This is a genomic window from Pseudomonas extremorientalis (assembly GCF_001870465.1).
In the GTDB taxonomy this organism is placed as follows: Bacteria; Pseudomonadota; Gammaproteobacteria; order Pseudomonadales; family Pseudomonadaceae; genus Aquipseudomonas; species Aquipseudomonas extremorientalis.
In genome coordinates this window covers 1-57047 of the sequence record NZ_MDGK01000047.1, presented here as the reverse complement: position 1 = coordinate 57047, position 57047 = coordinate 1, and the positions used below count along the sequence as shown (strand labels likewise).

Annotated in this window: 49 protein-coding genes and 1 pseudogene (1 of these 50 running past the window's edge); 24 read left to right on the top strand and 26 right to left on the bottom strand. The window is 61.5% G+C overall.

Features of this window, described 5'->3' with window-relative positions:
* The 3 genes from BFN10_RS18220 to uvrD form a co-directional block, all read right to left on the bottom strand.
* On the bottom strand, positions 1 to 209 hold the 5' portion of the coding sequence (locus tag BFN10_RS18220; protein ID WP_028618538.1) for an SMI1/KNR4 family protein. It extends 199 nt beyond the left edge of the window; only the first 209 of its 408 coding nucleotides appear in the window; its start codon is at positions 207 to 209; the stop codon falls past the left edge of the window.
* A 135-nt stretch (positions 210 to 344) separates the two neighbouring features.
* A complete protein-coding gene (locus BFN10_RS18215; RefSeq protein ID WP_071490847.1) occupies positions 345 to 1214 on the bottom strand; it encodes a Tim44 domain-containing protein in 870 nt (289 codons plus the stop codon).
* Between the two features lie 189 nt (positions 1215 to 1403).
* Positions 1404 to 3587: a DNA helicase II gene (gene uvrD, locus BFN10_RS18210; protein ID WP_071490846.1), complete on the bottom strand. Its 2184-nt coding sequence runs from the start codon at positions 3585 to 3587 to the stop codon at positions 1404 to 1406.
* Between the two features lie 247 nt (positions 3588 to 3834).
* Here uvrD and BFN10_RS18205 point away from each other — a divergent pair, with 247 nt between their 5' ends.
* From BFN10_RS18205 to BFN10_RS29765, 3 genes are all read left to right on the top strand, one after another.
* Positions 3835 to 6708, top strand: a complete 2874-nt coding sequence (locus BFN10_RS18205) for an EAL domain-containing protein (RefSeq protein ID WP_071490845.1) — start codon at positions 3835 to 3837, stop codon at positions 6706 to 6708.
* A 161-nt stretch (positions 6709 to 6869) separates the two neighbouring features.
* Positions 6870 to 7736 carry a transcriptional regulator HexR gene (gene hexR, locus BFN10_RS18200; protein WP_003177007.1) on the top strand — a complete coding sequence of 289 codons (867 nt, stop codon included), beginning with the start codon at positions 6870 to 6872 and terminating at the stop codon, positions 7734 to 7736.
* A gap of 148 nt (positions 7737 to 7884) precedes the next feature.
* Positions 7885 to 8082, top strand: coding sequence for a PA3496 family putative envelope integrity protein (locus BFN10_RS29765; protein ID WP_083351517.1), 198 nt, complete (start codon positions 7885 to 7887; stop codon positions 8080 to 8082).
* Here BFN10_RS29765 and BFN10_RS18195 read toward each other — a convergent pair.
* A complete protein-coding gene (locus BFN10_RS18195) occupies positions 8012 to 8986 on the bottom strand; it encodes a LysR family transcriptional regulator (protein WP_071490844.1) in 975 nt (324 codons plus the stop codon). The two genes, BFN10_RS29765 and BFN10_RS18195, sit on opposite strands and share 71 nt — an antisense overlap.
* 195 nt (positions 8987 to 9181) lie before the next feature.
* Here BFN10_RS18195 and BFN10_RS18190 point away from each other — a divergent pair, with 195 nt between their 5' ends.
* Entirely contained in the window at positions 9182 to 10597 is a 1416-nt protein-coding gene (locus BFN10_RS18190; protein WP_003195732.1) for an acetyl-CoA carboxylase biotin carboxylase subunit, read from the top strand.
* Between the two features lie 11 nt (positions 10598 to 10608).
* Positions 10609 to 12417 carry a sodium-extruding oxaloacetate decarboxylase subunit alpha gene (gene oadA / locus BFN10_RS18185; RefSeq protein ID WP_058424313.1) on the top strand — a complete coding sequence of 603 codons (1809 nt, stop codon included), beginning with the start codon at positions 10609 to 10611 and terminating at the stop codon, positions 12415 to 12417.
* Between the two features lie 74 nt (positions 12418 to 12491).
* Here oadA and BFN10_RS18180 read toward each other — a convergent pair whose 3' ends face one another.
* From BFN10_RS18180 to BFN10_RS18170, 3 genes are all read right to left on the bottom strand, one after another.
* Positions 12492 to 13784 (bottom strand): autotransporter outer membrane beta-barrel domain-containing protein, encoded by a 1293-nt coding sequence (locus tag BFN10_RS18180; protein ID WP_071490843.1) that lies wholly within the window; start codon positions 13782 to 13784, stop codon positions 12492 to 12494.
* Between the two features lie 117 nt (positions 13785 to 13901).
* Complete coding sequence (locus tag BFN10_RS18175) at positions 13902 to 14672, bottom strand: amino acid ABC transporter permease (protein ID WP_083351516.1); 771 nt, start codon at positions 14670 to 14672, stop codon at positions 13902 to 13904.
* A gap of 47 nt (positions 14673 to 14719) precedes the next feature.
* On the bottom strand, positions 14720 to 15541 hold the full coding sequence (locus BFN10_RS18170; RefSeq protein WP_071490841.1) for an ABC transporter substrate-binding protein: 822 nt from the start codon (positions 15539 to 15541) through the stop codon (positions 14720 to 14722).
* A gap of 113 nt (positions 15542 to 15654) precedes the next feature.
* Here BFN10_RS18170 and BFN10_RS18165 point away from each other — a divergent pair, with 113 nt between their 5' ends.
* Complete coding sequence (locus tag BFN10_RS18165; protein WP_071490840.1) at positions 15655 to 16554, top strand: homocysteine S-methyltransferase family protein; 900 nt, start codon at positions 15655 to 15657, stop codon at positions 16552 to 16554.
* A gap of 3 nt (positions 16555 to 16557) precedes the next feature.
* On the opposite strand, the gene BFN10_RS18160 is transcribed toward BFN10_RS18165, so the two are convergent.
* The 3 genes from BFN10_RS18160 to BFN10_RS18150 are packed head-to-tail and all read right to left on the bottom strand — an operon-like array spanning position 16558 to position 18333.
* Entirely contained in the window at positions 16558 to 17238 is a 681-nt protein-coding gene (locus tag BFN10_RS18160) for a GNAT family N-acetyltransferase (RefSeq protein ID WP_071490839.1), read from the bottom strand.
* A 10-nt stretch (positions 17239 to 17248) separates the two neighbouring features.
* The gene (locus tag BFN10_RS18155; RefSeq protein ID WP_071490838.1) at positions 17249 to 17695 is read right to left on the bottom strand and encodes a GNAT family N-acetyltransferase; all 447 of its coding nucleotides are present in this window, start codon (positions 17693 to 17695) and stop codon (positions 17249 to 17251) included.
* A complete protein-coding gene (locus tag BFN10_RS18150) occupies positions 17692 to 18333 on the bottom strand; it encodes an FMN-binding negative transcriptional regulator (protein ID WP_071490837.1) in 642 nt (213 codons plus the stop codon). The genes BFN10_RS18155 and BFN10_RS18150 overlap by 4 nt, the downstream gene beginning before the upstream one ends.
* A gap of 87 nt (positions 18334 to 18420) precedes the next feature.
* On the opposite strand from BFN10_RS18150, the gene pdxR reads away from it, so the two are divergent.
* Positions 18421 to 19965, top strand: a complete 1545-nt coding sequence (pdxR, locus tag BFN10_RS18145) for a MocR-like pyridoxine biosynthesis transcription factor PdxR (RefSeq protein WP_071490836.1) — start codon at positions 18421 to 18423, stop codon at positions 19963 to 19965.
* Positions 19966 to 20030: 65 nt separating this feature from the next.
* On the opposite strand, the gene BFN10_RS18140 is transcribed toward pdxR, so the two are convergent.
* From BFN10_RS18140 to aspA, 7 genes are all read right to left on the bottom strand, one after another.
* Positions 20031 to 24623, bottom strand: coding sequence for a dermonecrotic toxin domain-containing protein (locus BFN10_RS18140; RefSeq protein ID WP_071490835.1), 4593 nt, complete (start codon positions 24621 to 24623; stop codon positions 20031 to 20033).
* A gap of 103 nt (positions 24624 to 24726) precedes the next feature.
* Positions 24727 to 25818, bottom strand: coding sequence for a polyamine ABC transporter substrate-binding protein (locus BFN10_RS18135; protein ID WP_071490834.1), 1092 nt, complete (start codon positions 25816 to 25818; stop codon positions 24727 to 24729).
* A complete protein-coding gene (locus tag BFN10_RS18130) occupies positions 25815 to 26849 on the bottom strand; it encodes a histone deacetylase family protein (RefSeq protein WP_071490833.1) in 1035 nt (344 codons plus the stop codon). Before BFN10_RS18130 ends, BFN10_RS18135 begins: the two co-directional genes overlap by 4 nt.
* A 131-nt stretch (positions 26850 to 26980) precedes the next feature.
* Positions 26981 to 27973: an AraC family transcriptional regulator gene (locus BFN10_RS18125; RefSeq protein ID WP_071490832.1), complete on the bottom strand. Its 993-nt coding sequence runs from the start codon at positions 27971 to 27973 to the stop codon at positions 26981 to 26983.
* Between the two features lie 51 nt (positions 27974 to 28024).
* Entirely contained in the window at positions 28025 to 29002 is a 978-nt protein-coding gene (locus BFN10_RS18120; RefSeq protein WP_071490831.1) for an asparaginase, read from the bottom strand.
* Positions 29003 to 29079: 77 nt separating this feature from the next.
* The gene (locus BFN10_RS18115; RefSeq protein ID WP_071490830.1) at positions 29080 to 30531 is read right to left on the bottom strand and encodes an alanine/glycine:cation symporter family protein; all 1452 of its coding nucleotides are present in this window, start codon (positions 30529 to 30531) and stop codon (positions 29080 to 29082) included.
* 380 nt (positions 30532 to 30911) lie between these two features.
* Positions 30912 to 32336, bottom strand: coding sequence for an aspartate ammonia-lyase (gene aspA / locus BFN10_RS18110; protein ID WP_071490829.1), 1425 nt, complete (start codon positions 32334 to 32336; stop codon positions 30912 to 30914).
* Between the two features lie 182 nt (positions 32337 to 32518).
* On the opposite strand from aspA, the gene BFN10_RS18105 reads away from it, so the two are divergent.
* The 5 genes from BFN10_RS18105 to BFN10_RS18085 all read left to right on the top strand — a co-directional run bounded on the left by BFN10_RS18105 (position 32519) and on the right by BFN10_RS18085 (position 36222).
* Positions 32519 to 33427, top strand: coding sequence for a LysR substrate-binding domain-containing protein (locus BFN10_RS18105; RefSeq protein ID WP_071490828.1), 909 nt, complete (start codon positions 32519 to 32521; stop codon positions 33425 to 33427).
* Between the two features lie 239 nt (positions 33428 to 33666).
* Positions 33667 to 34158: a 5-(carboxyamino)imidazole ribonucleotide mutase gene (purE, locus tag BFN10_RS18100; protein ID WP_003176980.1), complete on the top strand. Its 492-nt coding sequence runs from the start codon at positions 33667 to 33669 to the stop codon at positions 34156 to 34158.
* A gap of 11 nt (positions 34159 to 34169) precedes the next feature.
* Positions 34170 to 35255: a 5-(carboxyamino)imidazole ribonucleotide synthase gene (locus tag BFN10_RS18095; protein ID WP_071490827.1), complete on the top strand. Its 1086-nt coding sequence runs from the start codon at positions 34170 to 34172 to the stop codon at positions 35253 to 35255.
* A 106-nt stretch (positions 35256 to 35361) separates the two neighbouring features.
* Positions 35362 to 35607, top strand: coding sequence for a GlsB/YeaQ/YmgE family stress response membrane protein (locus BFN10_RS18090; RefSeq protein ID WP_058424295.1), 246 nt, complete (start codon positions 35362 to 35364; stop codon positions 35605 to 35607).
* A gap of 78 nt (positions 35608 to 35685) precedes the next feature.
* Positions 35686 to 36222: a DUF3299 domain-containing protein gene (locus BFN10_RS18085; protein ID WP_071490826.1), complete on the top strand. Its 537-nt coding sequence runs from the start codon at positions 35686 to 35688 to the stop codon at positions 36220 to 36222.
* Positions 36223 to 36284: 62 nt separating this feature from the next.
* Here BFN10_RS18085 and BFN10_RS18080 read toward each other — a convergent pair whose 3' ends face one another.
* Both BFN10_RS18080 and BFN10_RS18075 read right to left on the bottom strand, forming a co-directional pair.
* Positions 36285 to 37184, bottom strand: coding sequence for a D-hexose-6-phosphate mutarotase (locus BFN10_RS18080; protein ID WP_071490825.1), 900 nt, complete (start codon positions 37182 to 37184; stop codon positions 36285 to 36287).
* 58 nt (positions 37185 to 37242) lie between these two features.
* A complete protein-coding gene (locus BFN10_RS18075) occupies positions 37243 to 37647 on the bottom strand; it encodes an acyl-CoA thioesterase (RefSeq protein WP_003176975.1) in 405 nt (134 codons plus the stop codon).
* 458 nt (positions 37648 to 38105) lie between these two features.
* Between BFN10_RS18075 and BFN10_RS18070 the strand changes: the two genes are divergently transcribed.
* The 8 genes from BFN10_RS18070 (at position 38106) to BFN10_RS18035 (ending at position 48372) form a co-directional block, all read left to right on the top strand.
* A complete protein-coding gene (locus tag BFN10_RS18070) occupies positions 38106 to 39395 on the top strand; it encodes an MFS transporter (RefSeq protein WP_071490824.1) in 1290 nt (429 codons plus the stop codon).
* Positions 39396 to 39613: 218 nt separating this feature from the next.
* The gene (locus BFN10_RS18065) at positions 39614 to 40600 is read left to right on the top strand and encodes a phosphate ABC transporter substrate-binding protein PstS (RefSeq protein WP_049710887.1); all 987 of its coding nucleotides are present in this window, start codon (positions 39614 to 39616) and stop codon (positions 40598 to 40600) included.
* A gap of 384 nt (positions 40601 to 40984) precedes the next feature.
* Positions 40985 to 43018, top strand: coding sequence for an ABC transporter permease subunit (locus tag BFN10_RS18060; RefSeq protein ID WP_170856048.1), 2034 nt, complete (start codon positions 40985 to 40987; stop codon positions 43016 to 43018).
* 15 nt (positions 43019 to 43033) lie between these two features.
* On the top strand, positions 43034 to 44704 hold the full coding sequence (gene pstA, locus BFN10_RS18055) for a phosphate ABC transporter permease PstA (RefSeq protein WP_071490822.1): 1671 nt from the start codon (positions 43034 to 43036) through the stop codon (positions 44702 to 44704).
* Between the two features lie 69 nt (positions 44705 to 44773).
* Positions 44774 to 45607 (top strand): phosphate ABC transporter ATP-binding protein PstB, encoded by an 834-nt coding sequence (pstB, locus tag BFN10_RS18050; protein ID WP_025856391.1) that lies wholly within the window; start codon positions 44774 to 44776, stop codon positions 45605 to 45607.
* A gap of 70 nt (positions 45608 to 45677) precedes the next feature.
* Positions 45678 to 46439, top strand: a complete 762-nt coding sequence (gene phoU, locus BFN10_RS18045; RefSeq protein WP_058424288.1) for a phosphate signaling complex protein PhoU — start codon at positions 45678 to 45680, stop codon at positions 46437 to 46439.
* 168 nt (positions 46440 to 46607) lie between these two features.
* Entirely contained in the window at positions 46608 to 47519 is a 912-nt protein-coding gene (locus BFN10_RS18040; RefSeq protein ID WP_071490821.1) for a response regulator, read from the top strand.
* A 190-nt stretch (positions 47520 to 47709) separates the two neighbouring features.
* Positions 47710 to 48372, top strand: a complete 663-nt coding sequence (locus BFN10_RS18035; RefSeq protein ID WP_071490820.1) for a M23 family metallopeptidase — start codon at positions 47710 to 47712, stop codon at positions 48370 to 48372.
* Between the two features lie 3 nt (positions 48373 to 48375).
* Here the strand turns inward: BFN10_RS18035 and BFN10_RS18030 are convergent, their stop codons facing one another.
* The 3 genes from BFN10_RS18030 to phoB all read right to left on the bottom strand — a co-directional run bounded on the left by BFN10_RS18030 (position 48376) and on the right by phoB (position 51980).
* On the bottom strand, positions 48376 to 49716 hold the full coding sequence (locus tag BFN10_RS18030; protein ID WP_010207573.1) for a hemolysin family protein: 1341 nt from the start codon (positions 49714 to 49716) through the stop codon (positions 48376 to 48378).
* A gap of 206 nt (positions 49717 to 49922) precedes the next feature.
* Entirely contained in the window at positions 49923 to 51209 is a 1287-nt protein-coding gene (gene phoR / locus BFN10_RS18025; RefSeq protein WP_231999538.1) for a phosphate regulon sensor histidine kinase PhoR, read from the bottom strand.
* An 81-nt stretch (positions 51210 to 51290) separates the two neighbouring features.
* The gene (phoB, locus tag BFN10_RS18020) at positions 51291 to 51980 is read right to left on the bottom strand and encodes a phosphate regulon transcriptional regulator PhoB (protein ID WP_003176964.1); all 690 of its coding nucleotides are present in this window, start codon (positions 51978 to 51980) and stop codon (positions 51291 to 51293) included.
* 155 nt (positions 51981 to 52135) lie between these two features.
* On the opposite strand from phoB, the gene BFN10_RS18015 reads away from it, so the two are divergent.
* Positions 52136 to 52513, top strand: a complete 378-nt coding sequence (locus BFN10_RS18015) for a COG4315 family predicted lipoprotein (RefSeq protein ID WP_071490818.1) — start codon at positions 52136 to 52138, stop codon at positions 52511 to 52513.
* Positions 52514 to 52641: 128 nt separating this feature from the next.
* Here BFN10_RS18015 and ubiA read toward each other — a convergent pair whose 3' ends face one another.
* Positions 52642 to 53532 carry a 4-hydroxybenzoate octaprenyltransferase gene (ubiA, locus tag BFN10_RS18010; protein WP_071490817.1) on the bottom strand — a complete coding sequence of 297 codons (891 nt, stop codon included), beginning with the start codon at positions 53530 to 53532 and terminating at the stop codon, positions 52642 to 52644.
* On the bottom strand, positions 53532 to 54095 hold the full coding sequence (locus BFN10_RS18005; protein WP_071490816.1) for a chorismate--pyruvate lyase family protein: 564 nt from the start codon (positions 54093 to 54095) through the stop codon (positions 53532 to 53534). The genes ubiA and BFN10_RS18005 overlap by 1 nt, the downstream gene beginning before the upstream one ends.
* A 196-nt stretch (positions 54096 to 54291) precedes the next feature.
* On the opposite strand from BFN10_RS18005, the gene BFN10_RS18000 reads away from it, so the two are divergent.
* The 3 genes from BFN10_RS18000 (at position 54292) to BFN10_RS17990 (ending at position 56112) form a co-directional block, all read left to right on the top strand.
* Positions 54292 to 54459: a rubredoxin gene (locus BFN10_RS18000; RefSeq protein WP_015886569.1), complete on the top strand. Its 168-nt coding sequence runs from the start codon at positions 54292 to 54294 to the stop codon at positions 54457 to 54459.
* Positions 54460 to 54496: 37 nt separating this feature from the next.
* Positions 54497 to 55645 (top strand): NAD(P)/FAD-dependent oxidoreductase, encoded by a 1149-nt coding sequence (locus tag BFN10_RS17995; protein ID WP_071490815.1) that lies wholly within the window; start codon positions 54497 to 54499, stop codon positions 55643 to 55645.
* 191 nt (positions 55646 to 55836) lie between these two features.
* Positions 55837 to 56112 carry an HU family DNA-binding protein gene (locus tag BFN10_RS17990; protein ID WP_003176958.1) on the top strand — a complete coding sequence of 92 codons (276 nt, stop codon included), beginning with the start codon at positions 55837 to 55839 and terminating at the stop codon, positions 56110 to 56112.
* 91 nt (positions 56113 to 56203) lie between these two features.
* Here BFN10_RS17990 and BFN10_RS17985 read toward each other — a convergent pair whose 3' ends face one another.
* A complete protein-coding gene (locus tag BFN10_RS17985) occupies positions 56204 to 56818 on the bottom strand; it encodes a DUF6707 family protein (RefSeq protein ID WP_071490814.1) in 615 nt (204 codons plus the stop codon).
* A 37-nt stretch (positions 56819 to 56855) separates the two neighbouring features.
* Positions 56856 to 57047, bottom strand: a pseudogene (locus BFN10_RS17980) (NucA/NucB deoxyribonuclease domain-containing protein); the annotation flags it as partial.

The window sequence follows — 57047 nt, the reverse complement described above, 5'->3', positions numbered from 1 at the left end:
TAGGTGTGGGACTGCGGGTCGGTGACGGTCACCGGCTCCAGGCTGCCGTACACCACGTCGCTGACGGTCAGCAGGAATTCACGGAAGACAAACGGGATGTCGATGAACAGTTGTTCCTCGATCTCCACCAGTTGGTCTTCGTCAGGCAGCTCCAAGGGAACCGGGACCGGTTCGTTGGCTTCACGCAATTGTTCGATGATTTCTTCCACGGCCGGGATCCTCTTGCTAGATGGCGCGGTTTATAGGGGCGTTTTATACAGTAGCTCGCTATAAGTGCAACCGTGAAATAGAAAACCCCGGACAGGTCCGGGGTTTTTTGTATCTGTTTACCAAGCGTGCAGGGATCAGCCGTTCTGGCGGATACCGGCGACCAGCCATGGCTGGTTGTCGCCCTGTGCACGTTCCATGTTCCAGCTTTCGCTGAACACTTCGCCCTGGTCGAAACGCGAGGTCTTCGACACACCGCTGAAGGTCAGGGTGGCGATGGTCTTGTCGGCGCGATCATCCACACCGTCCAGCTGCACGCGCAGGTCGTCGATGTAAGTCGACTGGAATGCATCGCCAATCTCGGCGCGTTCGCGCTTGAGGAACTCCAGCAGTTGCGGGGTCACGAACTCGGCGATCTTGTCCATTTCATTGGCGTCCCAGTGCTGCTGCAGGGACTGGAAGTGGCTGCGAGCCGCCTCGACGAAACGTTCTTCGTTGAACCAGGCCGGTGCATTGATCACCGGGCGGGCCGCGGCAGGTGCTGCCGAACCACCGAAGATCGAACCCATGGCTGGTTTTTGCTCGAACACTTCACGCTGCATTGGCGCGCCGGCTGGAGCCAGGTGCTCCTGCTGCTTGCGGCGACGAGCGGCGATAAAGCGGAAGACCAGGAAGGCGATGACCGCCATGATCAGGATGTCGAAGATCTGCATACCCTGGAAGCCGCCGCCCATGAACATGGAGGCGAGCAGGCCACCGGCGGCGATGCCGGCAAGAGGGCCCAACCAGCGCGAAGCACCGCCGGCCTTGGCGGCAGCGCCTGCAGCACCGGCGGCGCCTGCGGTGGCCGCAGCACCGCCGGCACCGGCGGATGGAGCCATTTGGCTGGTCTGGTGAGTTGGTGCTGCGCCTGAGCTTTTGCCGCCACCGAAGCGTTTGGCGTTGGCGTCGAGGCTCATCGTCAGGCCGATGCACAACGCCATGGCGATGCTAAGAAAACGTTTCATAAAGGGAATTCCCATTTGTGGATTGCACGCGCGCCATGTTGCACAGGTGTGGTGACAGTGGCTAGCGGCATAATGTTTCGGGCTTTTGCGTAGGATCGATTCAGAACGGTCTGTAGGACTTATTACAGATATTGGCCCGCACTTGTTAAAAACAAGGGTGGGCCAAGAACCTTCATGTAGGCAAATGTTTCAAACGGCTTCGAGCTTCGCGTAACCCATCATCAGCCACTTGCTGCCTTCGGCGAAATTCACCTGCACCCGCGCCTGGGCACCGGCACCCTCGAAGTTGAGGATCACCCCTTCGCCGAACACCGAATGCCTGACCTGCTGGCCCAGGCTGAACTGGGTCTGCGGAATCTCCGAGCCCGCAAACATGCTGCTGGAGTTCTGCTGCTGGCCCCCGCCGAACGGGCGGCTCACGCTGTTGGACAGGCGCACTTCCTGGATCAGACCCTTCGGTACTTCACGTACGAAGCGCGACACCTTGTTGTAGGTCTCGCTGCCGTACAGGCGTCGGGTCTCGGCGTAGGTCATCACCAGGTTCTGCATCGCCCGGGTGATGCCCACGTAGGCCAGGCGGCGTTCCTCCTCAAGGCGACCAGGCTCTTCCAGGCTCATCTTGTGCGGGAACAGGCCTTCCTCCATGCCCACCAGGAACACGTAAGGGAACTCCAGGCCCTTGGCGCTGTGCAAGGTCATCAGCTGGATGCTGTCTTCATGCTCGTCGGCCTGGGTATCGCCGGCTTCCAGCGAAGCATGGCCGAGGAACGCGGCCAGCGGTGTCAGCTCTTCGTCTTCCTCGGTATTTTCGAACGCACGGGCGGCGCTGACCAGTTCCTCAAGGTTTTCTACCCGGGCCTGGCCTTTCTCGCCTTTTTCCGCCTCATGGTAGGCGATCAGCCCGGATTGCTCGATCACGGTCTGGGTCATCAAATGCAGGGGCATTTCCGCGCACTTGGCCGCCAGGTTCTCGATCAGCTCGACAAACACACCCAGCGCACCCGCCGCACGACCAGTCAGGCCCTTGTTGGCGATGAGCAGGCGCATGGCTTCCCACATCGACACATCGGCGTGGCGGGCGTGGTCGCGAATGGCTTCGACGGTTTTTTCACCGATGCCACGGGCCGGGATATTGATCACCCGTTCCAGCGCTGCATCGTTGCCACGGCCTTCCAGCAAGCGCAGGTAGGCCATGGCGTTCTTGATTTCCGCCCGTTCGAAGAAGCGTTGGCCGCCATAGATGCGGTACGGGATGCGTTCGCGCAGCAAGGCTTCTTCCAACACCCGCGATTGGGCGTTGGAACGGTACAGAATGGCGATATCGCTGCGCGCCAGGCCGGTTTTCAGCGCACTTTCGATGGTTTCCACCACGTAGCGCGCTTCATCGTGTTCGTTGAAAGCGGCGTACAGGTTGATCGCTTCGCCTTCGCCGCCGTCGGTCCACAGTTCTTTGCCCAGGCGCCCGGTGTTGTTGGCGATCAAGGCGTTGGCCGCCTTGAGGATCCCGGCGGTGGAGCGATAGTTCTGCTCCAGGCGGATGGTGACCGCGTCCGGGAAGTCTTCGGAATACTGGTAGATGTTCTCGATTTTCGCGCCACGCCAGCCGTAGATCGACTGATCGTCGTCGCCCACCACCATCAGGCTGTCGCCACCTTTGGCCAGCAGGCGCAGCCAGGCGTACTGCACGGCGTTGGTATCCTGAAACTCGTCCACCAGGATATGGCGGAAGCGTTTCTGGTAATGCGCCAGCAGGCCTGGGTTATCGCGCCACAGGTCGAGGGCGCGCAGCAGCAGCTCGGAAAAGTCGATAACCCCGGCGCGCACGCAGGCGGCCTCATAGGCTTCATAGATGCTGCGCATGGTGGCCAGGAACAGATCGCCGCTGGCCTGGATATGTTGCGGGCGCAGGCCTTCGTCTTTCTGGCCATTGATGAACCATTGCGCCTGGCGCGCCGGCCAGCGTTGTTCGTCGAGGCCCAGCTCGCGGATCACCCGCTTGACCAGGCGTTGCTGGTCATCGCTGTCCAGAATCTGGAAGGTCTGGGCCAGGCCCGCTTCCTGCCAGTGCGCCCGCAGCAAGCGGTGCGCCAGGCCGTGGAAGGTGCCCACCCACATGCCGGCCGGGCTGATGCCCATCAGCTGTTCGATGCGGTGGCGCATCTCGGCAGCGGCCTTGTTGGTGAAGGTCACCGACAGGATGGAATGCGGGGACGCGTTCTCGACCTGGATCAACCAGGCGATACGGTGCACCAGCACTCGGGTTTTACCGGAGCCAGCACCGGCCAGGACCAACTGACGGCCAACGGGGGCCGCTACAGCCTGGCGTTGGGCATCGTTGAGGGAGTTCAGCAAAAGGGAGAGATCATCGCGCATCGGCGCATTCTATGGCCCCCGGGGAAGTGGGGCAAATGCCAATGCCGGCTGGTCGACGGAAAACCTTCGGGGTGATGACCGGTCGGTCGATGGTCGCAGCCCGCGCAGCGTCTCGCTCAAGCCGTCTGGCCCGGAAGTTTGCGCTGCATGACCGCGCAGTTTTTATGACATGGAGCAGTTTGGCCCAAGCGCTTGCTTGTGTATGCTCCGTCGACGTTTCGGGCTCACCATTATAAGAACACTGCCTATGACCCTTAGCACCGACCTGCTTGGCCCCTCGGCGGCCCCCGCGCAGGTTATCCGTAAACACTACGCCACGGAGATGGCGGTCGAGCGCACACGCCTGCTGTATCAAGGCTCACTGCTGCCGACCCTGTTGATGTTGGTCAATGGCCTGGTCTGCGCCTGGCTACTGTGGAACCCCCAGCAATACCTGTTGGACAGCATCTGGTTGGTCTGGCTGCTGGCCCTGGTGGCAATGCGCGTGATCCAGGTGGCCGCGTTCGACTCGGCGATGCCCAGCCGCCAGGCCCAGCCGGTGTGGCAGCGCATGTTCCTGCTCGGCTCGGCGGTCAGTGGCCTGACTCTGGCAACGGCCGCCATCGCCCTGGTGCCGGGTGACAGCTTCATGCAGCAGGCCTGGGTATTCGGCCTGATCGGCGCGGCGACCTTGTCGGCCAGCGTGGCGTACGCCGTGAGCCTGCCGGCGTTCCTGTCCTTTGCCTTGCCGTGCCTGGTGCCGTCCATCTTCTACCTGTTCTGGAGCGGCGACCCGCAGCAGCGTGGTTGGGGTGTACTTGGCCTGATCCTGCTGGCGTCCTTGAGCCTGGTGGCGTGGCAGGTCAATCGCCTGATCCAGCGCGGGCTGTTGCGCCGCTTCCAGAACCAGGCGCTGATCGAACACCTGCAACAGGCGCAGCAGCGCAGCGAGCAACTCAATCAGGACCTGGTGCGTGAAGTCGAGCAGCGCCGTCAGGTCGAACAGGAGTTGCGCGAAGCCCAGATCGGCCTGCAAGACCGCGTCGCACAGCGCAGCCAGGAACTGGACGCCGCCAGCCTGGCCTTGAATAAAAGCGAAGCACGCCTGGCCATGGCGCTGCAAGCCAGTGAACTGGGCCTGTGGGACTGGAACCTGCAAACCGATGAGGTCCATCACACCCAGCTCAAGGAGCTGTTCGGCCTGGAGCCGGAGTACGTCACGGCAATGCTCAGCCACCTCAAGCCGCGCCTGCACCCCGACGACCTGCCGCTGCTCAAGCGTGCCCTGGTGGAACACCTCAAGGGCCGCAGCGAGGACTATCAGGTGGAATACCGCGTGCGCCATGGCGACGGGCACTGGGTGTGGATCGAAGACCGTGGCCGCGCCGTGGAGCGTGCGCCCAGCGGCCGGGTCACGCGCATGCTCGGTACGCGCCGCGATATCAGCGCCGGCAAGGCCCTGGAGGAACAGCAGCGGTTGGCCTCGACCGTATTTGAAGCCGCCAGCGAAGGCATTGTGATCCTTGATCCGGACTACAAGCTGATCGCCGTCAACCAGGCTTTCAGCCGCGTTACGGGGTTCGAAACCGATGACATGATTGGCCGCAATGTAGTGGAGTTGCCCAGCAGTCGTGACGCCCGCCGCCATTTCCCGGTGATCCGCCAGGCGTTGCTCAGCCACGGCACGTGGCAGGGCGAATTGGTGGAGACCCGCAAGAACGGTGAGCTTTACCCGCAGTGGCTGCAGTTGAACGTAGTGCGGGATGTTCGAGGAAAAGTCAACCATATCGTAGGCTTCTTCGCCGATCTCTCGGCGCGGCGTGAGTCCGAAGAGCGTATGCGCTACCTCACCCACTACGACGAACTGACCGGCCTGGCCAATCGCTCGCTGTTTCGCGAACGCTTGCGCGAGGCGCACCAGCGTGTCCGCCAGGGTGGGCGTAGCCTGGCGCTGCTGCACATCAACCTCGATCGCTTCAAGCTGTTGAATGACAGCCTGGGCCATGAAGTGGCCGACCAGTTGCTGCAAAAAATGGCGCGACGCCTGATCAATGCCTTGCCCGAGGCCGACACCATTGCACGCCTGTCCGGGGATGAGTTTGCCGTGTTGTTCGACGCCTACGGCAACTTGTCGAGCCTGGCGCGGGTCGCCACGCGGCTGCTGGCCAAGCTGCGGGTGCCGGTGACGGTGGAGGGGCATGAACTGGTGGTGAGTGCTTCCATGGGGGTCAGCCTGTTGCCGGACAACGCGCGTGAAATTTCCGCATTGGTCAGCCAATCGAACATGGCCATGCAACACGCCAAACACCTGGGCGGCAACAACTTCCAGTTCTACACCGACAGCCTGCAAGCCAGCACCCTGGAGCGCTTGCAGCTGGAAAACCACCTGCGCAAGGCCATCGAAGAGCGTCAGCTCACGGTGTTCTATCAGCCGAAACTGTGTCTGGCCACTGGCAAGCTCAATGCTGCCGAAGCGCTGATCCGTTGGGACCACCCGCAGTGGGGCATGGTGCCGCCGGGGGAGTTTATCGGCCTGGCTGAAGAGACCGGCCTTATCGTACCGCTGGGCGAATTCATACTCCGCGAAGCCTGCTGGCAAGCCTGTGAATGGCAGCGCCAGGGGCTGGCGCCGATCCGGGTATCGGTCAACCTCTCGGTGCACCAGTTGCGCCAGGGCAAGCTGGTCAGCCTGGTGCGCCAGGTGCTCGAAGAAACCGGCCTGGACCCGCAATACCTCGAGCTGGAGCTGACCGAAAGCCAACTGCTCGACAGCGTCGAACACATCATCGCCACCTTCCAGCAACTGCGTGACCTGGGCGTGAAGCTGGCCATCGATGACTTCGGCACCGGGTATTCGTCCCTCAGCTACCTCAAGCGCATTCCCGTGGACTACGTGAAGATCGACCAGACCTTCATTCGCGGCCTTGGCCAGGGACGCGAAGACGCGGCCATCACTCGGGCAATCATCGCCATGGCTCACGGGCTGGCGCTGAAGGTGGTGGCCGAGGGTGTGGAAGATCAGCAGCAGCTGGATTTCCTGCGGGGTGAGCATTGTGACGAAGTGCAGGGCTATTTGATCAGTCGGCCGATGCAGGCCGATGGGTTGGCAGATTTGTTACGGAAAAATGCAGAATTTCCTTAACGACGCCGGGGGCGCCCCTGTGGCTACAACGCGGTCGCCCTTAGATTCAAAGGGGGGCAGGGCGATTTAGTGATGCGTCGGACGGGCAAAAGGGCAATTCTTGTAGTATAACTACAAGCTTGCTACATCCCTGGCCCTGCCCATAACAAGAGTCCTGCCCTTTGAACCTGTTGCAACATATCGCCCAGTCGCGCCACCTGTTACGCAAATCGGAACTCAAGGTTGCCGATCACGTGCTGCTTGACCCTGCGGCTGTGATGCACAGTTCGATGGCCGACCTGGCCCATAGCGTGGGTATCAGCGAACCGACCATCGTGCGATTCTGCCGCGCCATCGGTTGTTCCGGGTTCCAGGACTTGAAACTCAAGCTGGCCCAGAGCCTGGCCGCCGGTGCCAGCTTCGGGCAGTTCGCGATCCATGAAGACGATTCCGTCGCCGACTACAGCCTGAAAATCTTCGACACCACCTTGCACACGCTCATGGAAGTGCGCGAGAAGCTCGACCCGGTGGAGTTGCAAAAGGCCGTGACGGCCATGTCCCAGGCCCAGCGTGTGGAGTTCTATGGCTTCGGTGCTTCAGGCGCGGTGGCCGCCGATGCCCAGCACAAGTTCTTCCGCTTGCTGCTGACCGCTGCGGCCTACAGTGACCCGCACATGCAGGCCATGTCGGCGGTGACCCTGAAACCTACTGACGTCGCCATCTGCATTTCCCAGTCGGGCCGCTCCAAGGACCTGCTGATCACTGCCAACCTGGTGCGTGAAAGCGGTGCATCGTTGATCACCCTGTGCCCGAGCCAGACGCCGTTGGCGGAACTGTCCACGGTCAACCTGGCGATCGATGTGCATGAAGACACCGAGATCTATACCCCGCTGACCTCGCGTATCGCCCACCTGGTGGTGATCGATGTATTGGCGATGGGCGTGGCCATGGCGCGTGGGCCGAGCCTGGTCAACCACCTCAAGAGCGTGAAGCGCAGCTTGCGCAGCCTGCGGTTGTCGCCCAAGTCCGTCAAAGCCCTCGATGACTAAAGCGGTACACAGAGCAAAATGTGGGAGGGGGCTTGCCCCCTCCCACATTTGGATCTCCTGCAAACCCAGAATCTTCATCAGGCTGTCATCGCTGCGTCATCGCCCAGGGCCATCCTGAACTCCCCGTACTCGCATTGGGAGACTCCAAATGGCCCGGACTTACGAAGACAGCAACAGCTCCGTCAAAACCCGTCGTCAGCAGGAAGACCAGCGCCGCATGGCGTTCCGTCGCGCAATCGAAGACCGCTGTGAGGAGCGCCAGTTGCTCCAGAGCATCAGCGACTACCCTGAACTCCACTGGCAGGCACCCGCGGCAGCCCAGCGAAACGCTCAGCCAGTACGCTGATCTGCACCCTCTCGCTGCGGATAAAGCCCAGGAACGCATGGGCCACCGGTGACAGGCGCTTGGCCTTGGCCTGCACCAGGCACCAACTGCGGTACAGTGGCAGCTCTTCCACCGGCAGCTCCCGGAGCCCGCCGGTGGCCAGCTCCATGTTGACCGCATGACGCGTCAACAGGGCCACGCCCAATCCCGCACAAACACATTCACGCTGCGCCTCGGCCGAGGCTACTTCCACGGTCTGGGTGAAGTGCACGCGTTTTTCCTTGAAGTACTCCTCGCAGGCCAGTCGCGTGCCGGAGCCCGCTTCGCGCAGCAGCAGGGTGTAGGGTTCCAGGTCCTGCAGGCGCAGCGGGCCTTGCAGGCTCAAGGGATGGTCGGGCGGCGCCACGGCGACAATCGGGTTGTTGAGGAACGGCAGGAATTCCAGGCCCATGTCCTGGGGCACCATGGACATGATCACCAGGTCGTCGCGGTTGTCCGAAAGCCGGCGAATCACCTGGGCGCGATTCACCACCGTCAACTGCAACTGCACTTCCGGATGCTGGCGCTTGAAGGCGGCGAACAGGTGCGGCACGAAGTACTTGGCGCTGGACTCAATCGCCAGTTTCAACTGGCCCTGCAACGAGCCCTGCATGTCCGAGAGCTGCATATCGAGGTTTTCCAGACGCCCGAAGATGTCGCGGCTGGCGCGCTGCAAGGCTTCGGCGGCCTCGGTCATGTAGAGCTTTTTGCCCACGTAATCGAACAGCGGCTGGCCGATCAGCTCTTCCAACTGGCGAATTTGCAGGCTGACGGCCGGTTGCGTGAGGGACATTTCCTCGGCCGCACGACTGTAGGAACGCAAATCGCACACCTCATGGAAGATCTGCAATTGACGCAATGTCAGTCTCATCAGTGACTTACGCATTTTTTAGTGCTCTCGCCGCAAGCTGTCCGGGTGACTATAAGTCTTTACTTATGCCCAACCCAATAATTATTGATTTTTGTTAATCCCTTGGCGGGCTTAGTGTGTGTCTCGCGACTGTCATGAAACATTTGGTCACGCGCCGACCCGGCTCCAGCGGGTCGAAGAACGCAGCAATCGGCTCAAGGGAATTTCCAAGTGATAAAAAAGATCCTGATCGCCAACCGTGGTGAAATTGCCGTACGAATCGTGCGTGCCTGCGCCGAGATGGGCATTCGCTCGGTCGCGGTCTACTCCGATGCCGACCGCCACGCGTTGCACGTCAAGCGTGCCGACGAAGCCCACAGCATTGGTGCCGAGCCCCTGGCCGGCTACCTGAACCCGCGCAAGCTGGTGAACCTGGCGGTGGAAACCGGCTGCGATGCGTTGCACCCCGGCTATGGCTTCCTGTCTGAAAACGCCGAACTGGCGGACATCTGCGCTGAACGCGGCATCAAGTTCATTGGTCCATCGGCTGAAGTCATTCGCCGCATGGGCGACAAGACCGAAGCGCGCCGCAGCATGATCAAGGCCGGTGTGCCGGTCACGCCGGGTACCGAAGGCAACGTCGCGGATATCCACGAGGCACTCACCGAAGGCGACCGCATTGGTTACCCGGTGATGCTCAAGGCCACCTCCGGTGGTGGTGGTCGTGGTATCCGTCGCTGCAACAGCCGCGAAGAACTTGAACAAGCCTTCCCCCGTGTGATCTCCGAAGCCACCAAGGCCTTCGGTTCGGCGGAAGTGTTCCTGGAAAAGTGCATCGTCAATCCCAAGCACATCGAGGCGCAGATCCTCGGTGACAGTTTCGGCAACGTGGTGCACCTGTTCGAGCGTGATTGCTCGATCCAGCGCCGTAACCAGAAGCTCATCGAAATCGCCCCAAGCCCGCAACTGACCCCTGAACAGCGCGCCTACATCGGCGACCTGTCGGTGCGCGCCGCCAAGGCCGTGGGCTACGAGAACGCCGGCACCGTGGAGTTCCTGCTCGCCGAGGGCGAGGTGTACTTCATGGAGATGAACACCCGGGTGCAGGTGGAACACACCATCACCGAAGAAATCACCGGGATCGACATCGTTCGTGAACAGATCCGCATCGCCTCCGGCCTGCCGCTGTCGGTGAAACAGGAAGACATCCAGCACCGTGGTTTCGCGTTGCAGTTCCGTATCAACGCTGAAGACCCGAAAAATAACTTCCTGCCCAGCTTCGGCAAGATCACCCGTTACTACGCGCCCGGCGGTCCCGGCGTGCGTACCGACACGGCGATCTACACCGGCTACACCATCCCGCCGTTCTACGACTCCATGTGCCTGAAACTGGTGGTGTGGGCGTTGACCTGGGAAGAAGCCATGGACCGCGGCCTGCGTGCCCTGGATGACATGCGCCTGCAAGGCGTGAAGACCACCGCCGCTTACTACCAGGAAATCCTGCGCAACCCGGAATTCCGCAGCGGCCAGTTCAACACCAGTTTCGTGGAAAGCCACCCTGAGCTGACCAACTACTCGATCAAGCGCAAACCCGAAGAGCTGGCCCTGGCCATCGCCGCCGCCATCGCCGCCCACGCAGGCCTGTGAGGAATACAACAATGTCCAAGAAAATCTTTGTCACCGACACCATCCTGCGCGACGCCCACCAATCGTTGCTGGCGACCCGCATGCGCACCGACGACATGCTGCCGATCTGCGACAAGCTCGACAAAGTCGGCTACTGGTCCCTGGAAGTCTGGGGCGGCGCTACCTTCGACGCCTGCGTGCGCTTCCTCAAGGAAGACCCGTGGGAGCGCCTGCGCAAACTGCGCGCCGCATTGCCCAACACCCGCCTGCAAATGCTGCTGCGCGGCCAGAACCTGCTGGGCTACCGCCACTACAGCGACGACGTGGTCAAAGCCTTCGTCGCCAAGGCCGCCGTAAATGGCATCGACGTATTCCGCATTTTCGACGCCATGAACGACGTGCGTAACCTGCGCGTGGCCATCGAAGCGGTGAAGGCCGCCGGCAAGCATGCCCAGGGCACCATCGCCTACACCACCAGCCCGGTGCACACCGTCGAAGCCTTCGTGGCCCAGGCCAAGCAACTGGAATCCATGGGGTGCGACTCCATCGCGATCAAGGACATGGCTGGTCTGTTGACCCCATATGCCACGGGTGAGCTGGTCAAGGCGTTGAAGGCCGAGCAGAGCCTGCCGATCTTTATCCACTCGCATGACACTGCTGGTTTGGCCGCGATGTGCCAACTCAAGGCGATTGAAAACGGTGCGGACCATATCGACACCGCCATCTCCAGCTTCGCCTGGGGCACCAGCCACCCGGGCACCGAGTCGATGGTCGCCGCTCTTAAAGGCAGCGAGTTCGACACCGGCCTGAGCCTGGAACTGCTGCAAGAGATCGGCCTGTACTTCTACGCCGTGCGCAAGAAATACCACCAGTTCGAAAGCGAATTCACCGCTGTCGACACCCGTGTGCAAGTCAACCAGGTGCCGGGCGGGATGATTTCCAACCTGGCCAACCAGTTGAAAGAGCAGGGCGCCCTCAACCGCATGAGCGAAGTGCTGGCCGAGATCCCGCGCGTGCGTGAAGACCTCGGCTTCCCGCCGCTGGTCACCCCGACCTCGCAGATCGTCGGCACCCAGGCGTTCTTCAACGTGCTGGCTGGCGAGCGCTACAAGACCATCACCAACGAAGTGAAGCTCTACCTGCAAGGCGGCTACGGCAAGGCGCCTGGCACCGTGAACGAGAAACTGCGGCGCCAGGCCATCGGCAGCGAAGAGGTGATTGACGTACGCCCGGCCGACCTGCTCAAGCCGGAAATGACCAAGCTGCGCGGTGAGATCGGCGCGTTGGCCAAGTCCGAAGAAGACGTGCTGACCTACGCGATGTTCCCGGACATCGGGCGCAAGTTCCTCGAAGAACGCGACGCAGGCACCCTGGCGCCGGAAGTGCTGCTGCCGATCCCGGAAGCGGGCGGCGTGGCGCGTGCCGGTGGCGAAGGCGTCCCGACTGAGTTCGTCATCGACGTGCACGGTGAAAGCTATCGCGTGGACATTACTGGTGTCGGCGTCAAGGCCGAGGGCAAGCGCCACTTTTACCTGTCCATCGATGGCATGCCGGAAGAAGTGGTGTTCGAGCCGCTCAACGAGTTCGTCAGCGGTGGCAGCAGCAACCGCAAGCATGCTACCGCGCCGGGCCATGTCAGCACGGCGATGCCGGGCAATATCGTCGACGTGCTGGTCAAGGAAGGCGATGTGGTCAAGGCCGGCCAGGCCGTGCTGATTACCGAAGCCATGAAGATGGAAACCGAAGTACAGGCCGCGATTGCCGGCAAGGTGACCGCCGTTCATGTGGCCAAGGGCGACCGGGTCAACCCTGGCGAAATCCTGATTGAAATCGAAGGCTGAAAACAGCCTTCGACACTACCGCTTAATCCTCGGGGGGGCAGGTGCCCCCTTTTTTTTGCCTGAAATTTGGTGGGTCAGAAGCTCATCTTCCATTGTCCCATCAGGCCTTGGTTACGGCTGTTGGTACCGGCCTGGGCGCTGTAGGTCAAGCCGACGGTGTGTTGTGTCGACAGGGCCAGGTCCAGTCCGGCTTGCAGATCCAGGCTATTGCGATCCAGCGAAGTGCCCTTGACCGTGAAGCCGTCAACCCGCCCTGGCAATGCGCGGTAGGACTGGCGCACCTGGCTGTCGACCTCGCCGTAGAGGTGTTTCCAGCCGATGCTGAGATGAGGTGTGAGGCTGACCTGGTTATCGAATCGATACACCGTTGCCAGGCGAAGGCCCACGGTGCTGCTCAGGTTCTGCTGGGTTTGTGCGCCAACGTTCAGCGCGCTCAGGCCACCGGTTTCCTTGAAGCCGTCACGGTGGTAGCGCTGGAAGCCGAGGCCGGCGAAGGGCTCCACGCTGAGATCCGCGCTGCCCAGTTGATAGCCCAGTTCGGAAAACAGGGTCTGGCTCTGGGCGTTGTATTGGCCCCTGAGTTGCTCCTTGTAATCCAGCAGGTTGACGTTACGTTTGTTCTGCCCCGCATGGTCGCTGTAGATCGCGCCCAGGCGCAGGGCCAACGGGCCGTCCTGGCGCACGGCATAACCGCCCAGGTGCCAACTGTCCAACTCGGAGGCGAAGCGTGGGGTGTCGAAATGACTGGTGGATTTTGCGCCCATGATACCCACGCGCCAGGCGTGATCCAGTGCCCAGTCGGCACCCAACAGCAGGCCTTCGGTGCTGTATTTCAAGCCGGCGCTGCCGCCTTGTGTGTCGAGGCGGCCGTCGTGGCCCAGGCCTTGAACCCAGAAGTGTCCCTCGTCGTCGGCGGGCAGTGTGCGTAGGTTCGAGAGCAATTGGCTGCCGATGTGTAGTGTGGTGTTTTGCGTTGCACCCGCGAGGTTGGCGTTCTGGCTGCCAGCCAATTGCTCAAGGCTGGCACCGATTCCGCCAGGCTGTTTCTCCAGCGCGTCACCGAATTTATCCAGGGCTTTGATTTGTTCGGAAGTCAGCTCTCCGGACTTCAGCAAACGAATCAATGCGGGCTCCAGCACTTTTGCCACTTGCAAGCCATTGTGCGAGGTGGCCTTGCGGGTGAGATAACCGTCCAGGGGCAGCGCTTTGGGTTCGGGTGTGTAGAACCAGTCGGCATCCAGCGCATCGTAGGGCTGATACCAGTACGGCGTGTATTCGATATCGCCTTGCGCCTGTGCGGATTGAAGGCTGGTGGCGCTGAGCGCAAGGGCAATGACAAGGGCAACTCTGTGCGGTGTAAAAGGCATGAAATCCCAACCTCTGATGAATGAGGCCGGGAATTTAGCGAGATGGTGGGGTGATAACTGTCAGGCCATCGACTCCTGGTTTGCGGGAGTTGTCTTTACTGGCGGGAGATTAAGAACTTACCCCTTGCGCGCATACCCCTTGCCGTAGTGCCGCTCCATTTGCGCCTGGATCAACTCAAGCCCCAGGGACATCACCCAGTAGATGATCGCCGCCGTGGTGAGCATTTCGATATAGCGGTAGCTGGAGCGTCCGTAGGACTGCGCCAGAAACATCACTTCCCATACCCCCATCACTGAAATCAGCGACGAGTCCTTTAGCATGGAGATGAACTGGTTGGTGGCTGGCGGGATGATGGTGCGCATGGCCTGGGGCAGGGTGACGTGCCAGAAGATCGCGCTGTCGCGCATGCCCAGGGCCAGGGCAGCTTCCCGCTGGCCCTGGGGTACGCCGAGGATACCCGCACGGAAGATCTCACTCAGGTAGGCCCCATAGTTCAGCGAGAGCGCGATGATCCCGGCAACGATTGCACCAGGCACCACACCCAATTGCGGCAGGCCCAGGTAGATCAGCAGGATCTGGATCAGCAAGGGTGTGCCGCGAAAGAACGAAGCGTAGAAACTGGCGACGCCGAAAGCCACGGCGCTGTTCGACAGCCGCCCCAGCGCTGTGACAAAGCCCAGCAGCGACGAGGCCACCATCGAGCACAGGCACAGGAATACGGTGAGTGCCGCCCCTTGCAGGAAGCCGTTGGGGGCCAGGTGTACGCCGATCAGGTTGGGCAGTTTGTCGAGAATGATCGAGAACTTCAGGTCAAAGCTCAGGAAAAAGCTGGCGAACAGGCAGAACAACGTCGCCCAGGTCAAGTAAAGCCGAGTCCGGAATCCCATGAGGCGCCGTGTGTTCACCGGAGGCTTGGGAGGTGTGGGGAATGCAGTCATTGGCTGATATCGGCGCCGATCCATTTTTGCGACAGCTTGCTCAGGGTACCGTCCTGTTTCAGTTGGGCGAAGACCTCACGCACCTTGCTGTCCCACTGTGGGTCGCCTTTTTCGATGGCCACCGAGTTGGGTTCGGCATACAGCGCATCGCCGGCGAGCTTGAAGCGCTTGTCCTGGTCCAGGCGCGGTTGGGCAGTGACCAGATTGGTGAGGATCGCATCCAGGCGCACGCCGGCGCCCAGGCCCAGGTCCTGGAACGCTACGTTGTCGGTGTCGTATGGAGCGATCTGCACGTTGTCGAAAGGGTACTGCAGGTGGGTATCTTCGGCGCCTTCGATCACCAGATTCTTGTTCAGATAGCTTTCATAGCTGGAGGCGCTGGTGAGGCCGACTTTCTTGCCGCTCAGGTCCCTGGCGCCGTGAATACGGTCATCCTTGGCGTTGACCACAATCACGGCAGGCGACGCGTAGTATTGCACCGGGAAATCGAACACCTCGGCGCGGGCTTTGCTCGGCGTCATGGAGCAGATGCAGATGTCGTAGCGCCCGCTCCAGCGGCCTGCGGCGATTACGTCCCAGGAAGGCGTTTCCAGGCGCAGCTTCACCCCCAGTTTTTGCGCAACCGCCTTGGCGACATCCACGTCGAAACCGTCGAGTTGGTTCTGCTCGTTAAGAAACGAGAACGGCGGGTAGCTTTCCATCAACACGCCGACCAGTTCCTTTTTTTGCTCGACCCGGTCCAGCGTCGTGCCTGCGAAGGCTTGAGTCGACGTGGCCAACATCGTCAGGGCCAGAGCCAGCAGCGGTTTTAGTTTCACAATCGACACCTGAATAAAAAAGAGGTTGTTAATAACCGAATGCTGCGTATTAAATAGTTATAAGAACGGCTCTCATAGTGAGTTATTTTCATAAGCTTATGAGTAAAAGGCATATGGGTAAGGCACGCACAGTAATCCTTGATGGCGGCATGGGCCGTGAACTGCAACGCCGGGGCGCGCCGTTCCGGCAGCCGGAGTGGTCAGCACTGGCACTGAGTGAAGCACCGCAGGCGGTGGAAGCGGTACACGCGGCGTATATCCAGAGCGGTGCGACCGTCATCACCAGCAACAGCTATGCCGTGGTGCCGTTTCACATCGGAGAAGCGCGCTTTGCCGCAGAGGGCCAGGCGTTGGCCGCACTCGCCGGGGAATTGGCACGCCGTGCCGTAGAGGCCTCGGGCAAAGCCGTATTGGTCGCCGGTTCGCTGCCGCCGTTGTTTGGTTCGTACCGCCCTGACCTGTTCGAACCGCAGCGCGTGTCTGAATTGCTGACCCCACTGGTGCAAGGCCTGTCGCCCCATGTCGACCTGTGGCTGGCGGAAACTCAGAGCTCGATTGCCGAGGCACGTGCTATCCACGCCGGCCTGCCCAAGGACGGTAAGCCGTTCTGGCTGTCGTTTACCCTCAAGGATGAAGACACTGACGAGATTCCCCGCCTGCGTTCCGGCGAACCGGTGGCTGAAGCGGCCGAAGCGGCTTCGCAACTGGGCGTGCAAGTGCTGCTGTTCAATTGCAGCCAGCCCGAAGTGATCGGCGCGGCTATCGACGCGTCCTGCCAGACGTTCGAACGCCTCGGGGTGACGATCCAGGTCGGCGCCTATGCCAACGCGTTCCCGCCGCAACCCAAGGAGGCCACCGCCAATGATGGCCTGGACCCGCTGCGCGAGGATCTCGACCCGCCAGGTTACCTGCGCTGGGCTGCCGACTGGCAAGCACGGGGTGCCAGCCACCTGGGGGGGTGCTGCGGGATCGGGCCGGAGCACATTGCAGTGCTGGCCCGGCAGTTGGGCTAAGCCTCAGCGCGCCTGGCGGCGACAGTCCGCCAGGCCTTTCACCTGCCCTGAACCGGTCTGGTTAGCCTCCGACAGCCACTCCTCGAAACCGGCCTGGATTGCCGACCATTCTGCGTCGATGATCGAGTACCACGCGGTATCGCGGTTCCTGCCCTTGACCACCATGTGCTGGCGGAACACTCCTTCAAAGCTGAAGCCCAACCGCTCGGCCGCGTACTTGGAGCGGGCGTTGGCGTTGTTGCACTTCCATTCCAGGCGGCGGTAGCCCTGTTCGAACGCGTATTTGGCCAGCAAGTACACCGCTTCGGTGCTTTTCGGCGAACGCTGCATCGGCGCGCCGAAGGTGACATGGCCGATTTCGATGCGGCCCTGTGCGGGGACGATGGACATCAGGCTGAGAAGGCCCTGTACCTGGCCGGTCTGGCGGTCGACCACGCAGAAGAAGTACGGGTCGCTGTGGGACGCGTGGTTGTTGAGCCAGTCATTGAAGGCGCTACGTTCCGGGAAGGGGCCGTATGGCAAGTAGTCCCACAGCTTGGGGTCGGCGCCGGGGCCCTGGAGGGCTTGGAACAACTCGTCGCCATGGCGTGCAGGGTCGAGTTTTTCCAGGCGGATGAAGCGTCCTTCAAGCAGTGTGACGGTAGGGGCCGGTGCGCCTTTCCAGTCGGCGAGGGAAGTAGTCATGCTGCGCTCCTTAAAGACCTTTGCGAAATTGGATGAACCCAGGGCGTTCGGCGATGCGTTCGTAGAGTTGGATCGCGGTGGCATTGGTTTCGTGGGTCAGCCAGTGCACCTTGGCGCAGCCATCGGCCTTGGCGGTGGCGTAGACGAACTCGATCAGCTTGCGACCGACGCCGGTGCCACGTTGGGCCGGGTCCACCAGCAAGTCCTGAAGGTAGCAGGAATTCTCGATGCTCCAATTGGAGCGATGGTAGATGAAGTTCACCATGCCCACCGCCTTGCCGTCCTGCCAGGCCAGGGCCGAGTGGGTCGGTTCGCTGGCGTCGATCAAGCGTTGCCAGGTGCTTTGGCTGACCGCGTCCGGTAGTTCGGTTTCATAGAACTTCAAGTACGCCTGCCACAGCGGCAGCCAGGCAGCGTGGTCGGCGGCGGTGACCTGGCGGATATCGATCGGGCTCATTCTGGGGCTCCTTGGGGGGGAATAAAGCGGGCGAGGGTCTGGTCGCGCACATCGGCGCTGGTTGCCAGGCCAGCACGAACGCCGGCCATGTCGGCCGCGCTGCGGTTCTGGCTGAGTTTGCGTTTACCGATCAGGCGTTCGATCGGCAGGGCGAAGCCGACGATGGCCTTGAGCATGCCGTCGATGTAATCGGCCGGAGCGTCGCTGACCTTCCAGGGCTGGGCGCGGCCGCCTTCATGGCGATCGGTCAGCGCAGTGACCACCGCGAGCAAGCGCTCGGCATCGTTGAATACCTCGGCTTTGCCATAAGCGTGCACGGCGATGTAGTTCCAGGTAGGCACGACTTTGCCGTGCTCGGCCTTGGCCGGGTAGAACGCCGGGCTGATGTAGGCCTCGGCACCGGCAAAGATCACCAGCGCTTCGCTGCCGTTCTGCAGGTCTTTCCACTGCGGATTGGCTTTGGCCAGGTGCCCGTAAAGCATGCCGTTGGGGCCTTCATCCGGGTTGAGCAGCAAGGGCAAGTGACTGGCTTGCAGGCCTTGCTCGCCAAAGGTCACCAGCTGCGCCAGGCGGGTGTGCTGGATCAGTTGCTGCAGTTCGGGCAAATCGTTGAGGGCAAAGGCGCGGGGTGTGTACATGGAAAAATTCCTTGGCGAATGCCTGCATCCTAGGCAGGCTAATGGCTCGTTGAAAGAGCCATCTGGCACCCATTTCATAGGTCCAATATGTCGCCTGTCTCGCCGCCCCTGTCGTTCAACCCCGCTGGTATTGAACTGGATCGCCGCCAAGGCCTGACGCGCCAGCTGTATGACGCCCTGCGCCAGCGGGTGCTGGACGGTCGGTTGGTCAGCGGGACGCGTCTTCCCGCCACCCGTGACCTGGCGACGGCGTTGTCGATTTCCCGCAACAGCGTGGTACGCGCCTACGATCAGTTGTATGCGGAGGGGTTTATTGAAAGCCGGGTTGGCGATGGCACCTATGTCGCCCAATTGCCCACCGCCAAAAAACTATCCACAAAAGTATCCACAGGGTTTTCAACAGCCTTATCCCCAGACTTACCCACAAAATGGGCAGATTTGCCCGAAGTCCTGGACAGTGAAGTTACCCACAGCGTGGGCTTGGCACGGATCAAAACCAATCACCTGTCTCTGCCGCCAGTGGGGCCGCCACGGGCATTTCGCGTGGGTGTGCCAGCCTTCGATCTGTTCCCGTTCGAGGTCTGGGCCAAGCTGAACGGGGCCTTCTGGCGCAAGCCGGACCTGGAGCTGCTCTGCTACGGCGACCCCGCGGGCGACGGCCGCCTGCGTGGCCTGATTGCCGCCTACTTGCGCAGCTCACGAGGCATGCAGTGCACGGCTGAACAAATAGTGATCACCAGCGGCGCGCAGCAGGCAATCAGCCTTTGTGCACAGTTGCTGGTGGAGCCTGGGGACGGCGTGGCGGTGGAAAACCCCGGCTATCGCGCGGCCGGGCATGCGTTCGCCCTGGCGGGCGGGAAATTGCATGGCGTGCCGGTGGATGGCGAGGGTATTGATTGCCAAGTGCTCAATACCCTGGAGGATTGTCGGGTGGCTTACGTCACGCCTTCCCACCAGTATCCGCTGGGTGTGGTCATGAGCCTGGCGCGCCGCCTGGAACTGCTGGCCTGGGCCGAGCGAACGGGCGGTTGGATCATCGAGGACGACTACGACGGCGAGTACCGCTACAGCGGTGCACCGTTGTCGCCCCTGGCCGCGCTGGATCGCAGTGGGCGCGTGCTCTATGTCGGCACCTTCGGCAAGGTGGCTTTTCCGGCGTTGCGCCTGGGCTACCTGGTGTTGCCGCCGGCCCTGGTGGAGGCGTTCGCCCGGCGCCGTGCTGTCGACATGCGCCACTCCGAAGTCAGCACCCAGGCGGTAATGGCCGAGTTCATGGCTGCGGGGCATTTCCAGCGGCATATCCGGCGCATGCGCCGTGCTGCGTTGAGTCGGCGCAATGCTTTGTTGGCCGGCTGGCCAAAGGGGCTGGCGGGTGTGGGTGAGTTACCCCCTGTCAGCGCAGGGCTGCACCTGACCGTACGGGTCGCCAGCCTGGCTCGGGAACAGCGACTGCTTGCGCAGGCACGGGCCGTGGAGGTCGAGGTCAACGGTTTGAGCAGTTACTGGCTGGCGCAATCGAGCACGCCAGTGAACCAGCGCGCCGGCCTCGTGCTGGGATTTGCTGCGGTACCCGAGCACGCCATCGCCCTGGCATTGCAGCGCCTGCGCGCAGCGTGGCAGGTCGTTGACTAAGCGCGCACGGTAGTGACAGGAGGAGTGACCCGGACGGTAGATAAATAGAGGCAGAAGGCGTCGACTCAGGCCTCCTTCTTTTCGAAAAACAGTCGGTCGGCCTGCTTCAGGCTGATCTCGCTGAGGTAGTAGTCAATCCTTTGGGCTTCGCTCAGGCCTACGGTGGTGTCGGCGGCCAGTCCCTTGAGCTGCTCGGCCGGGGTTTTCAAACGTGCGGCGATGTAGTACTTGGCCGGTGTCCAGGAGGCGCTGTAGTGGAAGTGCGCATACCACAGCGGCTTGCCGGAGCTGCGTTCGACGATGCTGTACTCATCGAGGTAGTCGGGCCGGGGACTTTTGAGTTTGCGTCGGGTGATTGTCTTCTTGATCTTGATTTCATTGTGATTGAGCAGCCACTCGACATTCTCGATCGTTGGTGCCTGCGTCTTGTGCAGCCTGAGCAGGTGTTCGCGGCTGCGTCGGTATAGCTGAGCAATAGCCGTATCGAGCGCTTTGTTGACGGCACTGGCCGGTTGATTGACGTTTTCGGTGATGTTTCCTTGGGTCAAGGCCTGGTCGATGGCTTCGCTGGCGCGTTCCAGGCGCAAGGCTTGCTGGTGATAGAGGTTTTCGATGCCTAAGGTTGTGCGCTCCTCCTGGTTGGCCCGGACATCTGCCTGGCGCAGGAACTCAGGCAGCGTGTCCAGCAAGGCCTGGCCTTCGCGGACGGCGGCCTGAATATCGAGGGTAGCTGCCGGCTCTGTCGACGTCTGGACGCGCTCAACCCACACCCCCGGGGATTTCTGATGATAGGTGGCAATGATCTTTTGGGTGATCGGCGAGCGGATATCCACCAGGTCGGTTTGCTCCCCGGTGGGCGACAGGCGAGGTTCGCCGATGCGGATACCCTCGTAGCGCGTGCGGATGAATTGGCTGTTTGGCCGTGGTGGCAATGGTGGCGGGATAGGACGCAGCCTGAGGGCATCTCTTTCGACACTCAACAGCGCCAGGTTCTGTGTGGCCTCCCGGCTGAACGCCTTGAGCTGGTCGCGCAGACCCTGTATCCGAGTCGGTTGCGTATGCGCTGTATAGCGTTCGGCAAAGTCACTCAGGCGTTCCCCGATGACCTGGAACTGGCCGACCAGGCTGCCCAGTGTGCCGATACGTTCGTCGAGGCGCGACTCGCTGCGCTCTTTCAACGTATCGGTCAGGCATTGAATGGCGATATCGGCGGTGTCGACGATCGAGTCGATGGTTGACCAGGCCTCTGGGGCGGAGGCCAGCGTATCCTCCGCCAGGCACAGGTGGCGAGTGAGGGTGACCTGCAGGGCCGTGAGGTGTTCGCGGGGGTAATGCGGCAATGTGCTTTTAGTGTCGCGGATCAACGTGAAGCCTTCCTTGGACAGTTGCCTGAGTTCATCGAAGCGGGTGTTCATGTAGTCAAGGCGGTCGAGCATGTCCTGGGTCAGGTCGATCATCTGGCGCGCGTCGTCAAAGGGCCGTTGGCTCGTTGGGCTATGGAGTTGGTCCAGTACCTTGCGCATCATCGGGGCAAAGCGGGTGAGAGCCTCGCGGATGCCCGCGTAAGTGAATTCAATCTGCACCTTGAGGTAGGAGATGGCTTTGGTGGCGTAGTCCGCTGACGGCGCGAAGACATTCAACTGCTTGAGCTGTTGCAGCACGGTTTCGTAGTTGTCGCGTTGAGCGACCAAGGTCTGCAAGTAGTTTTGTCGGCGTGTCTCTGCGGTGTCGGCAGTGCCCTGAGTCATGGCCTCATAAGCTTTTTGCAGCTCGGCCTGGGCGTCTTTCTTGGTTTTTTCGAAGTCACTCAGTTGGCGACGCAGGCGTTGAGCACGCTCTTCGGCCAGGGCCTTGGCTATCCGTGCCTTCAATGTGGGTCCCCCACCACGCAGGCGCAGGCGTGTGTCGATAAACCAGTTACCTTGGCGATTGCTGACCAGCAAAGGGCCGAGGCGGGACAATTGTTTCGAGTCGACGATGATGACGTTGCCACTTTCATCAACGATCACTTGATACCAACGATTGCCCACGGGCGCATAGAGTTTGTCGGCGAGCTTATAGAGATGCTGGTTTGGGCCGCGTTCGCTGATCGGCGCGCCAAGGTTGCTGGGCTTTTCGACTTTGTAGCTGTCCAGGAGCGCGGCCAGGTGTGATCCACCACGATGGGTGGCGCCGCTGGTGTGCAACGGTTGTGAGCGATCCGAAGGGATCTCAGAAATTTTGACATCTGGGATCTTGCGAATCGTGGTCGCCGGTCTTTTTTCCGGCGCTGGCTTGATCGGGATGGGTTGCTGGGCGATAGGCCGCGATGGTTTGGATTGTCGGGTCACGCTGTGCAGCGTGACGGCCATGCCCAGGTTGAGCAGCAGGTCAGTGATGGCGCCCAAGCGTGAGCGGTGTTGTGGGTCTTCTTCGGCGTCGACCACTTCTTGCAGTTGGTCCATTATTTGCCAGATCCATGCCGCCACCCCGGCCGTGCGCCCGAGGAACGGCAAGGCTGCGTTGAATATCAGCCAGCCGGTGCGCTCCAAGGTAGCCCAGCGCGCATCCGCGTTGGAGACCGACTGACGATCGGCCAATGTCACCAGTGCATTGGCGTTGGCCTTGAACAGGGTGGCGAGCCTATCGCCATTGAGGGTTTCCTCGCCCAGCAGCAGCGGGCCGCTCAGGCTCAGCACTTTGGCCGGTTCTACCAGGAAATCCACCACCGACCAGGGCGACGGTAAGGTGCCTGGAAACACATACCGGCTGTAATCCGTGCGCACGCTATCCGGCAACCAGGCGAGCACCGATTCGCGCAGGCTCGGGGATTGCTGGATCGCGTAGATCAGATTGGCGGGAGATGGGTATTGGCTCAGGGGCTCGTCGAGCAGTGGACGGTAAAGTAAGCAGGGCCCGGCCTGCAGATCGGCGGGACCGATCACAAACATGTTCGCGACGGTGTTCGGTTTGCCGTTGCCGTTTTTCGTCAGAAAGGCCAACGGCCGTATGACGATAGTATTGCCCTCCACTGTGCGATCCGCTGCGTTGTCCTGCATCACGGCCGTCACATAACGGTATCCGCGTTCGTCGATGCCCCCTTTTTGATTGAGTTTGTAGTGCAGCGCCAACAGCGGTAGCTGAATGCGTAGATGGCTGGTGTAGAGCTTCTCACGTCGCGACGACTCTATCGGGTCATCCAGCAGTTTGCTTTTGATCAACGCCGGGTAGGCGCTGCCGATGTCGATGCGGGTAATCAGGGTTTCCAGGTAGCCGACGGTGAGCCACTCGGGAATTGTGCCGCCGTTGCTTCTGCGTAGGGTCTTGTTGCCCAACGGCAGGGCGATCAGGTTTTGCAGGGCCAGTTGCGCCAGGCTGAACGTGGTGGTCACGGTTTGTCCGGGCACCGTGAACGTACCCCAGATGACAGGGCTCTGGACCACGATGTCGATCTTGTCCAAGGCCAGATGCTTGGCGTCTTTGTGGTCTTTGTTCATCTGCGCTTTCAGCGCATCGAGTGCGTATTGCTCGATGGGGGCAATGCCGTCGTCGTAGGCGTGGCCCTCGTTCAGGCTATGCAGTGCTGCCAGGTCTTTGAGGTGGCGGCCATAGGCGTCCTGTTCCGGGCTGGAAGCCTCGCTGAGCCAATCGGGCAAGGCGTCCCTGAACCAGTCGAGGCCAGGGGAGCGCCGGGGCTGGTCATTGCCGGCAGGGGCCGTGACGGAACCGGGCAGCTGTAGCGTCGTGTCCGTAAAGCGGATGGCGCCGATGGCGTCGATTTGAATGGAGATCAAGATGCAGGCTTGCTGGTCGAAAAAGTTGCCGTCGGGCTCGAACAGGCGCCAATCGATTTTCTTGCCCAGCGCACGGTCTGGCAGGTAATTCTCCAACGCGGCTCCCAAGGCCTCGATCGAGTTGAATTTTTCATAGCCGTGCCCTGGCGAATAGGTCAGCAGCACCTCTTGGCCGTTTTGTCTGCCGACCAGTACGGCGATCAGGCTGTCATTGAGGTGGGTGGCTTTGCCGTCGTCGTCGATCAGAAAAATGTCCACCAGACAGGCACGGGACGCATAGGGATCATTGCGTTTGCGGACATCCGGATCCGGGGCGGCATACAGGCTGCGCGCCATGACGCAATCCTCATGCGTCCAACCGTCCACCGTCTCGACATTCCAAAAGCTGCGAAGGGCGCTGGACAGTTGCTGCCAATGGGGCGCTGAACCGTTCTCGGACATGTTCCAGTATTCTGCCTGTTGCTCCTGGAAGCCTGTGATCATCACTGGCGCCAGCAAATTGATAATGTTGGCGATTTCTTCGATGCGTACCTGCAGGTGCACCGCTGGCTCAACGATTGGCAGCCGGGTGAGAAAGTGTTCCCCCTCGATATAGATCGTCGGTACGCCGAGTACGGCCTGTTTGGCCAGGACGTCGGCGAGTGCCTGGTACTGGGGAGGCTTGGCCACGACTTGATCACCGACGACGTCCCAAACCGGCGTGCCAACCATCGTGCTATTGGGGTCTATATCCAATTGGGGGTAGCGCGCTTTGAGCTCACGTCGCAGCAAGGCGGCGGCCACCTCCCTAAACGCAGGGCCAGTGGACAACTGAGTGATCAGGGTGGCGGTGGAATAAAAGCGTGGCAGTAGTGGCGAATCTGAGGTGTCTGTGATTGAAGTCATGGGAGACCTGACAGGCTTGTGATGGGCATAGGCCGAGGCTCTGCCTCGGGTATGCCCATGCTAGAAAGCGCGCTGTCAGGAGGGCGGTGTTTATGTATGCGTCTCAGGTGCCGGACTTGATCTTGGTCCAGGCGCGGGTCCTGGCACGTTCGGCATCACGGCCCAGGGGTTTCAGGGTATAGAGCCCCGCCATCGCCGCCTCGGTGGGGTACAGGTTGGGGTTGTTGCGGATCGCCGGGTCGACCTGTTCGGTCGCATCCTTGTTCGGGTTGGGGTAGCCGACAAAATCGCTGATCGGCGCGATCACCTGGGGTTGCAGCAGGTAGTTGATAAAGGTGTAGGCGTCCTGTGGGTTCTGCGCGCCCTTGGGAATGGCGAGCATGTCGAACCAGATCGGCGCGCCCTCCTTGGGCAGGCGCATATCCACCACTACGCCGTTCCTGGCCTCCTTGGCGCGGTTGGCCGCCTGGGAGAAGCTGCCCGAATAACCCACGGCCACGCAAATGTCACCGTTGGCGATATCGGCCATGTACTTGGACGAATGGAAATAGGTGATGTACGGGCGGATCTTCATCAACAGCGCCTCGGCCTTGACGTAGTCCTTGGGGTTGCTGCTGTTGGGGTCCAGGCCCAGGTGCTGCAGGGCCAACGGCAGGATCTCCGAAGGCGAGTCGAGCAGGGCCACGCCGCATTGCTTGAGCTTGCTGATGTTCTCTTCCTTGAAAATCAGGTCCCAGCTGTCCACCGCAGCGTTGTCGCCGAGCGCAGCCTTGACCTTGGCCGGGTTGAAGCCGATCAGGATGGTGCCGTACATGTAGGGCACGGCGAATTTATTGCCGGGGTCATTGGCCTCGATCAGCTTCATCAGCTTGGGGTCGAGGTGGTTCCAGTTGGGCAATTGGCTGCGGTCCAGGGGCTGGAACACGCCGGCTTCGATCTGCTTGGCGAGGAACACGTTGGAGGGCACCACCACGTCATAGCCGGAGTTGCCGGTGAGCAGCTTGGCCTCCAGTGCTTCGTTGGTGTCGAAGATGTCGTAGACCAGCTTGATCTTCGGGTTCTGCGCCTTGAAATCCTCCAGTGCCTTGGGCGTGATGTAGTCGAACCAGTTATAGACTTTCAGGGTTTTTTCTTCGGCGTGTGCGGTGCTGCTCAGCACGGCGGCGCAGAGCACAAGCGACTTGAGCATATTCATTGGGCGGCCCCCTCAAAACCTTCGAGCACATTGACGGCGTTGATGCCGATTTCTTCCACCGCGTAACCGCCTTCCATCACGAACAGCGTCGGCTTGCCCAGGCGTGCGATGCGCGCGCCCATGGTCAGGTAGTCCGGGCTGTCGAGCTTGAACTGGGAGATCGGGTCATCCTTGAAGGTGTCCACGCCCAGCGAGACCACGAGGATGTCGGCGCCGTAGTGTTCGATCTCCCGGCAGGCCTGCTCCAGTGCTGCGCTCCAGGTGTCCCAGCCGGAGCCGGCGGGCAGCGGGTAGTTGAAGTTGAAGCCTTCGCCGGCACCTTCGCCCCTCTCATCGGCATAGCCCAGGAAAAACGGAAACTCGGCCTCCGGGTGACCGTGGATCGAGGTAAACAGCACATCGCGGCGGTCGTAGAAAATCGACTGGGTGCCGTTGCCGTGGTGGTAGTCCACATCGAGGATCGCGACCTTGCGGTGGCCCTGGTCGAGAAACGCCTGGGCGGCAATCGCGGCGTTGTTCAGGTAGCAATAACCGCCCATCAAGTCGCTGGCGGCGTGATGGCCCGGTGGGCGGCACAACGCGAACGCACTGTGGGCGCCGCGCTGGATCGCCTGTTGTGCGGTGAGCGCCACTTGCGCCGCCGAGTAGGCCGCCTGCCAGGTCCCGGCGGTAATCGGCGCGCCGCCGTCGAAACTGTAATAGCCCAATTGGCCGTGCAGGCTGGTGGGCAGCACGCGGCGCAGGGTGCGCGCGGGCCAGGTGTAGGGCAGCAGATCGCCGTCCTCGCCGTATTCGGTCCAGCGCGCCCAGGCGCCTTTGAAGAAATCCAGGTAGTCGCGGTTGTGAATGCGCTGCAAAGGCGCCAGGCCAAAGTCGTATGGCGCCTGCACTGGCCCCAATTCGCGGTCCTTGACCCGCTGCAGCACATGGTCGGCCCGCGAGGGCATTTCGAAGCAGGGCATCAGTTGCCCGTCCATCAATTCGCAGCGGCCGTGGTGCAGGTGGTGATCGTCCGAGTAGATCGTCAGCATTCTTGTTCTCCGCAGGCTGGGTCGGTGCATGCAGTCTTGCGGTGGGCGCGGTTCAAGAGAACGACAGGAGCGGCCAAAAGGGGATGAATATGGCCAAAGTGTCTGTCCGTAATTCGCCCCTCAATGGCGCATCATGCTCGAAATTGGCTCGGTGCTACGCCGCTCCAGCGCACAAATGCATGCCGGAAACTCGCTGTTTCGCTGAACCCCAAGGCCTCGGCAATCCGGTAGATCGGCCACTGGTCCTCCGCCAGCAGTTGCTTGGCGCGCTCGAAGCGCAACTCGTCCAACAGCTCCTGGTAGCTGCAACCCTGGTCGTGCAAATGCCGGCGCAGGGTGCGCGCCGAGCAGTTCATCTGCATGGCCAGGCCTTCCAGGCCCGGCGCGGCGTTGAGTTGCGCGGTGAGCAACTGGCGAATCCTGCCCAGCCAGGCCTGGCGCCCGGTGAACTCCAGGTTCTGCTTGCGGCAGCGCTCGGCCATGGCCTGGTGGGTGACGGCGTCTGCCAGCGGCAGTGGCTGTTCGAGCCAGTGCCGATCGAAGGCAAACGCGTTGGCGGTGGCCTGGAACTGCAACGGGCAAGGGAAGCTTTCGGTATAACGCGCGCAGTAGTCCGGGGCGTCGTACTCGAAGCGTGCGGCGAGCAGTGGCAGCGGCTGGCCCAGCAGGTCGTCGCAGATGACCTTCAGCGAGGCCAGGCACAATTCGACATTGAACATCTCAAGCGTCGGGTCTTCGCGATAATCACAGGCGGTGAACCAGACGCGCTGGCCATCTTCCTCCAGGCTCAGCTCGAAAAGTGTTCCCAACAGCGCCGGGTAGTGCAGCGCCAGGCGCAAGGCGTCACCAAAGGTGGCACTGGTGAGCAGGGCATAGCCGAGCATGCCATAGGCCGATACATGCATCTGCCGGCCCAGTTCCAGGCCGATATCCCGACGCCGCGCTACGGCATTGGCACACACGCGCATCTCCTGGTTGGTGGTGATGCGCGTGTCGGCGCGGCTCAAGTCCGCCGCGCAGATGCCGCTGCCAGCCAGCAGTTCCTGGGCCGGCAAGCCTTCGGCCTTGAAAGCGTTAAGCACCAGGGACACGGCGTTGAGAGTGGTCAGGTGGGAGTGCAGCATAGGGGGCTTCCAGCCAGGGGATGGCTGGAAGGGAAGCAAGTTACAGGCCGGTCAGCTCAGCTCGCCACACAGGTCGAGTTCCACCAGGCGACGAACCTCGGCGGTGTCGAGCCCCGCACCGAGCAGTGCATTGAGCTTGCCGAACACCGCTTCGCGGGTCATGCCGCCACCGGACAACACGCCGACGCCGCGCAAACGGCTGCCCGCTTCGTACACATCCAGCTCCACACCGCCTTCATGGCATTGGGTGATCGCCACCACCACAACGTCTTGATCGTGCGCGCGTTGGAGGCTGGCCAGGAACGCCGGGTTGTCGCTCGGCCCGGTGCCGCTGCCGAAGCATTCCAGCACCAACGCCTGAATGCCGCTGTCGATCAGTGCATCCAGTTGCCCGGCGGCAATACCCGGCACCAGCGGCAGCACACCGACGTTGGCCACGGCTTTGGGCTGACGGTAATGCAGGGCGGCCGGGATCATTTCGGCCTGGGCGACGCCGCCATTGCGCTGCAGGGCAGCAAACGGGTGGCGACCGAAACTGCGGATTTTCGCGCAGCGGGTCGGCGCCATCAGCGCACCGTGGAAGAACAACTGCACGCCCGGCGCCAGGCCTTCGCCCAGCGCCGCCAAGGCACCGCTGACGTTTTCCCAGGCATCGCTGTCGGGCACGCCGGCGGGTAGCATGGAGCCGGTGAACACCACCGGCGCCGGCAGGCCGAGCAGTTGGAAGCTCATGGCGGCGGCACTGTAGGCCAGCGTGTCAGTGCCGTGCAGGATCAGTACGGCGTCGCAGCCGGCGTCCACCGCCTCAACCACGGCGGCGTGCAGGCGCTGCCAGTAGACGGGGGTCATGTTGGCGCTGTCGATCAGCGGCGACATTTCCTGGAAGCGCCAGGCGGGCACTTGCGCGTCGGCAAGCTGTTCGCGCATACGCGCCTCAAAACCTGAAGCGGGCGCCAGGCCGTTGGCGCTGGCCTGCATGCCGATAGTGCCACCGGTGTAGAGCACCATCACGTTGTTAGCTGGGGACATCGAATTTTCTCCTGAACGAAAAACGCCGCCGGGCCCAGAGCATGCCCAAGGCCGGGCGGCGTGTCATCTCTCTACACTCAGCGTTGCGCTTGAGCGTTCAGTTCAGCGGTAGTTTGAGCGCTTGGCTCAGGCTTGACCGGGTTGGCTGGCCAGGCCTTGCGGTCCAGGTCCAGGTCAGGGAACTGGCTGGAATCGAATACCGGGGTCTTGATGCCTGCGGCGCGCTGGTTGTCGTAGTCGTTGAGGATGCGCATGGCGATCTTGAACAGGAACGCCAGGGCGAACAGGTTGACGAACGCGAGCAGGGTCATGGTGATGTCGGCGAAGGCGAACACGGTGCTCAGGTTCTCGATGGAACCCCAGAAAATCAGCACCAGCACCAGGGCGCGGTAGCCCATCAGCACCTTGCGGTTGTTGCCTACCAGGAAGCGCAGATTGCTCTCGCCCAGGTAGTAGTTGTACATGATCGAGGTGAACACGAACAACGCCAGGGCCACCGAGATGAACATGCGGCCCCAGTCGCCCACCACCGCCGCCAGGGAGTTCTGGGTCAGGGCAATGCCGTCGCCTTCGAAGCCCGGGGTGTAGAAGCCGGAGAGCAGGATCAGCAACGCGGTACAGGTGCAGATCACGAAGGTATCGAGGAACACGCTGAACGCCTGCACCACGCCCTGGGCGATCGGGTGTTCGACCGACGCCACCGCCGCCACGTTAGGCGCACTGCCCAGGCCGGCTTCGTTGGCGAACACACCGCGCTTCACACCCATGATGATCGCGCTGCCCACCAGGCCCCCGAAGGCCTGGTCGAGGCCGAAGGCGCTCTTGACGATGGTCGCGAGCATGGCCGGCACATGGTCGAATTGCAGCACGATTACATAGAGAGTCACGGCGATGTAGACCAGGGTCTTGACCGGCACCAGCAGGTCGGCAATCGAGGCGATGCGCTTGATCCCGCCGATGAACACCAGGCCCAGCAGTACCGCCAGCGCCAGGCCAGTGTAGGTGGTGTCCAGGCCAAAGGCGTTGTTCAGCGAGTGGGTCACGGCGTGGGCTTGCAGGCCGTTGAAAGCAAAACCGAAGGTCACCAGCAACAGGAACGCCATGACCATGCCCAGCCAGCGCTTTTGCAAACCGTGCTGGATGTAGTAGGCCGGGCCGCCACGGAAGGTGCCTTCCGCGTCGGTGCGCTTGTACAGCTGGCCGAGGGAGCACTCGATAAAGCTCGACGACATGCCCACCAGTGCGGTAACCCACATCCAGAACACGGCGCCCGGGCCACCCAGTGTCACGGCAATACCGACACCGGCAATGTTACCGGCACCCACGCGACCGGCCAGGCTGAGCATCAGCGCCTGGAAGGAGCTGAGCTGGTCGGAGCTGTTTTTCAGGCTGTCGCGAAACACCGAAAACATGTGGAAGAAGTGACGCAGTTGTACGAAACGCGAGCGAATCGTGAAATAACCGCCGAGCCCGACAATGAGCACGATCAGTACTTTCCCTGAGAGGAAGTCGTTGATGACTTCGAGCATGGAGTGTTCCTCGCTGATTTTTCTAATGGCAAACGCAGGACGGTTCGACGCTATCGCTCAGCACCAGGCAGTGCACGACGTTCGACCCCAATCCTTTTGCGGGTGTTGTTATTCATGCGGTTTCGCGCTGTACAGGACCTCGTAACCGACGATCTCTGACGCGAAGAGGGGCGGCACTATACCTAGGCGAACGTGATCCGTCTGCTCGGGGCGATTAAAGGTTTCAGCTGGGCGGTGGGCCTGCAGAGCGATATTGGCGTTTTTATAGGCTTCATTTCACAACCTCGGGGCAAAAAAAAGGGCCTGAAGAACGAGCCTTCAGGCCCTCAAAAGGTGAGAGGTGTCTAGTCCCTCAGCCTGGTGAGCGGTGCAACAAACGCTTAGGCCTTCAGCGGGACCAAGCGTGGAGCAATCATGTTTTCGGGGCGCAGGATGTCGTCGAGCATGGCGTCGTCGAGCAAGCCTTCTTCGCGCACCAGTTCCAGCACGCCACGGCCGCTTTCGAGGGCGATACGGGCGATGCGGGTGGCGTTTTCATAGCCGATGTACGGGTTCAGCGCGGTAACCAGGCCGATGGAGTGCTCCACCAGTTCGCGGCAGCGGGCTTCGTTGGCGGTGATGCCGACGATGCAGTGCTCGCGCAGCATGTCCATGGCACGTTGCAGCAGGCGGATCGAGTCGAAGATCTTGAAGGCGATCAGCGGCTCCATCACGTTCAGTTGCAGTTGGCCGCCTTCGGCCGCCATGGTCAGGGCCAGATCGTTACCGATGACCTGGAACGCCACCTGGTTCACGGCTTCCGGGATCACCGGGTTGACCTTGCCGGGCATGATCGAGCTGCCTGGCTGGCGGGCCGGCAGGTTGATCTCGTTGATGCCGGTGCGTGGGCCGCTGGACAGCAGGCGCAGGTCGTTGCAGATCTTCGACAGCTTCACCGCAGTACGCTTGAGCATGCCGGAGAACAGCACGAAGGCGCCCATGTCGGAGGTGGCTTCGATCAGGTCGGCAGCCGGCACGACCGGCTGGCCGCTGATTACCGCCAGGCGCTGTACGGCCAGGGCCTGGTAGCGCGGGTCGGCGTTGATGCCGGTACCGATGGCGGTGCCGCCCAGGTTTACTTCGGTCAGCAGCTCAGGCGCCAGGGTTTTCAGGCGTGCCAGGTCTTCACCCAGGGTGGTGGCGAAGGCGCGGAATTCCTGGCCGAGGGTCATCGGCACGGCGTCTTGCAACTGGGTGCGGCCCATTTTCAGTACGTGGCTGAATTCTTCGCCCTTGGCGGCGAAGGCCTGGATCAGGCTGTCGAGGCTGGCCAGCAGCGCGTCATGGCCCAGCAGCAGACCCAGGCGGATCGCGGTCGGGTAGGCGTCGTTGGTCGACTGCGCCATGTTCACGTCGTTGTTGGGGTGCAGGTACTGGTACTCGCCCTTCTTGTGGCCCATGGCCTCCAACGCGATGTTGGCGATGACTTCGTTGGCATTCATGTTGGTTGAAGTGCCGGCGCCGCCTTGAATCATGTCCACCACGAACTCTTCGTGGAAATCGCCGCGGATCAGACGGGCACAGGCTTCGCTGATGGCAGCGTGCTTGGCTTCGCTGAGCTGGCCCAACTCGCGGTTGGCGTCAGCCGCCGCTTGCTTGACCATCGCCAGACCGACCACCAATTTCGGGTAATGCGAAATCGGAACGCCCGAGAGGCGGAAGTTGTTCACCGCTCGCAGGGTCTGGATGCCGTAATACGCTTGAGCCGGTACTTCAAGTACGCCAAGCAGGTCTTTTTCGGTACGGAAAGATGCAGCGGAGGACATGACGGAAATCATCTCGATATGGACCCGGAACTGGCCGGAACGCTGCGAATGCTAGGCTTGTAGAACTTTTTGGGCCAATGCTGTTAAACACTGGCCTATGCACAAACGGCATAATGTGAGTGTGACCCGGTTATCATGGCGGGCGTGTGTGCCAAAATGGTGCGTACCCACGGGAGGCAGTAATGAACCTTGAGAGCAAATGGCTGGAAGACTTCAGCGCCTTGGCGGCGACCCGCAGTTTTTCCCAGGCGGCGGAGCGGCGCTTCGTCACCCAGCCGGCGTTCAGCCGACGCATCCGCAGCCTGGAGGCGGCCCTGGGTCTGACCCTGGTCAACCGCTCGCGCACGCCGGTGGAGCTGACGGCGGCGGGCCAGTTGTTCCTGGTCACTGCCCGCACGGTGGTCGAGCAGCTCGGTGAAGTGCTGCGCCATTTGCATCACCTGGAAGGCGGGCAGGGCGAGGTCATGCAAGTGGCTGCGGCGCACTCCCTGGCCCTGGGCTTCTTCCCGCGCTGGATCGCGCAACTGCGCAACGAAGGCTTGAACATCGCCACGCGGCTGGTGGCCACCAACGTCGGCGACGCTGTGCACGCCCTGCGTGAAGGCGGTTGTGACCTGATGCTGGCGTTCTACGATCCCGACGCCGCGATGCAAATGGATTCGGACATCTTCCCGTCACTGCATCTGGGCAACACCGAAATGCTCCCGGTGTGTGCCGCCGATGCCGACGGCAAACCGATGTTCGACCTGGAAGGCGACGGCAGCGTCCCGTTGCTGGCCTACAGCGCCGGCGCGTTTCTCGGTCGCTCGGTGAATTTGCTGCTGCGCCAGCGTGCGCTGCGCTTCACCACGGTGTACGAAACCGCCATGGCCGACAGCCTCAAGAGCATGGCCCTGGAAGGCCTGGGCATTGCCTGGGTGCCGCAGTTGAGCGTGCGTGCCGAGCTGGCGCGTGGTGAGCTGGTGGTCTGCGGTGGGCCGCAATGGCATGTGCCGCTGGAGATCCGCCTGTACCGCTGTGCCTTGGTACGCAAGGCGAATGTGCGGTTGTTGTGGCGCAAGCTCGAAGGCGGGGCGGCGCAGAATACGTGAGCTCCTCGCACAAGGTTTCGTGGTGCCTTGGACTGACTTAAAAGTCAATAAAACCGCCACTTTGCGCCGCTAGACAGATGGTCATCCCAGGGGCTGTTTATCTGGATTATTACGGTATACTGCGCGGCCTTCGGCCGGTCCAACCGGCCTTAATTCGTACACCAAGCCACGCCGGATTTCCCGCGTGGCTTGTTGTTTTTTGACGCGCCTGTGGGCGCCCAGAGAGAAGAGGCACGACGATGAGTGCATTGGTTGGCGTGATCATGGGCTCCAAGTCCGATTGGTCCACCCTTAGCCACACCGCCGATATGCTGGAAAAACTCGGCATTCCCTACGAAGTGAAAGTGGTCTCCGCCCACCGCACTCCGGATTTGCTGTTCCAGTATGCCGATGAAGCAGAATCCCGTGGCATCGAGGTGATCATCGCCGGTGCCGGCGGTGCAGCGCACCTGCCCGGCATGTGTGCGGCCAAGACCCACCTGCCGGTGCTCGGCGTGCCGGTGCAGTCGGCGATGCTCTCGGGCGTGGATTCGCTGTTGTCCATCGTGCAGATGCCGGCCGGTATCCCGGTGGCGACCCTGGCGATCGGCAAGGCCGGCGCGATCAACGCCGCCCTGCTGTCCGCCAGTATCCTGGGCGCCAAGCACCCGCAATTCCATGCGGTGCTGAAAAAATTCCGTGCTGAGCAGACAGACAGCGTGCTGGACAATCCAGACCCACGCATCGCCTGAGGTTGTTGACGATGAAAATCGGTGTAATCGGTGGCGGCCAACTGGGCCGCATGCTGGCCCTGGCGGGAACCCCGCTGGGGATGAACTTCGCTTTCCTGGACCCGGCGCCGGATGCCTGTGCGGCGGCCTTGGGTGAACACCTGCGCGCTGACTACAGCGACCCGGACCACCTGCGTCAACTGGCCGACGAAGTCGACCTGGTGACCTTCGAGTTCGAAAGCGTTCCGGCTGAAACCGTGGCGTTCCTGTCGCAATTCGTGCCGGTATACCCGAGCGCCGAAGCCCTGCGCATCGCCCGTGACCGCTGGTTCGAGAAAAGCATGTTCAAGGACCTGGGCATTCCGACCCCGGCCTTCGCCGATATCCAGTCCCAGGCGGACCTGGATGCCGCGGTCGCCAGCATCGGCCTGCCCGCCGTGCTGAAAACCCGCACCCTGGGTTACGACGGCAAGGGCCAGAAAGTCCTGCGCACCGCCGCCGATGTGGTCGGCACCTTCGCCGAGCTGGGCAGCGTCGCCTGCCTGTTGGAAGGCTTCGTGCCATTCACCGGTGAAGTCTCGCTGATCGCCGTGCGTGCCCGTGATGGCGAAACCCGCTTCTACCCATTGGTGCACAACGCCCATGACAGCGGCATCCTCAAGCTTTCCGTGGCCAGCACCGACCACCCGTTGCAAGCGCTGGCCGAAGACTATTCCAGCCGTGTACTCAAGCAGCTGGATTACGTCGGCGTGATGGCGTTCGAGTTCTTTGAAGTCGACGGTGGCCTCAAGGCCAACGAAATCGCCCCGCGCGTGCACAACTCCGGGCACTGGACCACCGAAGGTGCCGAGTGCAGCCAGTTCGAAAACCATCTGCGGGCGGTGGCGGGCTTGCCGTTGGGTTCCACGGCCAAGGTCGGTGAGAGCGCCATGCTCAACTTCATTGGTGTGGTGCCGCCCGTGGAAAAAGTCATCGCCATCGACGACTGCCATCTGCATCACTATGGCAAGGCCTTCAAGGCCGGGCGCAAGGTCGGCCACGCCAACCTGCGCTGCAAGGACCGTGCGACGCTGCAAGCGCAGATCCTCAAGGTCGAAGCGTTGATCGCCGAGCAATAAGCCAGGGAGCGGCGGGAACCATTCGGCGACCGCCGTCCTCTGATTGCAGGATGCCAAAGCCTGACTAGGCTTTGGCATAGCTCACCTACATTCAGAGGGAAGTGCCATGGGTATCATCGGAACCATCTTTATCGGCTTGATCGTCGGCCTGCTCGCGCGTTTCCTGAAACCAGGCGACGACAGCATGGGCTGGATCATGACCATCCTGCTGGGCATCGCGGGTTCGTTGGTCGCCACTTACGGTGGCCAGGCCCTGGGCATCTACCAGGCAGGCCAGGGCGCTGGCTTCCTCGGCGCGCTGATTGGCGCCATCGTGCTGCTGGTGATCTACGGCCTGCTGAAAAAGAAATGATCTAAGCGACGAAGCCCTCTGCGCTGCGCAGGCGCGGAGGGCTAGAATGCTCGCCACCTGTACTTGCCGAGCCTCTCCATGCGCCGTCTTTTGTTGATACTCCTCCTGCTGGGCCCTGGCCTGGCGCACGCCGGCGAACTGCCGGAAACCGACTGGCTCGATCTGATGCCGCTGTCGGATCAAAAAGCCCTCGAAGCCATGCCCGAGATCGACCACAACTCGCCCGAGGCCCAAGGCACGTTCACCGACAAGGGTGGCCTGAAGCAGAGCAAAGGCTTGCCGGCGGTGATGTATTCAACCAAGACCGTGGCGGCCATGAATGGCAAGAACATCCGCATCGGCGGTTATCCGGTGCCGTTGGAGACCGACGCCAAGGGCCGCAGCACGCTGTTCTTCCTGGTGCCTTACCCTGGGGCGTGCATCCACGTGCCGCCTCCGCCGCCGAACCAGCTGGTGTTGGTGCGTTATCCAAAAGGACTGAAGCTGGATGATATCTATACGCCGCTGTGGGTCACGGGCACGTTGAAGGTGGAGAAGGTCAATAACGATCTGGCGGATGCCGCTTATGCGCTGGACGCCGGAAAAGTACGCGTGGTCAAGGAATCCGATCTTTAAAGGGCTGCGCATAACCAATGTGGGAGGGCCGCAAGCCCCCTTCCACATTTTGATTGTCGTTCTTACAGGGCGACAGCGCTGATGCTCACGCCCAAGGTGTGGCTTTCACCGGGTGCCAGACTCACCACATCATCCAGCACATTGGCTGTCTCGATGCACAACATGCCCGTCCAGCCATCGTCAGCCATGTCATCAAACGCCTTGGCACGTTCGGTCCAGGGGTTCCAGATCACCGTTGACGTCGAGCCCTCGGCAGTGAGCTGGATACGGCGCTGCCAATCTTTATCGACAATACTCAGCTGTGCAGGCGTATCGAGGTAGATACGGTCAGTCTCGCCGGTGAAATGCAGCAACCCGGCTTGCTGCTTCGTTGCCCAGTTGTCAGCGGTATCGATATACGCCGCTCCGTCCAGTCCCTCGACGTGCACCTTGCGCACGTCGCTCACCGCAAAATAGGTGTGCAGTGCCTGGCTGAGGGTCACGGTATCGTTGCCACGGTTATGGCTGGTCAGGTGGATGTGCAACTGATCGTCCAGCAACAGGCTCAGTTTAAGATCGACCTCGTGGGGCCAGCCAGGAAAGCCGCCTGTTGGGACTGGCAGTACCAAGTCCACCCGCAGTGCCTCACCTTCAAGCGCGCTCGCGGCCAATTCCCACAGCGCCGTGCGCACGAAACCATGGGCGCCGGCCGGCTGATCGCTTTGGCGCATCGCCTTGACGCTCTGCGGGTTACGGTCGAACACGCCAAACCACGGCCAACATACCGGCACGCCGGTGCGGATGCCTTTGCCCTGCTTGAACACCGCTTCGGGGTTCGGCCAGATCAGCGGCTGCTCGCCGTCGCGCTGGTAACTGAAGATATGTGCGCCCTGTCGGGCCACCATCAGTTCGGCGCCGTTGTGGCGGATGCGCCAGCAGTCCAACTCGTCGATTTTCACGGATTCAACGTGGGGTGTCGGCATAACAAAGCACTCTTCATGGCAGGCAATGGGGCAATTGACCGTCAAAACCCGGTGAGGTTTAACGTGCGCGCGACGGCACCGAACGCGTGCGACCACTGCCATCGATGGCGACGAACACGAACACCGCCTCGGTCACCTTGCGCCATTCGCTGGACAATGGGTCGTCGCTCCACACTTCGACCATCATCTGGATCGAGCTGCGACCGATTTCCAGGGCCTGGGTATAGAAGGAGAGCTGCGCGCCCACGGCGACCGGCACCAGGAACGCCATGCGATCAATGGCCACGGTGGCTACACGCCCGCCCGCGACCTTGCTTGCCATCGCGGTGCCGGCCAGGTCCATCTGTGCGACCAGCCAGCCGCCGAAAATGTCGCCAAAACCGTTGGTTTCACGCGGCAGGGCGGTGATTTGCAGGGCGAGATCGCCTTGCGGGATAGGATCTTCTTGTTCGAGTTCGATCATGCCAAGGGTGCCTCTGACCCGTAACGCTTCATGGGTATTTCAAGTGGATAGCCGTCTTATGGAAAAACGTTTCAGCACCAACATACTCCGCGTGATGCGTTTCTCGTAAGGCGTACTAAAGGGAAGCTCTGCCAAATCGGCTGGACGGCTTCCAACGACGGTTTGGCACAGCAGCCCCTCAAGACTGGGGGTCTTGCGCTTGCAAGGGCCGAGTATATCGACACGTTGTCGCCACGACGACCTCTGGGCGTTCATTTGGTCGGCAATTCGCGGCTGTATTGCGGCTTTTTCCGGCAACTGTGCTTCTGTGCGCAGATAACGCTCAGGAAAGCGGAATAATTCGCGCGGTTGAACGGTTATTCGCTCACCGCTGTGCTTTTGCGAGCGATTTGCTATCTTGCCATGCCTGCCGCAAGTCCCGGGCTTGCCGTCCCGACTACTATAAGAGAAGCCTTGCCATGTCCTCCGTGCCCGCAAGCAGTGCGCAACCTTCGCGCCCGCTGACCCGCAACGACTACAAAACCCTGTCGCTGTCTGCCTTGGGCGGGGCGTTGGAGTTTTACGACTTCATCATTTTCGTGTTTTTCGCCACCGTGGTCGGAAAACTCTTCTTCCCGGTCGACATGCCCGAATGGCTGCGCATGATGCAGACCTTCGGCATCTTTGCCGCCGGTTACCTCGCGCGCCCCCTGGGCGGCATCATCATGGCGCACTTCGGCGACCTGCTGGGCCGCAAGAAGATGTTCACCCTGAGCATCTTCATGATGGCCGTGCCCACCCTGATCATGGGCCTGCTGCCAACTTACGCGCAGATCGGCCTGTGGGCGCCGATCCTGTTGCTGCTCATGCGCATCATCCAGGGCGCGGCCATTGGCGGCGAAGTACCCGGCGCCTGGGTGTTCGTCTCCGAACACGTACCGCCACGGCATATCGGTTACGCCTGCGGCACCCTGACCAGCGGCCTGACCGCCGGGATCCTGCTGGGATCGCTGGTGGCCACCGCCATCAATACTATTTACAGCCCGGAGCAAGTCTCGGATTACGCCTGGCGTATCCCGTTCCTGCTGGGCGGTGTGTTCGGCCTGTTGTCGGTGTACCTGCGCCGCTGGCTGCATGAAACGCCGATCTTCGCCGAGATGCAGCAGCGCAAGGCACTGGCCGCCGAGTTGCCGTTGCGCGCGGTGCTGCGCGACCACCGTGGCGCCATCGTCTTGTCGATGTTGCTGACCTGGTTGCTGTCGGCCGGCGTGGTGGTGGTGATCCTGATGACCCCGACCGTGCTGCAGACCCTCTATCACTTCAGCCCGACCGTGGCATTACAGGCCAACAGCCTGGCCATCGTCACCCTGAGCCTGGGCTGCATCGCCTCCGGCGCCCTGGCTGATCGCTTCGGTGCCGGCCGGGTACTGGTGATCGGTTGTGCGCTGTTGCTGGCCACATCCTGGACGCTCTATCACAGCCTCTTCAACCATCCTGACTGGCTGTTCCCGCTGTACACCCTGACCGGTCTGTTCGTGGGCACCATCGGCGTGGTGCCCTACGTGATGGTCAAGGCCTTCCCGCCCGTGGTGCGTTTCAGCGGCCTGTCGTTCTCTTACAACGTGGCCTACGCCGTGTTCGGCGGGCTGACGCCGCTGGCGGTATCGCTGCTGATGAAGGAAAGCCCGCTGGGTCCGGCCTACTACGTTGCCGCCCTGTGTGTGATGGGGATGGTAGTGGGTGGGTATTTGTGGAAGCGTTCGCGCTAAGCCATGGATGACGATCGTTCCCGGCCCTGGGAACGATCACGTTTCAACGTATTTCCAAGCCTTAATCTCTCCCTCCCGGGCCTCGTGCCTGCGCGCTTTTCGTGGCGTCGTTGAATAGTGGCCTTTCATCTAATTGTCACATTCCAGACATAGAGTGTTCACACGGCCTCCCGATACTTGGCCCCGATCCAATTATCCCTATCTGCTAGGAGCAAGGCATGAAACTGAAACGTTTGATGGCGGCAATGACTTTTGTCGCTGCTGGCGTTGCGACCGCCAACGCGGTGGCCGCTGGTGTTGATCCGGCAATCCCGGCGTACGTGAAGACCACTGGTGTGTCGGGCAACCTGTCCAGCGTTGGTTCCGATACCCTGGCTAACCTGATGACCCTGTGGGCCGAGGGTTACAAAAAGGAATACCCGAACGTCAACATCCAGATTCAAGCTGCCGGCTCGGCCACCGCGCCACCAGCGCTGACCGAAGGCACCTCCAACCTGGGCCCGATGAGCCGCAAGATGAAGGACACCGAACTGGCGGCCTTCGAGCAGAAGTACGGTTACAAGCCAACCGCTATTCCGGTTGCGGTGGATGCCCTGGCCGTGTTCGTGCACAAGGACAACCCGATCCAGCACCTGACCATGGAACAAGTCGACGCGATCTTCTCCTCGACTCGCCTGTGCGGTGGCAAAGCCGACGTGAAAACCTGGGGTGACCTGGGCGTGACCGGCGACCTGGCCAACAAGCCGGTGCAACTGTTCGGTCGTAACTCGGTGTCCGGCACCTACGGCTACTTCAAGGAAGAAGCCCTGTGCAAAGGCGACTACAAGCCAAACGTGAACGAACAACCAGGCTCGGCTTCGGTCGTGCAGTCGATCAGCTCTTCGCTGAACGGCATCGGTTACTCGGGCATCGGCTACAAGACTGCCAGCGTGAAGACCGTGGCCCTGGCCAAGAAAGGCAGCACTGAGTTCATCGAAGACAGCGAAGAAAACGCCCTGAACGGCAAATACCCGCTGTCGCGTTTCCTCTACGTGTATGTCAACAAAGCGCCGAACAAGCCTCTGGCCCCGCTGGAAGCCGAGTTCGTGAAACTGGTGCTGTCCAAACAAGGCCAGGAAGTTGTCGTGAAAGACGGCTACATCCCACTGCCAGCCAAAGTCGCCGCCAAGGCCCTGGCTGACCTGGGTCTGAAAGAAGGCAACTGATTGCCTCTGCGGGGCCGGCGTACCGGCCCCGCATCCGAATTTTCTAGTCCGCTGCCAGCCTTGCTTCGCGGCGGATTTGTTGCGTCACTGCACTGTCATCTTTCTGTCATACAGGATCGCTAGGGTGTGCGCATGAATGATCTGGCCAATTCCACCATGACGACGACTTCTCCCCCCAAGCGCATTGACTTCAATACGCCTGAGCTGCAACGCAAGCGCCGCATTCGCGCGCTCAAGGATCGCCTGACCCGTTGGTACGTGCTGGTCGGCGGCCTCGCCGTCCTCGGCGCCATCACCCTGATTTTCTTCTTCCTGGCCTACGTCGTCGCGCCACTGTTTCAAGGCGCCTCATTGACCAAGGAAGACGCACTGACCCCGGCCTGGATCCAGGACGCGGGCAAGCCGCTGATGATCTCCCTCGAAGAACAGAACCAGGTCGCCATGCGGGTTTCCGACAAGGGCCAGGCGCTGTTCTTCAATGTCGAGACCGGTGCCGAGCTCACGCGTGTCGACCTGCCCCTGCCCGCCGGCACCAGCGTTGCTTCTATCGGTGAAGACCAGCCCGGCAGCCCGCTGGTGATCCTCGGTCTATCCAATGGCCAGTCCCTGGTATTCCGCCACACCTATAAGGTGTCCTACCCTGACGGCAAGAAAACCATCACGCCGGCGATCGAATACCCCTACGGTGAAACGCCGATCGTGCTGGATGACGCTGGCCGCCCGCTGGAACACGTGGCCCTCAACGCCACGGATTCGTCCCTGGTGGTGGCAGGCTCCGCAGGTTCGCACTTGAATGTGCTGTCCCTGAGCCGCGAAGAAAACATGATGACCGGCGAAGTCACCAGCGAGCAGAAGCGCATCGAGCTGCCACAGATGACCGAGCCGGTGAAGGCAATCTTCATCGACCCGCGCCAGCAATGGCTGTATGTGATCAACGGCCGTGCCTTGGCCGATGTGTTCAGCCTGCGCGACAAGAGCCTCAATGGTCGCTACAAACTGCTGGAAGACGGGACTGCCGAAGTCACCGCGAGCACGCAGCTGGTGGGCGGTATCTCGTTGATCATCGGTAACTCCAAGGGCGGCCTGGCCCAGTGGTTCATGGCCCGCGACCCGGATGGCGAACAGCGGTTCAAGCAGATCCGTACCTTCCAGATGGGCACCACGCCTATCGTGGAAATTTCCGCCGAAGAGCGCCGCAAGGGCTTCACCGCCCTCGACGCTTCCGGCCAGTTCGGCGTATTCCACAGCACCGCCCACCGCACCCTGCTGGTGGACCCGGTGGTCGACGGCCAAGGCGTGTACGGCATGTCGCCACGGGCCAACCGCGTGATCGTGGAGGCGGGCGGCAAGCTGCAGCCGCTGATGCTCGACAACCCGCACCCGGAAGTGTCTTGGAGTGCGCTGTGGAGCAAGGTCTGGTACGAAAACTACGACGAGCCTAAATACGTCTGGCAGTCGACCGCCGCCAACACCGACTTCGAACCCAAGATGAGCCTGGCCCCGTTGACCTTCGGCACCTTGAAGGCCGCGTTCTACGCCATGTTGCTGGCCGCGCCACTGGCCGTTGCCGCCGCGATCTACACCGCCTACTTCATGGCCCCGAGCCTGCGCCGCAAGGTCAAGCCGGTGATCGAGTTGATGGAGGCGATGCCGACGGTGATCCTCGGCTTCTTCGCCGGCCTGTTCCTGGCGCCGTATGTGGAAGGGCATCTACCGGGCATTTTCAGCCTGTTGATGCTGTTGCCGATCGGCATCCTGGTGGCCGGCTTCATCTTCAGCCGCCTGCCTGAATCCCTGCGCCTGCGCGTACCGGATGGCTGGGAAAGCGCGATCCTGATCCCGGTGATCCTGTTCGTGGGCTGGCTCTCGCTGTACATGAGCCCGTACCTGGAAACCTGGTTCTTCGGCGGCGACATGCGCATGTGGATCTCCCACGACCTGGGCATCACCTACGACCAGCGCAACGCCCTGGTGGTCGGCCTGGCCATGGGTTTCGCGGTGATCCCGAACATCTACTCCATCGCCGAAGACGCCGTGTTCAGCGTACCGCGCGGCCTGACCCTGGGGTCCCTGGCCCTGGGCGCCACGCCGTGGCAGACCATGACCCGTGTGGTCATCCTCACCGCCAGCCCGGGCATTTTCTCGGCACTGATGATCGGCATGGGCCGTGCGGTAGGCGAGACCATGATCGTGTTGATGGCCACCGGTAACACCCCGGTGATGGAGATGAACCTGTTCGAAGGCCTGCGAACGCTTGCGGCCAACGTCGCCGTGGAAATGCCCGAGTCGGAAGTGGGCGGCAGTCACTACCGCGTGCTGTTCCTCTCGGCGCTGGTGCTGCTGCTGTTCACCTTCATCATGAACACCCTCGCCGAGCTGATCCGTCAGCGTCTGCGCAAGAAATACTCGTCGCTTTAAGAAAGGTAGAAGTCTGTGAAACAGAACTCCCTGAATGGATGGTTCAAGAGCGGCGCCCCCGGCGTCTGGATCAGCGGTGGCGCGGTGTCCATCGCGGTCATCATGACCATTGGTCTGCTGGCCGTGATTGCCGTGCGTGGCCTGGGCCATTTCTGGCCGGCCGACCTGATCCAGGCCAACTACAACGTGCCGGGCCAGGAAAACCATATCGTCATCGGCGAAGTGGTGCAGAAGGAAGAAGTGCCCCGCGAACGCCTGAAAAGCGCCGGCCTGCCGGTGCCGGACCAGGGCCCTGAGTTCATGACCCGCGAGCTGATCAAGGTCGGCAACCGTGACCTGAACGGCAACGACTTCACCTGGATCGTCGGCGAGTGGCTCAAGGACCAGACCACGCCGGCGAACCTCATGACCATCGAGCGGCGTGAGTGGGGCAACTTCTACGGCACCCTGGTCAACGTCAAGCAGGATGGCAAGGTCATTGCCGAAGGCGAGGCCGCCTGGCCGGAGCTGCAGGCCCGGGTAGACCGCGTCAACAAGCTGGCTGCCCAGCTCAAGACCCTGGAAAAATCCGACATCGGCGCGATCAACGCCGGCCTGGAACGTATCCGCCTGCATGGCCGCAAACTGGAATTGGAAGGCAAGCTCGACGCCGCCGCACAGGCCGACATGGACGCCGACCGCGCCGAGCTGAATGCCCGTTACCAAGACATCGAAGCCCGCCTGGCCGACCTGCACGCCCAGTTCAACCGCGACGCGCTGACCGCTCGCGACGGCAACGGCAAGGAAGTGGAAATCGGCATCGGCAAAGTGGTGCACGCCTACCAGCCGAACGCCATGGGTACGATCACCAAGATCGGCTTCTACTTCAGCAAGGTCTGGGAATTCCTCAGCGATGACCCACGGGAAGCCAACACCGAAGGCGGGATCTTCCCGGCCATCTTCGGCACCGTGATGATGACCCTGATCATGGCGATGATCGTGACCCCGTTCGGCGTGCTGGCGGCGGTGTACCTGCGTGAATACGCCAAGCAGAACACCCTGACGCGGGTTATCCGTATCGCCGTGAACAACCTGGCCGGCGTACCGGCCATCGTCTACGGCGTGTTCGGCCTGGGCTTCTTCGTGTATGTATTGGGTGGCTCGGTTGACCGGCTGTTCTTCGCCGAAGCCCTGCCGGCGCCGACGTTCGGCACGCCGGGCCTGTTGTGGGCCTCGCTGACCCTGGCGCTGCTGGCGGTGCCGGTGGTGATCGTGGCCACGGAAGAAGGCCTGGCGCGAATTCCTCGCACTGTGCGTGAAGGCTCCCTGGCACTGGGTGCGACCAAGGCGGAAACGCTGTGGAAGATCGTGCTGCCGATGGCCAGCCCGGCAATGATGACCGGCATGATCCTCGCCGTGGCCCGCGCCGCCGGTGAGGTGGCGCCGCTGATGCTGGTGGGCGTGGTGAAACTGGCGCCGTCGTTGCCGCTGGACGGCAACTACCCGTACCTGCATCTGGACCAGAAGATCATGCACCTGGGCTTCCACATCTATGACGTCGGCTTCCAGAGCCCCAACGTCGAAGCCGCCCGGCCGCTGGTGTACGCCACCGCGTTGCTGCTGGTGCTGGTGATCGCCACGCTCAACTTGTCGGCAGTGTGGATCCGTAACCACCTGCGCGAAAAATACAAAGCGTTGGACAGCTAAAGCTTTTCAATGTGGGAGGGGTCAAGCCCCCTCCCACACACAATGAATTGGTAGCACAGGGAGCATCCCATGCAGCAAGACACCCACACTCACGGCATCAACATGTCTGCCCTGGGTCGCGACAAGCAGAGCCTGAGCCTGGCCCAGGAAACCGTGGCCATCGAAGTGCCGGGCCTGAGCCTGTACTACGGTGAAAAACAGGCGCTGTTCGACGTCAGCATGAACATTCCCAAGCAGCGCGTGACCGCCTTCATCGGCCCGTCGGGCTGCGGCAAGTCCACGCTGCTGCGTACCTTCAACCGCATGAACGACCTGGTGGACGGTTGCCGTGTGGACGGTGCCATCAACCTCTACGGCACCAACATTTACCGCAAGGGCGAAGATGTGGCCGAGCTGCGTCGCCGCGTGGGCATGGTGTTCCAGAAGCCCAACCCGTTCCCCAAGACCATCTACGAAAACGTGGTCTACGGCCTGCGTATCCAGGGCATCAACAAGAAGCGCATCCTCGACGAAGCGGTCGAGTGGGCCTTGAAAGGCGCGGCGCTGTGGGACGAAGTGAAGGACCGCCTGCACGACTCGGCCCTCGGTCTGTCCGGCGGCCAGCAGCAGCGTCTGGTGATCGCTCGCACTATCGCCGTGGAGCCGGAAGTGTTGCTGCTCGACGAACCCTGCTCGGCTCTCGACCCGATCTCGACGCTGAAAGTCGAAGAACTGATCTACGAGCTCAAGTCCAAGTTCACCATCGTTATCGTGACCCACAACATGCAACAGGCGGCGCGGGTTTCCGACTACACCGCGTTCATGTACATGGGCAAGCTGGTGGAATTCGGCGACACCGATACCCTGTTCACCAATCCGGCGAAGAAGCAGACCGAAGACTACATCACCGGTCGCTACGGCTAGGAAGCTGTGGTTCTGATTGCACTGACGCTGCGGTTCTCCGCACCTTACCGGACGCTCCAAGGACGCCAACATGATTAGCAAAGAAGGCCTTACCCACCACATCTCCGCGCAGTTCAACGCCGAGCTCGAGGAAGTGCGCAGCCACCTCCTGGCGATGGGCGGGCTGGTGGAGAAGCAAGTCAACGATGCGGTCACCGCGCTGATCGAGGCCGACTCGGGCCTGGCCCAGCAAGTGCGTGAGATCGATGACCAGATCAACCAGATGGAACGCAATATCGACGAAGAATGCCTGCGCATTCTCGCCCGTCGCCAGCCGGCGGCGTCCGACCTGCGGTTGATCATCAGCATCTCCAAATCGGTGATCGACCTGGAGCGCATTGGCGACGAAGCCACCAAGATCGCCCGACGCGCCATCCAGTTGTGCGAAGAAGGCGAAGCGCCGCGCGGTTACGTGGAAGTGCGCCACATCGGCGACCAGGTGCGCAACATGGTGCGCGATGCGCTCGACGCCTTTGCCCGCTTCGACGCCGAACTGGCACTGTCGGTGGCCCAGTACGACAAGGTCATCGACCGTGAGTACAAGACTGCGCTGCGTGAGCTGGCCACCTACATGATGGAAGACCCGCGCTCTATCTCGCGGGTCTTGAGCATTATCTGGGTGCTGCGCTCCCTGGAGCGGATTGGCGACCATGCGCGCAATATCTCCGAACTGGTGATTTACCTGGTGCGCGGCACCGACGTGCGGCACATGGGCCTCAAGCGCATGAAGGCCGAAGTTGAAGGTTCAGTCGATCAAATCCCTAATGTTCCGGGCGTACCTGACGATAAGTAAGGTTGCCCGAGAAATTAACGCCCGGCCTTTGGTCGGGCGTTTTTGTTTGCGGGCCCGAATTTTTCAGCGAGGGGGCACAAGAAAGTCCCAACGTGACTGCAGAGTTTTTGGCAAAATGCCATCAGTCAGGCGTCTTGCGTGCCGAAGTTTTTATAGGATGAAGGGTCGATGAGTAAAGTCAGTGTGTTGGTGGTGGATGACGCCTCGTTTATCCGCGACCTGGTGAAGAAGTGCCTGCGCAACTACTTCCCCGGGATCAAGCTTGAAGATGCGGTGAACGGCAAAAAGGCCCAGGCCATCCTGATGCGCGAGACCTTCGACCTGGTGCTGTGCGACTGGGAAATGCCAGAGATGTCCGGCCTTGAGCTGTTGACCTGGTGCCGCGAGCAGCCTCACCTCAAAGCCATGCCGTTCGTGATGGTCACCAGCCGTGGCGACAAGGAGAACGTAGTCCAGGCTATCCAGGCCGGGGTTTCCGGCTACGTCAGCAAACCGTTTACCAACGAGCAGTTGCTGAACAAGGTCAAGCAGGCCCTGCACAAGATCGGTCGCCTCGACGCCCTGGTCGCCAGCGCGCCGACCAAGATGAACTCGGCTTTCGGCAACGATTCCTTGAGCGCCCTGACCGGCGGCAAACCCGAAGTGGCGCGTGCGGCTCCTGTTGCGGCTGCCGCTCCTGCGCCTAACAAAGGGTTGCTCAACAGCCCACCGGTGCAGGCGCCGATAGCGGCTGCGCCGGCTGGCGGTCGTGGCCAGGGCCAATTGCGCCTGTCCAGTGGCACCCAGCAATGCGTGATCAAGGCGCTGAGCATCAAGGAAGCGCTGCTGGTGGTGCGTCGCGGTGAAGTCCTGCCCCAGGTACTGGAAAGCGCCGTGCTCGACCTGGAGCAAGGCGAAAACGCCGAAGTGGCCCGCCTCAATGGCTACCTGCACGCCATCGTCGCCTTCGAACCGAAGCCGGACAGCGATTGGCTGCAGCTGACCTTCCGGTTTATTGACCAGGATGCGCAGAAGCTCGACTACATCTCCCGCCTGATTGCGCGCGGTACGGCACAGAAGCATTTTGTGCCGGGTGCGTGATCCTGAGGGACACCGTACAACTGTGGGAGGGGGCTTGCCCCCGATGACGGCGGTTCAGCTAAGCAGTCGGTGGCTGACATCCCGCAATCGGGGGCAAGCCCCCTCCCACATTGGGATCTCCATTGTGGCGTATAGAGTTGTCATGATCCCTTGCTAACCTGCCGTTCAGTCATCCCGGCAGGTTTACGCCATGCTTATGCGCTTCTTGCTGTGCTGCGGGTTGGCGACGGTCGCTATGTCGGCCCAGGCCATGACCCTCTACAAATCCGTCGATGCCAATGGCCTGGTGTTTATCAGCGACCGGTATACGCCGGGCGCCCTGGCGTTCGTGATCCAGGAGCGCAAGGTTGAGCGACCGATGCTTGTCGTGCCCAAGCCCAATCGTGCACAACAAGCCTATCGCTACCCCTTGCCCTGGCGTGGCGGTCCTTTCCGCATGACCCAGGGACCCAACGGCAGCTTCAGCCACACCGATGCCAAAAGTCGTTATGCGATGGACATCGCCATGCCCGAAGGCACGCCGATCATTGCGGCGCGTAGTGGCATGGTGGTGAAGACCGAAAACGCGCAGGCCGGACGCGGCAGTGATGCGTCGGGGAATTTCGTGAGGGTGCGCCATGACGACGGCACCGAGGGCGTGTACCTGCACCTCAAGCAAGGTTCGGTCAGCGTCCGGGTCGGGCAGCATGTGGCGGTGGGGAGCCCGCTGGCGTTGTCGGGCAATACCGGCAACAGCAGCGGGCCGCATCTGCATTTTGTGGTGCAGCGCGCCACCGAGGCGGGGCTGGTCTCGATCCCATATGAGTTCAACCAGCCGGTCGGTGCATTGCCCAATTTTGCATTGGGCAATTGACGGTCAATCCAGCAACAGCACCTTGGCCAGTACGATCTTCGGCCCTTTCATCTTCTTGATGATGATGCGCAAGCCTTCAACCTCCAGCACTTCTTCCTCCTCGGGCACCCGTTTGAGGGTGTCATAGATCAGGCCGGCCAGGGTTTCGGCTTCGATGTGGTCCAGGTCCACGCCCAGCAGGCGCTCCACCTTGAACAGCGGCGTGTCGCCACGCACCAGCAGCTTGCCCGGCTGATAGGCCAGGATGCCGCGCTCGGCCTTGCGGTGTTCGTCCTGGATATCGCCCACTAGCACTTCCAGCACGTCTTCCATGGTGAGGTAGCCGATGATCTTGCCGTCGGCTTCTTCCACCAGGGCGAAGTGCGCGCCGCCTTTGCGGAACTGTTCCAGCAGCTGCGACAACGGCATGTGCCGCGACACACGCTCCAGCGGGCGGGTCAGCTCGGCCAGGTTGAACGACTCGGGGATGTGGTCCAGGGCCGCCAGTTCCAGCAGCAGGTCCTTGATGTGCAACAGGCCCACGAATTCGTTGCGTACCGCGTCATATACCGGGTAACGGCTGAACTTGTGGCGACGGAACAGCGCAAGGATTTCCTTGAGCGGCGCGTTGAAGTCCAGGGTCACCAGGTCTTCCCGGGAGTTGGCCCAGTCCACCACTTCCAGCTCGCCCATTTCCACGGCGGAGGCCAGTACGCGCATGCCCTGGTCGCTCGGATCCTGGCCACGGCTGGAGTGCAGGATCAGCTTGAGTTCTTCGCGGCTGTAATGGTGTTCATGGTGCGGGCCAGGCTCGCCCTGGCCGGCAATGCGCAGGATGGCGTTGGCGCTGGCGTTGAGCAGGTAGATCGCCGGGTACATGGCCCAGTAGAACAGGTACAGCGGCACCGCCGTCCACAGCGACAGCAACTCGGGCTTGCGAATCGCCCAAGACTTGGGCGCCAGCTCGCCGACCACGATGTGCAGGTAGGAGATCACGAAGAACGCCGCAAAGAACGACACGCCCTTGATCACTTCCGGCGACTCGACGCCCACGGCGCCCAGCAGCGGCTCGAGGATGTGCGCGAAGGCCGGCTCACCGACCCAGCCCAGGCCCAGGGAGGCGAGGGTGATGCCCAGCTGGCACGCCGACAGGTAGGCGTCGAGCTGGCTGTGTACGGTGCGCAGGATCTGCCCGCGCCAGCCATTCTTGTGGGCGATGGCCTCGACCCGGGTGGCGCGCAGTTTGACCATGGCAAATTCCGCCGCAACGAAGAAACCGTTGAGCAGTACCAGGATCAGAGCAAAAAGAATCATGCCGAAGTCGGCGAAGAGTGTCGCGAGGGTGATACCAGGGGAAGGGTCCATGATGGGGTTTTGCAGGTTCCGTATGTTCAGTAAGGGGTGGCAGGCGGGCCTGAAAGGCAGGCGCAAGTCGGCCAATGTAGCGGCTGACGGGGCGCTTGCCTAGTGCCCACTGCCGGGCGGGGCTTGGAATACCGTCTCCAAGACAACACAACTCCACTGTGGGAGGGGGTTGCCCCTCCCACATTCAGGCCCGTGGTGTATTTAGTTTAGTTGTCGTTGTCGAGGGCTCGCGAGCGCGCCACCTGAGCCGGCGGAAAATGGCAGGTAAACGTGCTGCCGTGCCCCAGCACGCTGCTGATTTCCAGGCGTGCGCGGTGGCGCAGCAGCACGTGCTTGACGATCGCCAGGCCGAGCCCGGTGCCACCGGTGTTGGAGTTGCGGCTGGAGTCGACACGGTAGAAACGCTCGGTCAGGCGCGGCAGGTGCTTGGCGTCGATGCCGATGCCGGAGTCCTGCACGCTCAAATGCGCGCCTTGTTCGTCGGCCCACCAGCGGATGCGGATATTGCCTTTGTCCTGGGTGTACTTCACGGCGTTGAACACCAGGTTGGAAAACGCGCTGCGCAACTCGCCTTCGCTGCCCTTGAGCAGCACGGCCGGGTCGGCTTCCAGGCTGATCTGCTGCCCGCGTTGGCCGGAGAGGGCCTGGGCGTCGTTCTTGATGGTCTGCAACAGGCTTTGCACGGCCACCGGCTGGTTGTCCGACGGATAATCGGTGGCTTCCAGCTTGGCCAGCAACAGCAGGTCGTTGAGCAGGGTCTGCATGCGCGAGCCTTGCTGCTGCATTTGCTGCAGGGCCCGGCTCCAGCGTGGGTTGATCTCGTCGACGTTGTCCAGCAGCGTCTCCAGGTAGCCGCAGATCACCGTCAGCGGTGTACGCAACTCGTGGGAGACGTTGGCGACGAAGTCCTTGCGCATCTGCTCCAGCTGGTGGATGCGGGTGACATCGCGCACCAGCATCAGGTGTTCATTGTTGCCGTAGCGCGTCAGGTACAGCTGGATGCGTACGCGGTCATTGGTGGGCGAGGGGATTTCCAGGGCTTCTTCGTAGTTCTCCTGTTCGAAGTACTCCTTGAAGCGCGGGTGGCGCACCAGATTGGTCACTGGCTGGCCGCTGTCCTGGGGGGTCTTGAGGCCCAGCAGGGTCTCGGCGGCGCGGTTCCACCATTCCAGGTTGCCGTCGCTGTCGAGCATGATCACCGCGTCCTTGAGCGCGGCGGTGGACTCCTGCACCCGGTCGATCACCGCTTGCAGGCGGCCGCGCACACGCTGGTCGCGACGTTGCAGGTGGTAGATGCTGTCGAACACCTCGCCCCACAGGCCGTAGCCATCGGGTGGTGCCTCATCGGGTTTATGCTGGCGTAGCCATTCGTGCAGGCGCAGCAGTTGCTTGAGGGTCCAGCCCAGGTACAGCGCGATGCCGACTGCCAGACTCCAGCCGTAATAGCCGCTGACCAGGCCAACCAGCAGGCAGCCGGTGATCAGCAAAAGCATGTGGCGGATCAGGGTGCCATGCCAGTTTTGGTTCACTTGAACATGCGTCCTTGTCAGCTGTTAAGTCAGGATCCGATTGGCTCAGCCCTTGGTAGAGAAGCGGTAACCAGTGCCGCGCACGGTTTGTACCAGATTCTCGTAGGCATCGCCCAAGGCTTTGCGCAGGCGACGGATATGCACGTCCACGGTGCGTTCTTCCACGTACACGTTGCCGCCCCACACTTGGTCCAGCAGTTGGCCGCGGGTGTAGGCGCGCTCCTGGTGGGTCATGAAGAATTGCAGCAGGCGGTATTCGGTGGGGCCCATCTCGGCCGGTTTGCCGTCGATGGTCACGCGGTGGCTGATCGGGTCCAGCAGCAGGCCGCCGACTTCGATAGGCGCTTCGCCATCGGTAGGCCCGGCGCGGCGCAGTACGGCCTTCAGGCGCGCTACCAACTCCCGTGGGGAAAAAGGTTTGGTGATGTAGTCATCGGCACCGACTTCCAGACCCTGGATCTTGTTGTCCTCTTCGCCCTTGGCGGTGAGCATGATGATCGGGATGTCCCCGGTCAGCTCGTCACGCTTGAGGCGGCGGGCCAGTTCGATGCCGGAGGTGCCGGGCAGCATCCAGTCCAGCAGGATCAGGTCCGGCTTGCGGTCGACGATAATGGCATGGGCCTGCTGGGAGTTCTCCGCCTCCAGGCAGTCATAGCCGGCCATTTCCAACGCAACGGCGATCATCTCGCGGATGGGCGCTTCGTCGTCAACAATCAGAATGCTCCTGCCAACCATGCTCGAAAATCCTCTTGTCATTTAACTGTCTTGCGCCGCATTAGATAACGGAATTATTGCAGTCGTGTGACAGTAATTTAGTCGCTCGGGCAATTCCCGCCTCTCTGGACTACGCTTTGAGTCCGAATCCTGACAACCACAAAAGGAAGGTTCCGATGACTTACAGCACGATTTCCTGGAAAGCCCTGCTGGTGACGGCTGCGTTGACGCTGCCGGGCCTGGCATTTGCGGCGGAGCCGGCGATGACCAAAGACGGAATGCTGGTGGACCACAAGGGCATGACGCTCTACACCTTCGACAAGGACGCTGACGGCAAGTCCGTGTGCAAGGACCAGTGCGCGACCAATTGGCCGCCGTTGAAGGCAGAGTCCACTGACAAGTCGATGGGCAAATGGACCGTTATCACCCGCGATGACCAGACCAGCCAGTGGGCCTATGACGGTAAGCCCGTCTACACCTACAAGGATGACCACAAGGCCGGTGACAAGACCGGTGATGGCAAAGGTGGGGCGTGGCACGTGATCAAGCCTTGATGACGCGGTGCCGCTGAAATCACCGGGGGCAAGTCGAATCGTCGTACCACCCCTCCCACAGGGGAACACATTCCAAATGTGGGAGGGGGCTTGCCCCCGATGAGGTCGGGACAACCGCCACAAAAACCTCAGCGAAACGCATAGTCCGCCACAATCCCGACAAATATCGCCAACCCCGCCCAGTGGTTGTGCAGGAACGCCTTGAAGCACTTCATGCGGTCCTTGTCCCGGGTGTACCAGAACTCCCAGGCAAAACAGCCCGCCGCGCCCAGCAGACCCAGGTGGAACCAGCCACCCAACTCGAATCGCGCCCCCGCCAGCAACAGGCATACCAACGACAGCCCTTGCAGCGTAAGGATGATCACGCGATCCGCATCGCCAAATAAAATGGCGGTGGATTTCACGCCGATCTTCAAGTCGTCATCCCGGTCGGTCATCGCGTAATACGTGTCGTAACCCACTGTCCACAGCAGGTTGGCGATATACAGCAGCCAGGCCGTAGCGGGAAGGTGACCCGTTTCGGCAGTGAACGCCATCGGCATGCCCCAGGAAAACGCCGCCCCCAGCACCACCTGCGGGTAATAGGTGTAGCGCTTCATGAACGGGTAGCTCGCCGCCAGGGCCAGGCCACCGAGGGACAGCAGGATGGTGGTGGTGTTGGTCAGCAGCACCAGCAGGAAACTGATGCCCATCAGCACGGCAAAAAACACCAGCGCCTCTTTGGAGCTGATCTTGCCGCTCACCAGCGGGCGTTGCTCGGTGCGCTTCACATGGCCGTCGACCTTGCGGTCGGCCCAGTCGTTGATCACACAGCCACCGGCGCGGGTCAGCACCACGCCGAGCACGAAGATCACGATATTGATTAAAGAAGGCGAGCCTTTGCCGGCGATCCACAGCGCCCATAGGGTCGGCCACAACAGCAGGTAGATGCCGATGGGCTTGTCCATGCGGGTCAGTTGAATGAAATCCCAGGCCCTGGGGTTCAGGTGGTTCAGGGACTTGAGCAGACGTTGGTACATCAGCAATTCTCCGGATGGGCGTGCAGCGCGTGCCAGAAACTGGGCAAGAAGACTTCCGCGACCAGCACGCTCAGCGGCCCGCGATCAAAGCGTGAGCGGCGTGCCCACAGCCCGTCGACCTGATCGGCCGCTGGCAACCAGCGCCGAGGGTAATGGCACACTTCGATGGCCTGGCGGGTGAAGGCCTGGTCACAGAACAGCAGTTCGCCCAGGGACCGGCTGCCCAACTCATCCATATGCAGGCCGTCGCCCTGCAGAGCGCCGCGTGCGGCCACACTGCGTGCGAACACCCACGGCTGACCATGCCCACGCAGATACACCTCGCGCACCCAACCGATACTGGCCGGCGCCAGCGCCAGGGCGGCACATTCGTCATCGCGTAGCGGTTGCCAGCCTTCGAACAGTGGCGTGACGCTGAAACCGTCGTTGGACAGCCACGTCAACCGCCGCGTCAGCGAGTCTTCGTTGAACAGCCAATTGAGGGTCAAGGACGTGGGTACAGGGGCCAGGTGGCTCTGGGTCAACCATTGGCAAGCATCGGGAGGGTCGATTGAGTGCGGCACGGTGAGTCAGTATCGGCAGCAAAAGAGGCGGCGAGCTTACCATGGCGTCCAACGTTTTTGCCGGAGGCAACCGGCTGTTTGCGTCGATCATGCTTGCATCTGCCGGCCACCATCAGTACAAAACGCCCTGAGCCGTACGGCAATGCGGGTCTATCGACCGTCGGCCAAGAAGCCTGGACTCCTGAGGAAACAAGTAATGAAGAAGTGGCAATGTGTCGTCTGTGGCCTGATCTACGACGAAAAGGACGGCTGGCCGGATGATGGAATTCTGCCTGGCACCCGTTGGGAAGACGTCCCGGAAGACTGGCTGTGCCCGGACTGCGGCGTGGGCAAAATGGATTTCGAAATGATCGAAATCGGCTGATTCTCGATTTTCAGAAAAGTATTACAAGGAGAAAGGAATGAACGCACCTGTCGTGATCATCGGCACCGGATTGGCCGGTTACAACCTGGCCCGTGAGTTTCGCAAGCTCGACAGCGAAACCCCATTGCTGCTGATCACTGCGGATGACGGGCGCTCCTACTCCAAGCCCATGCTCTCCACCGGGTTTGGCAAGAACAAGCAAGCCGATGGCCTGAGCATGGCTGAACCGGGCGCCATGGCCGAGCAACTCAAGGCCGAAGTGCGCACTCACACCCGCGTCAGCGGCATCGACCCCGGTCACAAGCGCCTGTGGATCGGCGAGGAGGCGGTGGCCTACCGCGACCTGATCCTGGCCTGGGGCGCAGAAACCGTGCGTGTGCCGGTTGAAGGCGATGCGGCTGACCTGATTTTCCCGATCAACGACCTCGAAGACTACGCACGCTTTCGTGCCGCCGCTGCCGGCAAGCGCCGTGTGCTGCTGCTCGGCGCCGGCCTGATCGGCTGCGAGTTCGCCAATGACCTGATCCTGGGCGGTTATGAAATCGACCTGGTGGCACCGTGCGAGCAAGTCATGCCGACACTGTTGCACCCGGCCGCCGCCGCCGCAGTACAGGCCGGCCTCGAAGGCCTCGGCGCGCGTTTCCACCTGGGCCCGGTGCTCAATCGCCTGCAGCGCACCGCTGATGGTCTGGAAGCTCACCTGTCGGACGGTGAAGTGATCGCCTGTGACCTGGTGGTCTCGGCCATTGGCCTGCGCCCACGCGTCGACCTGGCCGCCGCCGCCGGCCTGCAGACCAATCGCGGGATCATGGTGGACCGCCATCTCAAGACCTCCCACGCCAATATCTACGCCCTGGGCGACTGCGCCGAGGTCGACGGCCTGAACCTGCTGTACGTGATGCCGCTGATGAGCTGCGCCCGTGCGTTGGCCCAGACCCTGGCCGGCAACGCCACTGCCGTCAGCTACGGCCCGATGCCGGTGACCGTGAAAACCCCGGTCTGCCCGCTGGTGGTTTCGCCACCGCCTCGGGGCACCGAAGGCGTCTGGAGTGTCGAAGGCGAGGGCGCCGACATCAAGGCCCTGTGCCGTGACGCAAGCGGTCGCCTGCTGGGTTACGCACTGACTGGCAGCGCCGTGATGGAAAAACTCGCCCTTAACAAAGAACTTCCGCCGTTGCTGGCGTAAATACCGGTCGTTCTGTCGGAATAAGCACGTTTTTCCCTCCAGAAAGGTCGCCGCTAGACTGGCGGAGCGTGCGAGGGCATGCCATCCTCACTCCCGTCTGCCGCAGAGTAGAGCCTGCGGCGCTTTGGGCGCTGCTCCAGAAGAGAGCAGCACGGACATAACAACAAAAAACCGTCAAAGAGGCTTCACTTATGCGTAAACCAGAACTCGCAGCCGCCATCGCTGAAAAAGCCGATCTCACTAAAGAACAGGCCAACCGCGTCCTCAACGCCGTTCTCGAAGAAATCACCGGCGCCCTGCACCGCAAGGACAGCGTCACCCTGGTTGGCTTCGGCACCTTCCTGCAACGCCACCGTGGCGCTCGCACTGGCAAAAACCCTCAAACCGGTGAGCCGGTGAAAATCAAGGCGAGCAACACGGTTGCGTTCAAGCCGGGTAAATCGCTGAAAGACACTGTCAACGCGTAATGGCGTTACCGTCTCGAAGGGGCGGGGTGGTAGGAGAGATGGGCACGCCGACTGGGTCGGGTGCCCATTTTTTATTGGATTAAACAAGACTTCATTTGAATGGCGTGAGCTTTTCTAATCCGATCTTGCCAATGATTTCATTGATTCTGACGACATTTTCTTCGATATCGGCCTTTATCTTTTCGTGCGGGTAATGTTCGGGTTTATCAAAGAACTGAATTTTTAACAGGCTCATCAGGTAAGTGACACGTTGATTGCCCTCTGTCACAAAGTCGCCCTCGTTCTCCGCGTCCTGGATTTTGTCCAGGCTCAAGGTCTCGCCTCTTATAAAGCGTTCATGGGTGTTGCGCTTCACCGTGACTTGCAGCTCGTTTCCGGTGTTCAGCGCCGCCAATACACGAGCAAGCGCATCAGCGTACACGGGCTCATCACCGCGCGCCCTCGCCAGGGTGCCGTTGAGTACCAGTGACGCCTCGATCCAGACCCAATAGTCATAGTTATTTTCAAAAGGGATTTTGCTCAGCGGTGCAGTGAGCTGCTCGGCCAGGTCGTTTTCATTGATGACGTACAACAGGTAAGCCAGACGGGTCAGCGATTCGATACGTGACTTCTGAGTTTTATTGTATTTGGCTGCCACTTTCGACACGCGGTCTGCCAATGGGCCGCTGGCAGCAGAGAGTGAGTCAAGTGCTTCTGTGATCTGCATGGAAATCTCCAATCGGTTACTTCACGACTATTTTTACTCGGGTCCCGTCGTCATAGCCGCTCAGGGCATGCGCGATCGAGGAGCCTGCGCCTCGGTTGTCGCTAGGGTCGATGTACCTGACGCTAGCCCCTTTGCCACCTTCTTTGAACATCGCCATCGGGAATTCATCCCGATCCAGGTACTGCCCCTGGAACCGCAGGTTCTGCTCCTCGATGTAATAAGGCTCGCG

Excerpts from the sequence above, each read along its gene's own strand:
- BFN10_RS18215 (WP_071490847.1), bottom strand. The coding sequence starts at position 1,214 with ATGAAACGTTTTCTTAGCATCGCCATGGCGTTGTGCATCGGCCTGACG.
- uvrD (WP_071490846.1), bottom strand. The coding sequence starts at position 3,587 with ATGCGCGATGATCTCTCCCTTTTGCTGAACTCCCTCAACGATGCCCAA.
- BFN10_RS18205 (WP_071490845.1), top strand. The coding sequence starts at position 3,835 with ATGACCCTTAGCACCGACCTGCTTGGCCCCTCGGCGGCCCCCGCGCAG.
- BFN10_RS29765 (WP_083351517.1), top strand. The coding sequence starts at position 7,885 with ATGGCCCGGACTTACGAAGACAGCAACAGCTCCGTCAAAACCCGTCGT.
- BFN10_RS18195 (WP_071490844.1), bottom strand. The coding sequence starts at position 8,986 with ATGCGTAAGTCACTGATGAGACTGACATTGCGTCAATTGCAGATCTTC.
- oadA (WP_058424313.1), top strand. The coding sequence starts at position 10,609 with ATGTCCAAGAAAATCTTTGTCACCGACACCATCCTGCGCGACGCCCAC.
- BFN10_RS18180 (WP_071490843.1), bottom strand. The coding sequence starts at position 13,784 with ATGCCTTTTACACCGCACAGAGTTGCCCTTGTCATTGCCCTTGCGCTC.
- BFN10_RS18175 (WP_083351516.1), bottom strand. The coding sequence starts at position 14,672 with ATGGGATTCCGGACTCGGCTTTACTTGACCTGGGCGACGTTGTTCTGC.
- BFN10_RS18165 (WP_071490840.1), top strand. The coding sequence starts at position 15,655 with ATGGGTAAGGCACGCACAGTAATCCTTGATGGCGGCATGGGCCGTGAA.
- BFN10_RS18160 (WP_071490839.1), bottom strand. The coding sequence starts at position 17,238 with ATGACTACTTCCCTCGCCGACTGGAAAGGCGCACCGGCCCCTACCGTC.
- BFN10_RS18155 (WP_071490838.1), bottom strand. The coding sequence starts at position 17,695 with ATGAGCCCGATCGATATCCGCCAGGTCACCGCCGCCGACCACGCTGCC.
- BFN10_RS18150 (WP_071490837.1), bottom strand. The coding sequence starts at position 18,333 with ATGTACACACCCCGCGCCTTTGCCCTCAACGATTTGCCCGAACTGCAG.
- pdxR (WP_071490836.1), top strand. The coding sequence starts at position 18,421 with ATGTCGCCTGTCTCGCCGCCCCTGTCGTTCAACCCCGCTGGTATTGAA.
- BFN10_RS18140 (WP_071490835.1), bottom strand. The coding sequence starts at position 24,623 with ATGACTTCAATCACAGACACCTCAGATTCGCCACTACTGCCACGCTTT.
- BFN10_RS18135 (WP_071490834.1), bottom strand. The coding sequence starts at position 25,818 with ATGAATATGCTCAAGTCGCTTGTGCTCTGCGCCGCCGTGCTGAGCAGC.
- BFN10_RS18130 (WP_071490833.1), bottom strand. The coding sequence starts at position 26,849 with ATGCTGACGATCTACTCGGACGATCACCACCTGCACCACGGCCGCTGC.
- BFN10_RS18125 (WP_071490832.1), bottom strand. The coding sequence starts at position 27,973 with ATGCTGCACTCCCACCTGACCACTCTCAACGCCGTGTCCCTGGTGCTT.
- BFN10_RS18120 (WP_071490831.1), bottom strand. The coding sequence starts at position 29,002 with ATGTCCCCAGCTAACAACGTGATGGTGCTCTACACCGGTGGCACTATC.
- BFN10_RS18115 (WP_071490830.1), bottom strand. The coding sequence starts at position 30,531 with ATGCTCGAAGTCATCAACGACTTCCTCTCAGGGAAAGTACTGATCGTG.
- aspA (WP_071490829.1), bottom strand. The coding sequence starts at position 32,336 with ATGTCCTCCGCTGCATCTTTCCGTACCGAAAAAGACCTGCTTGGCGTA.
- BFN10_RS18105 (WP_071490828.1), top strand. The coding sequence starts at position 32,519 with ATGAACCTTGAGAGCAAATGGCTGGAAGACTTCAGCGCCTTGGCGGCG.
- purE (WP_003176980.1), top strand. The coding sequence starts at position 33,667 with ATGAGTGCATTGGTTGGCGTGATCATGGGCTCCAAGTCCGATTGGTCC.
- BFN10_RS18095 (WP_071490827.1), top strand. The coding sequence starts at position 34,170 with ATGAAAATCGGTGTAATCGGTGGCGGCCAACTGGGCCGCATGCTGGCC.
- BFN10_RS18090 (WP_058424295.1), top strand. The coding sequence starts at position 35,362 with ATGGGTATCATCGGAACCATCTTTATCGGCTTGATCGTCGGCCTGCTC.
- BFN10_RS18085 (WP_071490826.1), top strand. The coding sequence starts at position 35,686 with ATGCGCCGTCTTTTGTTGATACTCCTCCTGCTGGGCCCTGGCCTGGCG.
- BFN10_RS18080 (WP_071490825.1), bottom strand. The coding sequence starts at position 37,184 with ATGCCGACACCCCACGTTGAATCCGTGAAAATCGACGAGTTGGACTGC.
- BFN10_RS18075 (WP_003176975.1), bottom strand. The coding sequence starts at position 37,647 with ATGATCGAACTCGAACAAGAAGATCCTATCCCGCAAGGCGATCTCGCC.
- BFN10_RS18070 (WP_071490824.1), top strand. The coding sequence starts at position 38,106 with ATGTCCTCCGTGCCCGCAAGCAGTGCGCAACCTTCGCGCCCGCTGACC.
- BFN10_RS18065 (WP_049710887.1), top strand. The coding sequence starts at position 39,614 with ATGAAACTGAAACGTTTGATGGCGGCAATGACTTTTGTCGCTGCTGGC.
- pstB (WP_025856391.1), top strand. The coding sequence starts at position 44,774 with ATGCAGCAAGACACCCACACTCACGGCATCAACATGTCTGCCCTGGGT.
- phoU (WP_058424288.1), top strand. The coding sequence starts at position 45,678 with ATGATTAGCAAAGAAGGCCTTACCCACCACATCTCCGCGCAGTTCAAC.
- BFN10_RS18040 (WP_071490821.1), top strand. The coding sequence starts at position 46,608 with ATGAGTAAAGTCAGTGTGTTGGTGGTGGATGACGCCTCGTTTATCCGC.
- BFN10_RS18035 (WP_071490820.1), top strand. The coding sequence starts at position 47,710 with ATGCTTATGCGCTTCTTGCTGTGCTGCGGGTTGGCGACGGTCGCTATG.
- BFN10_RS18030 (WP_010207573.1), bottom strand. The coding sequence starts at position 49,716 with ATGGACCCTTCCCCTGGTATCACCCTCGCGACACTCTTCGCCGACTTC.
- phoR (WP_231999538.1), bottom strand. The coding sequence starts at position 51,209 with ATGCTTTTGCTGATCACCGGCTGCCTGCTGGTTGGCCTGGTCAGCGGC.
- phoB (WP_003176964.1), bottom strand. The coding sequence starts at position 51,980 with ATGGTTGGCAGGAGCATTCTGATTGTTGACGACGAAGCGCCCATCCGC.
- BFN10_RS18015 (WP_071490818.1), top strand. The coding sequence starts at position 52,136 with ATGACTTACAGCACGATTTCCTGGAAAGCCCTGCTGGTGACGGCTGCG.
- ubiA (WP_071490817.1), bottom strand. The coding sequence starts at position 53,532 with ATGTACCAACGTCTGCTCAAGTCCCTGAACCACCTGAACCCCAGGGCC.
- BFN10_RS18000 (WP_015886569.1), top strand. The coding sequence starts at position 54,292 with ATGAAGAAGTGGCAATGTGTCGTCTGTGGCCTGATCTACGACGAAAAG.
- BFN10_RS17995 (WP_071490815.1), top strand. The coding sequence starts at position 54,497 with ATGAACGCACCTGTCGTGATCATCGGCACCGGATTGGCCGGTTACAAC.
- BFN10_RS17990 (WP_003176958.1), top strand. The coding sequence starts at position 55,837 with ATGCGTAAACCAGAACTCGCAGCCGCCATCGCTGAAAAAGCCGATCTC.
- BFN10_RS17985 (WP_071490814.1), bottom strand. The coding sequence starts at position 56,818 with ATGCAGATCACAGAAGCACTTGACTCACTCTCTGCTGCCAGCGGCCCA.